Here is a 57,671-nt window from a genome sequence, read left to right on the forward strand (position 1 = left end):
GCTTGACGACTCCGGTCCTTTCGATGGAGGAAGGCGTTGTCTTCAATGGCACATTGGAAATGAAGGCGCAGGTCAAGGCGGAAATGTCAAAGGATATGGGATCAAACGTCGTCAGCATCACGAGCCGACCACCGGTTCAGCGACTCGCGGCGTGATCGAGCGAACAACGGGTCTCCTGGCGCAACACGTCGGATAGCGCCAGGGACCCAGATTCAAAAACTCAACTCGCCTTCTTGACCTCTTCTTTTGGTCGCTCGGCAATCCCCATGTTGATGACGGATGGGTCTCCTCTTCCGTATGAACATGAATGATGAGCCCGATTCATTCGTATCACCAGCCATGAAATTGCTCCATCGATAGACGGCCTGCGATCGTTCCGCTAGAATCCGGTCCATGTCAGAGCCCACCGTGTCGGCCGGCGTTCCAGCCAAACCTCAGGATGAGAATCGTTCGGTCGTCAAAGCGGCCGGGGTGATCGGCGTCGCCACGTTTTCCAGCCGCATCCTCGGCTTCATCCGCGACATGGTCCTGGCGCGGTTGTTCGGCGCGACGCCGGCGGCCGACGCCTTTTTCATCGCGTTCCGCATTCCCAGCCTTCTTCGCGAGCTGTTTGCCGAAGGCTCGATGTCGTCGGCCTTCATCCCTGTATATACGGAGTACCGGACGACACGGAGTAAACAGGAGGCCTGGGAATTGGCTAGTGCGGTATTCACGACGCTCCTGACCGTCGTCACACTGGTCACGATGGTCGGGATTGTGGCCGCTCCCTGGCTTGTCCAGCTGCTCGCGCCGGGGTTTCAGGACAATCCCGACAGACTCGCGCTCACGACGCTGCTCGCCCGTGTCATGTTTCCCTATCTGCTGTTCATCAGCTTGGCGGCGTTGGCGATGGGAATTTTGAACTCGGTGCGAGCCTTCGCGGCGCCGGCCTTCTCGCCGCTTTTCCTCAATGTCTTCATCATCGTCGGGGCCGTTTGGCTGGCGCCGCATTTGGAAGAACCGATTATCGGGGTGGCGATCGGCGTAGTGGCGGGAGGTGCGGCTCAGTTCGCCATGCAGCTTCCCAGCCTGAAACTGCGAGGATTGCTGTTCGGCTTTCGATTCGAGCCGGGCCATCCGGGCCTGCGACGGATCGGCACGCTGATGGTGCCCACGCTGCTCGGCCTTTCCGTGACGCAGATCAATCTGACCGTGAGTACGGTGTTGGCGTCGTTCTTCGCCGGTGGACCGACTTATCTGTTTTACGGCATGCGGCTGATCCAATTTCCACTGGGCATCTTCGGTGTCGCATTGGCGACGGCCATTCTACCGACGTTATCCTCACAAGCGGCGCGAGGCGCGTTGGATGAACTGCGCACCACGCTCGGGTTCGGCCTGCGCATGATTCTCTTCATCATCGTGCCGGCGATGGTGGGCTTGATTCTGCTGCGCGTTCCAATCGTGCATCTTTTCTTTGAGCATGGCACGTTCACCGCCCACGATACGGCGGAGACTGCGTTGGCCGTCCTCTGCTACGCGGTCGGCTTGTGGGCATTCGGAGGGGTGCGCATCATCGTCGCGGCATTCTATTCGCTGCAGGATACCAAGACGCCGGCCATCTCGGCAGCGGTCGCGCTGGGAGCGAATGTCCTCTTCTCGCTGGCATTGATGTCTTTTCTGGGCGCGGCAGGGTTGGCGCTCGCTACGGCATTGGCGGCTATGGTCAATGGAGTCATTCTGGTGGCCGTGTTAAACCGGAGGCTCGGCGGAGTTGACTGGGCAGCGGTGGGACGGTCTTCTCTGCGGGTACTGGCGGCATGTATTCCCCTGGTCATTGCCTGCTGGTGGGTGGCCGGCGCACAGGTATGGACGCATCCTGCCGAATGGGTCATGAAATCCGTGATGCTTTTTGCCGCCATCGGGTTGAGCGTCGGTGGATATCTCGGCGTCCATGCGTTGTTCCGGTCTGAGGAACTCGGAGTAGTGTGGGGGATGGTTCGCAGGAAGCTTGGACGAGCGATGGGATAATAAGGAGCGATTCATGTCGCGTGCGATGATCTTTCGTTCATCATGGGGTTGGATGGGCATCGCGGAATCCCAGAAAGGGATTCAAGCGATTGTGTTGCCGAAACGCTCAAAGCGGGCTGTCGAGTCCGATCTCAGAGCACAGTCCGACGGGCCGTTGCAGCAAGAAGCATCGACACGACTGGAAGCAGCGCGTCGGCAGTTGCTCCAGTATCTGGAGGGGAAACGGGATACCTTTGATGTGCCGCTCGATCTGTCGCAGGGGACATCGTTCCAACGACAAGTCTGGCGGGCATTACAGCGGGTGCCGTACGGGAAGCTCCGATCGTATCAATGGATCGCGGCGCGCGTAGGGGGACGGCACTATGCCCGTGCGGTCGGCAATGCGGTCGGTGCGAATCCGTTGCCGATTGTTATCCCCTGTCACCGGATTGTCGCCCACGATGCCTCGCTGGGCGGCTTCTCGGGAGGACTCTCCATGAAACGCAAATTGCTGTCTCTCGAAGGGACATTGACGCAATTGCAGGGAGGATGACCTCACGCCATGAGAGCGGTCATTCAGCGCGTCACGCATGCGTCGGTGGAGGTCGAAGGGAACATCGTCGGCCGGATCCAAAACGGCTTGATGGTGTTGTTGGGAGTGGCGAAAGGCGATGACGAGTCGGACACGGGGTATCTGGTCGACAAAATCCGGAGCCTGCGCATTTTCGCCGATGAGCAGGGAAAGATGAATCGATCGCTGTCGGACGTGGGTGGCGCTGTCTTGTTGGTCTCCCAGTTCACCTTGCTGGGCCGAACCTCGAACGGCCGCCGGCCCAGTTTCGACGAGGCCGCGCCTTCTGAACAGACCAAGCAGCTCTACGAACGAGTCGCGGCCGGCTTGCGAACATCCGGCACACCAGTTGAAACAGGGGTCTTTGCGGCGCATATGCAGGTGGCGTTGGTCAACGACGGCCCCGTGACCTTCGTTGTCGACAGTAGAGAGCGGAACTCATTCTCACTCAAGGTCTGACGGTAGAGTTCCGATAGAATCGACAAGAGTGGAGATCGGTTTCCAGTCGCGATCTGGTATACTGAGCTCAAGCCTCATCGGCCTTCGCAGGAGGTGGAGATGGGCACTCAAGTTCCTCCACGACACCCGCTTCGGCAACTCTTTGGCGCGTTAACCGAGAAGAGCTTTACGGAACACCTCGGCTGGCCCGACCCCAAGGTCACCTCGTACGTTTCCAACCTGCTGGTCGATTTCACCCATACGGATCAGCTCTATAAGATCAGAAATCGGCAGAATCAGCCGATCGATACGGTCGTTGATCTCCTCTTTGAATCGGAAGTGATGCTGGAGGCACAATCCCTGGATCGTGAGGGAGACGTCCACCGCCATATCGGTGATTTCACCCTGTTCATGGCCGGTTTATTTCCCGAATATCTTCGACGGCTTAAATCGGCCGGCCGCATTTATCACAAGGATTTCCTCGTGGACTATGTGAAGACCGGCAAACGGTCCTACGGGATCGTGGCCCAGATCGGCCAGGATGATGCGGAAACCAGCTTGCCTTTGTTTCAAAAATTATCCGAGAACTTTGAACTCTGCGTAACGGGTCTGGGCTTTGTGCGGTCCGATCTGGACCGCATGCAGAATCCTGCCTATCGGAAGACCCGAGATCTGCTCTTGAATTGAAATCTGTCCGCCCCATCATCCTCGCGCACGGAGGCGCCGGCCCTCGTGCGATGACCTCACCACAGACTGCTTGCCTGCGTGCCGCGTTGCAGGTCGGTTACCATGTGCTGGATCGCGGTGGTTCGGCGCTCGTGGCTGTCGAGCAGACCATTCGCGTTCTCGAGCGTAGCGGGCTCTTCAATGCGGGAAAGGGATCGCGCCTACAGCTGGACGGTGTGCGGCGGATGGACGCCTCTCTCATGGAAGGGGATCATCTGCGCGCAGGAGCGGTCGCCTCTGTGGAAGGAGTGGTCCATCCGATCACTGCCGCCCGCCTTGTGATGGAAGAAACGGATCATGTACTACTTGTGGGCCCATCGGCGACGAAGTTTGCCGAGCATTTCAAGCTTGAGCGCCACCGGCTTCGGACGACGCCCCGCCGTCTCTCCTATGGGGCGATGCTGAAGCTGAAGAAATCCGCACGGAATCAGCATGGAACGGTCGGCGCGGTCGCACTCGATCGAACGGGGACGGTTGCTGCCGGTGCGTCGACCGGCGGAATTGATCTCATGTTGCCCGGACGAGTGGGGGATACACCCATTATCGGCTGCGGGGTGTATGCTGATAATGAAGCCGGCGCTGTGTCGATGACGGGACTGGGCGAGGGCATCATTCGCCTGGCCGTTGCCAAAGAGATTTGCACCCGTTTAGGTTACGGGAAGACTCCGGCGCTGGCTGCACGCCTGGTCTTGGACAGATTGGTGGCTCGGATCAATGGCTCTGCGGGATGTTTGGTCCTGAAGCCGAATGGACAGTTCGCCATCATGCATGTGACACCGTATATGGCGGCAGGATGGTGGGATGGTAAACGAGTACCGACCGTGAGGGATACATTTCGATGAGCAATAGCGTGTTTCATCTCGCCTTTCCGATCCACGACGTGGACGCCACGCAGCGGTTCTATGTGGACGGCCTCGGCTGTACTGTGGGGCGTCGATCGAAACAAGCCCTAACTCTGGGGTTGGCCGGCCATCAGCTCGTGGGACATCTGGTACGAGATGAACTGCCGGTTCAGAAAGGAATCTACCCCCATCATTTCGGACTGGTGTTGCTTTCATTGGAAGAGTGGCAGGCACTGGCCGATCGGGCCAAGGCGAAAGGCCTTACGTTCTACCAGCAACCGCGCGTGCGATTCCCCGGGACGCGCATCGAGCACCGCACGTTCTTTCTAGAAGACCCGTCTCACAACCTGCTCGAATTCAAACACTACACCTACGAATCGGCCATCTTCGGCGAACAAGATCATGACCAGGTGGGTGACGAGAGGGAAATCTAGCTGAGCCCTTTACTGGGCGCGTTTGTGAGAGGAAACGGCGACCTGATCCATCCAGCGAAGGATGCGTTGGTGCCGGCGCGTCAGAGCATTGGTTTTTCTGATGGGGTCATATCGTTGTGGACTGGGAAGAATGGCCGCCAACCAGGCTGCTTCGTCGGCGGTGAGGTCCGAAGCCGATTTTGCAAAATGATGATGAGCGGCGGCCTCGGCCCCGTACACGCCACGCCCCCACTCCGCCACATTCAAGTACAGTTCAAGGATACGCGCCTTCGTCAACCGGTGTTCCAGAGATCGAGTGATCAACGCCTCGCGAGCCTTGCGAAACAGCGAACGTTCAGACGACAGGTAGAGATTTTTTGCAAGTTGCTGGGTAATGGTGCTCCCACCCCGTTTCATCTCTCCTGCTTCCAGGTTATACAGCGCGGCATCGCGAATGCCGTCCCAGTCAAACCCTTCATGGTCGAAGAATGCGGCGTCTTCCGCTGCGATCACGGCACGTTGTAGCTCTGGCGAAATTCGGCTCAGCGGCACCCAGGTCCATTCCCGCCGGCCGGTGCGCCCCTGTTGTGTTGCGCTTGCCAGACGACGTTCCATGAGGGCCGTCGAGATCGGATTGGTTCGCACCAGCAGTTCTACATCGGGAAAGGTTACGAGCCAGCTCAATGCCAAGAGGCCCAAAGGAACGCCCGCCAGTAACGTGGTCCATAGGAGAACGCGTGCCACGGTTCGACGGCCGGTTGACTTGGGTGGGGGAGGATCGTATGTGTAGTGACGCAGAAAGACAGGACTGCGCCTTAGTTTCCGTCTTGAGTCCATTACCTAGCCCAGCGGCATGAAAATCTTCGCGGCTGAGTTTATCAAAAGTTGCGTATCCCCAGAACAATTTCCTTCCGGGGATCTCCATGAAGTTGCCTTTGTGGGGCGTTCCAATGTGGGAAAATCGTCGCTCATCAATTCGTTGCTCAATCGTCGGGACATGGCCAAAGTCAGCCGGACGCCGGGAAAAACGAGAGCCGTCAACGTGTTTCTGATTTCGACCTCTGATCCCGACATGTCGCGATTCTATCTCGTTGACTTACCCGGTTATGGGTTTGCCAGAGTGTCGAAGTCCGTCCGAACCCAATGGGGCCCGTTGATTGAAGACTATCTCATCGGTCGAACCTCCCTGCTGGAGGTCGTCTTGTTGGTGGACAGCAGGGTCGTGACCGACCAGGATCGCCAGACCATCGCATGGCTCCGGTCCATCCAGCGGAATCCGCTCGTCGTTGCGACCAAGGTCGACAAACTGAGACCCAGCGAACGGGTGCGTACCCTGAGGCAAGCGCATCGGTTCCTAGGTCTGGACGAGGGAGAAACGTTGATTCCTTATTCGTCGGTAACCGGGGACGGACGGGATCGAGTGTGGGGAGCGATACGTGACGCAGCCGGAAGACTTCGCGCTGATGCCACTTGACCTATCCTCAAGGAATCGAGCTGACCGGCTGCGGCTGAGGGTTGTCGGCAGCTTGGTCAAACTTGATCTCGATGTAGGCTTTATTCTTTAAATCTACCAGCCAGGATTGGTACATGTCATCGCTCTTCTTCTGGTAGACCAACGTCTGAATTTCACGCCATACATCCTCGTACTGACGAAACTGTTTCGGCTTCTTGTCATCCAGACGGATGATTTGGATTCCCTCCGGGCTCTCAATAATGTCGGAGATCCCCCCCGGCACCAAGTGGGCGATCGCCTGTTCAATCACCGGTAAGAGCTCCCCGTGCCGGACCAATCCGAGCCGTCCGCCTTGCAGGGCATTGCCGCCGTCGGAATACTGCATGGCGACATCTTCAAATTTCTCGCCGCGCTTCAGCTCATCCATGGCGCGCCGGGCCTTGGTCAGGGCGTCCGCCAGTCCGTCGGCGGAACGTGGCTTAATGATGATCTGGCTCAGATGGTATTCCTGGGGATGGGCGAATCGCTCGCGATGTTCCTGGTAGTACCGCTTAATCTCCGAGTCTCCGACCATAATGTTGCCGCGAATGTGTTGGTCTACTACTTTCATGAGGATCAGCTGATCACGAACGTCCCGAACGTTCATCGGATTGGCGGTGTCGAGAGAGCCGCTTTGTTGCTTCACCTGCGCAAGGGCCTGCTTGACTTCGAGATCGGACACCTCGACCTTTTTGGCCTTGGCTTCTTGCAGTTGCAGTCTCCGCTCGATCAGCTTCGTCAATGCCATGTATTCCGCTGTCTTCAATCGCTGGGCGAGATCGTTTCCACGGTGCTCGCGGGAGAGACGCTCCTTCTCCGTTCCGAACTCTCGTTTGACATCCGACAACATGATCAATTCGGAATTCACGATGGCCACGATGCGATCCTGCAAATGAGCGGCTGAAAAGGCTGCGGGCCAGGTCGACACCGCCAACAAGGCCAACGGCAATTTGAATCGGATCAGCCAATCTGAACGGAGCGAGACGCGTTTCATGATCTTTTCACCCGGTAGTGCGTGTGCCGACAATTCTACATGAAAAAGATAGGTCTGTGGAATCGGGTCAGGCTAGCGTTTTCCGGTGTCCTCGGTGATATAGCGGGAAGCCTCGGCGAAGCGAACAGCGGCGTTGGTCCGGATATCGGCTATGACTTCATCGAACCGTTTGCGGCGCTTATCGGCCAGTAACTCTTGCCGAAGCCGTTCCTGCGTCGCCAGGTCGGCTTGGATAATTGTCTCGTCAAGAGGGCTCAGCATAACCAAATAATACCCGTTCTCAGACTTAATGGGCGCACTGACCATCCCCAGTTTGAGCGTATGGATGACGGAATCAACTTCGGAAGGCACCAGCCCTTTTCGGTACGGCCCGAGGTCGCCCCCTTTTGCTTTTGTCTTCTCGTCGATCGAGTACCGTTGCGCGAACTTCGCAAAGTTTCCACCGCGATTGACCTGCGCCTCGAGGTCCCTGGCTGCATACACATTGGGCAGCAGCATCAGCGAGACGTTGGCTTTTAAAGGATCCAACAGCTCGCTTGCATGGCTCTCGTAGTAGGAGGCGAGTTCCCCCTGCGTGAGCTCGACCTTGGATTGGAGTTTGTCCTTCAATAGCTCGTCGAGGATCAACTGCTCTTTATATCTCTGGGTTTTGTCCCGTATGGCATCGTTCTGATCAAGCCCACGGCGGCGGGCTTCCTGCATCAGCAGCTCTCGGGTGATGAGTTCATCCAGAAATCTTCGCTTGCCGCCTTCCTTTTCGTAGCGGGAACGCGTGGCCTGGGAAAGTTCGCCCCAGCGAAGATCAAATTCGGTTTGAGTGATGGCCCGCCCATTGACCAGGGCGACAACCGGCTCTTCTTGCCGCTCTGCGCAGCCCGACAATACCGCACCCCACCCGGCCAATAGGCCGACAAGAAGTAAAGACAGGCGATATGTGCTGCCGAGGATGGGGAACCGGAAAAGCATCATATGTTGTGGCACATGCGGGTCTCGGTCATGAGGCAGTCGCATCCTTTTGGAGGGACTTGGTATCACAGAGATCGAGGCTTTGCAAGGTTGCGTTGAGTTCCGAGAAGAGTGACGGCCAGTCGTCATGGGTCATCTGGATTTCAAAGGAGAGGGGGGTTAGGAACCGCAGCCGCTTTTTAAGCTGGTCCATCAAGCGGTGGACTGCGCCCTCCGGGATTGCGGCTTTCGGTTGGAACACGATCTTTGCCGACCGTCCATGCACCTCAATGGTGGCCATGCGAAGACGTTTGGCATGAGTCCGGAGTTGCATCACTTCGAGAAGTCGTTCGACCGGTTCCGGAAGAGGGCCGTACCGGTCCTGAATTTCTCCATGCAACAGGGCCAGCTCGCCGAGTTGGCCACACGCTGTCAGCCGTTTATAGAGGGACAGACGGTGATGCGGATCGGCCACATACAGTTCAGGAATAAAGGCTGAAACCGGCAGCTGGAGGGTCGGGTCCGGCTCTTCCTCGACAGCCTGGCCCTTCAACCGCTGGACGGCTTGTTCTACCATTTGCATGTAAAGATCCAAGCCGATGGCGGCGATATGGCCGGATTGCTGTTTCCCCAGGAGATTGCCGGCTCCTCGAATCTCAAGGTCTGCCGCGGCGATTCGGAATCCCGATCCGAGTTCCGTGAACTGCTGAATCGCGATCAATCGTTTCTGAGCATCGCCCGTGAGCGTTCCTTCGTCGGGGATGAGGAAGTACGCATAGGCCTGCTCTCCGCCGCGCCCCACTCGTCCCCGCAGCTGGTATAGCTGCGCGAGGCCGAAGAGGTCGGCCCGATGGACGATGATGGTGTTCGCGTTCGGGACATCGAGCCCGGACTGGATGATGGCCGAGGCGATCAAGACGTCAGCCTCACGCTTGACGAATTTCAGCATGACGGCCTCCAACGGCCTGCCATCCATCTGGCCGTGCGCCATGACCATCCGGGCTTCGGGAACCAACTGGTGCAGCCACGCTCCGATCCGCTCCATGGTTTCAACCCGGTTGTGGACAAAATAGACTTGTCCCCCTCGTCCGAGCTCGCGCACGATCGCGTCTCGTACGGCCTTGTCGCTGAGTCGGATCACTTCCGTTTTGATCGCCAACCGTCCGGCGGGCGGGGTATCGATAATCGAGAGATCCCGAACACTCGACATGGCCATTTGAAGGGTGCGCGGAATGGGTGTGGCGGTCAACGTCAGCACATCAACCTGGGTGCGCAGTTGCTTCAGTCTTTCCTTATGCTTGACGCCGAACCACTGTTCCTCGTCAATGATGACCAAGCCGAGTTGCCGGAACGCCACGTCCTTCTGAAGAAGCCGGTGCGTCCCGATCACGACGTCAATGGTTCCGGCCGAGACTTCTTTGAGAATAGCTTTGGTTTCCTTGGGCGACTGAAACCGAGAAAGCAGTGCCACCCGCATGGGAAACGGTCCGAATCGTTCGGCGAAGTTCTCGTAGTGTTGGTGAGCCAGGAGGGTGGTCGGCACCAACACGGCCACTTGTCGGTCATGCTCCACGGCTTTGAAGGCGGCGCGCATGGCCACTTCCGTCTTCCCGTATCCGACGTCCCCGCAGACCAGGCGGTCCATCGGCTTTGTCGATTCCATGTCCCGACCGATGTCCTCGATGGCTTTCAGCTGATCCGATGTTTCTTCGTACTCAAAGGCCGCTTCGAATTCGTGATAGAGGGTCGTCGTCGAGCCGTACGCATTCCGTTTCACCAATTCGCGGTTTGCGTAGAGATCGATCAGTTCTTGAGCCATCTCTTCGATGTCCTTCTTCACCCGAGCGGTGGTTTTGGCCCAACTGGTTCCGCCAAGGCGATCCAGTCGAGGGACATGGCTTTCGGCCCCGCTGTAGCGTTGGATCTGATTCAAACGATCGAGCGGGACATAGAGCGTATCTCCGCCGAAAAACTCCAGAATCAGGAAGTCGCTCTCGAAATCCTGCACCAACAGGCGTTTCAGTCCGCGATACTTGGCGATCCCGTGCTGCACGTGCACGACGTAATCGCTCACGTTGAGGTCTTCTAAGGAAGAGAGGAAGGTTGCCGTTCGGCTCTTTGGCTGTGGTTTATGTCGAGCTCCCTTCGCGAACAGTTCCTCTTCGGTCAACAGCGCAAGCCGAAGATCTCCGGAGAGAAACCCGGTCGAGAGATCGCCGTGCAACACATAAAATGGGAATTTTCCGGTAACCGGACTTGACCAGATCGACGGTTTCCATGGATCAGCCGGCAAATCGTGCTCTCGGAAAAGCGCCAGCAATCGGTCGACCTGCCCGCGGCTCCGCGCCACCACCACGACACGATGCTCATTCCGCAGGCCTTCCAACAGACGAAGAGTTTGACTGAATGCGGCCCCCCGGACTCCGAGGCCTATGCTGCCGGGCAGTTGAGAGGAAAATGAAAAGGTCGGATTCCACGTTGGGTCCGGCGCCGTCAACGGTTCGAGCGCCAACATCGGCCACCCCGCAATCCGTTGTTGGATATCGTGCCAGGTCAGAAACAGTCGCTCAGGTGAAGGATAGGGGGACGACACGTCACGATCGACATGGCGAAGATATCCATCGTCGATCTTTTCCCACGCCATCTCACATGTCTTTTTCAACATAGCCGGCTGATCGAGGGCGATAAAAGGGAACTCGGTGAGATAGTCAAATAATGTGTCCATGGAGTCGTACACGTCGGGGCTTCGCCACTCCGCGTCCGCCTGAATCGGCGCGATCGTATCCGTAGCGTCTGTGGGACGAATGAATTCCCGCGCCGGCAAGACCCAGGCGTCGTTCAATTTTGTGATGGAGGTCTGGGTTGACGGGTCGAACAAACGAATGGATTCAACCTGATCGCCAAGAAATTCAACCCGGATGGGATTGGCATACGCGGTCGAAAAGATATCAACGATGCCACCCCGGATGCTGAACTCTCCTGGAATTTCCACAACGGACACGCGTCGGTATCCCAGGCGAAGCAGATTGGTGGTGAGCAATTCCCGCTCCACGCTCGCCGCCTTCTCGAAGCGAAAAATCGCCTGCTCGAATATCGAGCGAGGGAGCAAACGGTGCATCGCGGCGGCGACGGAGGTGACGAGGAGGGTGGGCGGGGTAACCAGCAGCCGATGCAGCGTCGTCATCCGGCGGGCGATCAACCCGACGTGCGGCGCTGTTGCTTCATAGGGGAGCGTTTCCCATTCCGGGAACCAGGCCAGACCGTTAATCGGACGGCCCATGAGTTCGTGGAAGAAGCACAGGTCATTGAAGATCCGTTCGGCAGATTCGTCGGTTGCCGTGAGAATGACCCATGGTCGGGGATGGCCGGACGCATCTTTGCGAGGAGATCCAAGCAGCGTCAGAGCACAGGCCGCCGTTGATCCGTGTGTTCCAATCAGACAGGGACGAGCGCCGTCTTGGCCGAGTGCCGAATGAAGCGGAGCAAGCCAGGATGAGGAGTGGAGATTGTGCTCAGACACGCATCACTTCGTGGTTGACCGGATGCGTTGAAGGAGTCCGGTTGTGGAAAGGCCGGAAACCATGGGAATGGTCTTGACCACGCCTCCGCGCGCCTCGACGATCTCTCGGCCGACGATATGGTCAATCGCCCAATCCCCGCCCTTCACGAGGACGTCCGGTTGGACGGCTGTGATGAGCTGGAGTGGGTCAGGCTCATCGAAGATCACGACAAAATCCACGCAGCCCAAGGCCGCCACCACTTCAGCCCGTTGTGCCTGTGGCACGATCGGTCGATCGGGCGCCTTGTCCAACTTGCGGACAGACGCGTCACTGTTCACCGCGACGACCAGGAGATCGCCCAACGCCTTGGCTGCCTGCAGATAGCGCGTATGGCCGATATGCATGAGGTCGAAACAGCCGTTCGTGAAGACGACCCGTTTCCCCTTTGCTCGCTCAGCGGAAAGTTCGGACAGGAGTTGATCTCGCGGCAAAACCTTTGCGACCATAGCCCCATCATACCGTGCCGTCAGTCACAGGGAAAGAGCGACAAACTTACCCATTCCCCTGCCGGGCCGTGCTTTTTTTCTTCTCAGCGCTCTGTAAGTCCATGAAATTTCATCCTCAAGTCGTCACATAATGGACCGATACAGCACATAACGGACTCAAGGCCTGGTGTCGTCATGGGCCTGGGCCGATAGGTGCGCCCGGAGCGTGAATGATGATGGAGGAGGGGGTGAGCGTTTTCTGGATCATTGCGGCGGCCAATGTGTTGGTCGTTGCTCCCTTGATTTTCTTGCTCATACAGACTTCTCGTCGCGCACGGGCAGGCTGGCTGCGCGCGGAAGCGGAAAGAATTCGCTTTCAGGAGAATGAACACAGGCTTCGGAGTGTCTTGGAAGCCGAACCGCAAGGGATTTTGGTGCTCGGGCTTGATTGCCGGGTGCTTCAGGTCAACCCGGCCGGGCGTGTCTTGTTCGATGCGGGCTTTACAGAAGAGATCGTCGGCAAAGACCTCCGAGACTGTATCCACGCGAATGATTGTCTGCGGATCGAAGAAATGCTGAAGGCGGCTCGAGAAGGCCGGGAAACCTGTGGAAAGGGTAGACTCATCGGGCTGTCGGGGCAATCCCGCTGGATCGAAATCACATCCGTCCCGCTTCCGGCCGAAGACGGCACCGTGCAATCGGTTCTGAGCGTGCTCCGGGATGTGACAGAGGAAAAGCGTAGCGATCGCCGTCAAGCCCTCCAGCATGCCGTGGCGAAAGTCCTTGCAGAAGCCTCTACGGTCGAGCAAGCGATTCCGGAGCTTCTACGGGCGATTGCAGTCAGCTCGGACTGGCACGCCGGGCTATTTTGGCGAGTTCAAGAAGACCGGCGGTTTCTTCGTTGTGCACAGGCCTGGTCCGGCCATGAAGCCGCCTTACAGGATTTTGTCAGGCTGCGGAAGCAGGAAACGTACATGTCCGGGGCTGGTCTGCCTGGGCGTAGCTGGGCCCGCGGTGAGCCCTTGTGGGTGGAGGACATTGAAAGGGATCCTGGAGCCGCGCCTGGATCTCTTGAAACCACTCGCATGTTGCACGCGGCTTGTGTGTTTCCCGTTTGGCTGAGAGCCAACGTCTACGGCGTCATGGAGTTCTTCGGCCAAGAAGCGCAGTCACAGGATTGGGATCTCCTGAAAACATTGGGGACGATCGGAAGCCAGATCGGTCTTTTCATTGAGCGGGCCGAAGTGGAAGCGGCGCTCCATGAGAATGAAACCCGCACACGGCTGATCATCGACACAGCGCTCGATGCCGTGATCACGATGGATCATGCCGGTCGAATCACGGAATGGAATGCCCAGGCAGAACAAATATTTGGGTGGTCTGCGTTTGAGGTTCTGGGACGCGATTTCGGCGACACCATCGTTGCGCCGTCCCATCGTCTGAGTTACCAGGAGTATGTTCGGCGTCTCCTTGAGCCTAGGGACATATCCATCGCAAACATGTTGATCGAGATGACCACCCTTCGACGTGACGGCCGTGAATTCCCCGCTGAAATTGCCATGACGCCTTTGCCGGTCGAGGGCTCCGTCATCTTCAGCTCATTTATTCGAGATATCACGAGCCGGAAGGAAGCCGAGCAAGCGCTGAAAGATTACGCCCAGCAGTTGGAGCACATCAATCAGCAGCTGGATGCCGCCTTGAGGCAAGCCAAAGCCGCCACCGAAGCGAAATCGTCTTTTTTGGCGACGATGAGTCACGAGATCCGCACCCCGATGAACGGGGTCATTGGGATGACGGGTCTCCTGCTCGATACGAAATTGACCGATGAACAGAGAGAATATGCTGAAACAGCTCGAACCTGCGGTGACCATCTGCTGACGATCATCAACGACATCCTGGATTTTTCCAAGATTGAAGCGGGAAAACTGGATTTGGAAGTGATTGAGTTCGATCTTCGCCTCGCCATCGACGAATCGTTGGACCTCGTCGCAGAACGAGCGTCATCCAAGGGTCTCAATTTGGCCTGTCTCTTTCACGCCGATGTGCCGCGCAATTTACTCGGTGACCTCGGGCGCTTACGGCAGGTCGTGATGAATTTGATGGCGAATGCGATCAAATTCACCGACAGCGGCGATGTCATCGTGGAAGTGACGGTTGAGGCTCAATCGATGGAGGATTCGACCATTCGTGTTGCAGTTACGGACACAGGCATCGGGATTTCCGACGAAGCCCGCGAAAGGCTCTTTCGGTCGTTCAGTCAAGCCGATGGGTCCACCACGAGGAGATACGGCGGGACCGGTCTCGGCCTGGCGATTTGCAAACGACTTGTTGAGATGATGGGTGGAACGATTGGCGCGACCAGCCGGGTTGGAGAAGGGAGTTGCTTCTGGTTTACGGTGAACCTGCGCAAACAGGCTGAGGGCTTCCACAGAGCTGACCCGCCCAATGCCGTGTTGGAGGGTCTCCGTGTCTTGATTGTGGACGACAAGGCCATCAATCGAAAGATTCTTGAGCTGATGACCAAATCATGGGGGATGGAGCCGACGCTTGCCCATAGCGGCCCCGAGGCATTGGATGTGTTGAGCCGTCGACACGGACGGTCACGGTTTGATCTCGCGTTGTTGGACGTGGATATGGGATCGATGGAGGGAATCGAACTGGTGCGTGCGATAAAGACCCGGCCTGAAGGAGCTGAGATCCGGCTTGTGTTGCTCACCTCGCTGGGCCGGCGGGGTGATGCCAAGATAGCCAGGGAAGCTGGGTTGGCAGCCTACTTGACAAAGCCGATCCGTGAGCGGCAATTGCACGATTGCCTTGCCGCAGTCATGACACAGATCTCGGCATACGTGCCGACAACGAACGAACCGCTCCCCCTGATCACTCGCCACACACTCGCAGAAACCAATGCCAAAGTGGATCTTCGCATTCTCTTGGCCGAGGATAACATTATCAACCAGAAAGTTGCCGTTCGTCTCTTCCAGCGGTTGGGCTATCGAATCGACGTAGTGGCCAATGGGCGCGAAGCCATCGAGGCGCTCTCTCATGTTCACTATGACGTGGTCTTCATGGATTGCCAAATGCCGGAAATGGATGGTTTCGAAGCCACGAGGGAGATCAGGCAGCGTGAAGCGTCCAAAACTGTTTCGAGTTCCGGATTACGGGTTGCGGGTCCAAGGCAGGAGCATTCCCGTCTCCAACCAGAAACCGGTAACCAGAAACTCGAACCTTCCCATCACGTGCCGATCATTGCCATGACGGCGAATGCGATGCAGGGTGATCGCGAACGGTGTCTGGCGGCAGGAATGGATGACTATCTCTCAAAGCCCATTTCTGTCGACGCGTTGGCCGGGGCCCTGGACCGCGCGAATCGGGAGCGTTTACGCTCCCAGTCCTCCAAGAACCAAGAAGCCGCGTAATCCGTCTCCCTCTATCACGCTTTGGTCGATCACGCTAATTTCAGCGTCAGTTGCTCCGGCGCATCGACGAGCCTGCCCGGTCGGGCGGATGGGTGCATGATGTCTGATACGCGAGCGAGGTAGGGGAGAAGCCGATTCTCGATCGATCTGGTTGGTGACATGAGCTCTTCCAAAGAGCCTCGACAGGCACCGCAGTGGTGATGCTTGGGCTGGATGGATTTTCGTTGCCGTCGATAGACCCGCCCGCAGTCTTTGCAGCGCCAGGCAAATCTCGAGAGCGCAAGGACTTCCTTCTCCAAGGAGTGATGGGTCGTGACGGCCACTTCGCCGGACCGGTTGATCTCCGTCATTTTTCGCAAGAATTCCAGTCCATGATCGGGCCGCCGTTTCAGCACATCGAACTGCCATTGATGGATCATCTCATGGACGAGGGTGTTCAGGAGTTCCTGTTCCGCATACGGTGTCCGTTCGGCGAGCCGCTCGAACAAAGGGAGCGACAGGCGAATCTCTCGACGGCTGCGGTTGCCGACGGGATATCCTGCTTTCGGCCCTCCACGGCTGGCGAACATGCCGACTGAGGAGGTGAGGCGCCGGCTCCAGCACATCGCAATCGGCGGCAATGAACCGGCAAAGTACCGTGCGTTCAGGCGCTGCCAATGAGCCTGCAGCTCTTCGGAAGACAAGAGGATTGAAGCAGTCGTGGCCGCCATGGCCGGTCTCATCCCAATTGCTCCAGCACCGCCGCGGCCAGCAACGGCAGCATGATTTCGTGGTGACCGGTCAGAGAATAGCCCTGGCCGCCCTTCTGCGTGGGGCGTCGCACGACATTCGTCTGCGGACGGTAATGAGAGAGGAAATCCATATTCACCGTGGTGATGTTCGCGATCGGATGGCCGAGATTTCGCCCCAACGACAGTGCTTTTAGAAACACCTCGGGAAGTATCACGGCCGATCCGATATTCAGGTAGACGCCGCCTTCCATCCCCGCAACAACGGCGGTCAAGCGCCTGAAGTCGAGAAGAGACGTGGCTCCGATGGCTGCTCCGTCCGCGGAGGGATGCATGTGGATGATATCGGTTCCGACTGCCACGTGCACCGTCACCGGTATACCGAGCTGGGCGCCGGTGGCTAAGATACTGACGGCTCGATTCGGAAACTGATTGCTAGAATGATTCAGATAGCGCCCGATGGCTTCACCCATCCCGTGGCCGTCCTTCGCCCCACGCGTGATCGCCTCATTCAGGATCCGTCCTGTCTCCTCCGCCATGCCGAACCGACCATCGTCGATCTCGGCATCGACTTCTTCAGACGTGTGACCCATCAGAGCCAATTCGAAGTCGTGAATAATCCCTGCCCCGTTCATCGCCACTGCGGTGACGATGCCTCGCTCCATCAAATCCGTGATGACCGGGGACAGCCCAACCTTGATCACATGGGCGCCGATCCCGACGATCACGGGACGGTGATTCCGATGCGCCTTCACGACGGCGTTCGCGACGGCCCGCAACGTCTTGACCGCTAAGATGTCCGGGAGGCGCGAATAGAATGTCGCGAACGATCCTCCGCGTTTCCACGGTGTGGCGAAGTCCGAAAGCCGTACCTTGCTGTGCCGTTTCTTCAACGGATAGGTCTTGAGATCCGACGCATTGATCGGAGGGATCAAGGCGGGAGGACGAGTCGGGGAAGTCCGATCAGGACGCTTTCCCAAGGAGATGATCCTCTACCAGTTCGCACAAGACATGGCCGAGTGTGATGTGGCTTTCTTGAATTCGGGAGGTGACCGTGGATGGCACGACAAAGGGATAGTCGACGAGGCCGGCCAGTTGGCTGCCTGTCGCTCCGGTCCACGCCACCGTGGTCAAACCACATTCGCGGGCGGCGGCGATCCCCTTCAGCACGTTCGGAGAATTCCCGCTGGTGCTGATGCCGATCGCGATGTCGCCTGGTCGGCCATGCGCCCGCACCTGGCGGGCAAACAGTTCTTCATAGCCGTAGTCGTTCGCGATGCAGGTAATGGCGGCAATGTCCGTCGCCAGCGCGATCGCAGGCAGCGGTACCCGGTCGCGTTTGTACCGTCCGACAAATTCCGCCGCGATATGGGCGGCGTCCGTTGAACTCCCTCCGTTACCGAAGAGCAGAACCTTGTTGCCGTTCCGGAAGGCCTGCGCGATGAGCGTGGCGACCTCCACGATTCGGTCGGCATATTCGCGCGCAAACTGCTGCTTGACGTTCGCACTGTCGGCAAAGGCCGTCAAAACAAGTGTTTGCATGGTCGGATTCTAGGGAAGGGAGTCTGGACTGTCAAGGTTGGGAGATCCCTTCATCATATCCTGCAGCATCAAATTGAACACGGGATAGGGCGATGTTATAGTCGTCGCGCGATGGCAAAAGATCAACCCGTCAAGGTACTCGTGATCGCATTGGTCGATGACGCGATGTCGGCGGTCTATTCGATCAATCGGCTCACGCCGGAGGCCTTGTGTTTTGTGTTGCCGGAAGGAAGCAAGGCCTTGGTGGAGTCTGCCGTGCAACCGAACATCCAGCAGATGCCGAGACGGTGGGATTGGATTGTGCTGGCGGAAACCGCTGAGTTCCCGACCTCCTATCAGACGCTTGCGCGCTCGTTGCCTGAACTGTTGCGGACGTGGGAGGTGCAGCCGGGTGAGCTGGTTGTGGACGTGAGTGGGGCGACACCGGCGATGGCCGGAGCGCTCACTGTGGTGGCGCTGCCGTGGACTTCTCGGCTGGTCGAACTGAGTCCGGCTCGCGAAGGACTTGATGGTGATCGCATTGAATTGGGCACGAAGACCCTCGTCTGGACGCAGAGCAATCCATGGGACGAGCAAGCGACGGTATCACGACGAGAAGGATGTGAGCTATTCAACCGAGGACTCTTCCACGCTGCAGCCAAACTCTTTCATGATGTGGAACTGCGGGTCAGTGGCGGGCAGAAGCCGCTGTATCGGGCATTGACGGATTTGGCTGACGGCTATGAATTGTGGGAACGGTTTCACTATCGTCAAGCTTGGGACAAATTGAAAACTGCGACGAAGGCTTTAGAAATGGCTTCGCTCTGGGGTGGACCGCCCGGCTTGAAGTCGGTCGTGCCTCCTATCAAGGCCAATGCCGGTTTCCTTGAAAAGATCGTCCTTGATTCCGCTGAGGTCAAAGAATTTGTGCCGTTAGATCTCTTGGCGCATGCAGGCAGAAGGCTCCTTGCCGGACGCGATCCTGAAGCGGCTATGGTCTCACTCGTCCGTGCTCTGGAGGCATTTGCCCAGGTCCGACTCCACAAGGCGCACAAGATGAGGAGCTGGGATGTGGCGCCCGAGCAGCTCCCACAGGCGCTTCAGGAAATGTGTCGCACCTGTTATCTCGAAGACATCGACGGCAAGTACAAGCTGCCGCTGCAGGCACAGTTTCGTGTGCTGGCCGGGTTGGGCGATCAACTGGGACAAACCTTCCTCAGGGAATGGCAGAAGATGAAGCCCCTGCTTGACGCAGCGAACCATGCGGTGTTGGGTCATGGCTTCGAGCCCATCAAATCGGAACGAGTGCAGCAGTTGTACGAAGTGATCGTCCGACTCACCGGGGTTGCAGAGTCGTCGTTACCGAAGTTTCCGGTCCTGAGCCTTTAGCATCGTCGCTCGTGAAACGTGAAGTGTATCTCGTCGAACAAGGAAGCTATCCGAGAAAGTCTTTTGGAGAAACTGGATCACGAGTCAAAGATGCTCAGAAATCTGATCAAGCGGTTATAGCAAAAGACGGTTTACAAGTGCGAGTTGCAGCGCATGCGAGATTCGCTTCACGAACGACGAGATGCCATCGAAGTTCGCATCTACTACGAAGATACCGATTGCGGCGGGGTGGTCTATTACGCCAATTATCTGAAATATTTTGAGCGGGCCCGTACCGAGTATCTTGAAGCGCGAGGGTATTCAGTTTCGGCATTGATGAAACAAAGCATTCTCTTCGTGGTGGTGCACGCCGAAGTGGCGTATTGCTCGCCTGGTCGGTACGGAGAAACGTTGGTCGTCGAAACGGAAGTGGGCGATGTAACCCGGGCTGCGTTGACATTTTCGCATGTCGTGTGTGAGAAGGCGAGCGGCCGCGTGGTTGTGAAAGGCTCGGCTCGGTTGGCGGCGACGGACGGGAACGGAAAAGTCAAACGTCTGGACAGAACCATGGTCGCCGCGCTTCAGTCAGCGATCCATCCTTCATCCACGGCCTGATCCTAACGCGAAAACAGCGCGTGAAGCTCCCGCATTCAGCAAGTGCCGCCGCCGATCGCGTATCCGTAACAACGCATCGTAGTTTTGCGCCTTGACTTGAAACCTACCTGCTCCGTACATTCGAAAAAAAGAAAGGAGTTGTGTCATGAGTCAACAGTCAACTATCCCCGGTTACACGTACGGCACCCCTGCGGTTACAACGTCCCCTGTGACAGTTGCCGATTTTGAGTTGATGAAAAAGAGCGCCTTGTTCGGCGACGAGGATGTGAAGTATTTGCGTCTATCGCTCGATGTCGTGAAGGATCAAGTCGAGGCGATCCTCGACGTCTGGTATGGGTTCGTCGGATCCCAGCCCCATCTGCTCAAGTCCTTCTTGGGCAAGGGCGACGGCAAGCCGCTCGGTGATTATCTGGGCGGCGTGCGCAAGCGGTTCGGCCAATGGATTCTCGACACGGCCCGTGCGGAATACGACCAGAAATGGCTCGACTATCAGCACGAGATCGGCTTGCGGCATCATCGCACCAAGAAGAACCGTACGGACAATGCGGCTGCATCCGCTGAAGTCGTCCCGTTTCGTGATCTCTTCGCGCTCATCTTTCCGGTGACCTTTACGCTCAAGCCGTTTCTTGCTAAGAAAGGTCACTCCGCTGAGGACGTTGAGAAGATGTATGCTGCATGGGTGAAATCCTGCCTGCTTCAGGTGACGCTGTGGAGCCATCCCTACGTGAAAGCCGGAGATTTCTAACGAAACACAAGGTAGAGTCCGGGGATAGACTGGTCCTCATCGGAGCGGACTTCGGTGAGGGTCATGATGTTCCCGGCTCATCCGTCGCAGTTCGCGTGCATATCGATCCCACTCAATCCCAGACTTGAGGCCTCATCACGCAGTTTGTCCGGATCGGTGGAGCTCATGCGGCAGACTCCAGACTGTGCTGGTGATAGGAGCTTGAGGGATGACCGTTTGCTGCATCCGCCTAGGAGAGAGTTTCGGCGCGGATTATGGCTTGTGGATACTCTAGAGCTTGGCGATCAGGTCAACCGACAGGGCCGTGTAAGGTCCCCTCTGTCGCGTCAACGATTCACCACACGTTGAGTGACTCCCTTGTGGTGGCGGGAAGCTACTCGGGATTTCTTGCCGACGTGGTTGTCTTTCTCGCCCGACAGGACACTGGGTTCTGACCACTGAGTGACGATAATCTCCACCCGTCTGTTTTTACTCCGACCTTTATCGGTATCGTTGCTTGCGATGGGTCTGGTGGCCGCGTATCCGACCGATTTGACTCGATCGGCTTCGACCCCGCTGCCGATCAAAGCCTGACCGGCGTGTTCAGCTCGTGCCTGGGAGAGTTCGATATTGTCTCGAAACGTTCTGCGAGGGTCGCTTCGGACGGGCTTGCTGTCGGTATGTCCGGCCACTTCGATGCTCTGGTAACGGAAATCATGCAAGATCGCCCCGATCCGTTCGAGCAACGAGGCGCCTCCCGGGGTCATCGTCACTTCGCCTGAACCGAATAGCTCGCCCGTCGCTAACGCCAGGGTCAGTTTATTACCCCGCTGCCGTAAGCCCACACGACCTTTCTTAAGCTCATCTTGCAGTGCGCTGCTGAGACTTTCACTGACCTTGGTGAGATCACTTCCTATGGCTTTCGCATCGTCCGGACGAACCGGATGGGGTTCTTGAGTAGGAGCTGCCTCGCCTTGCTTCGTAGAATTACGCTCCATCTCTGCAAGCAATTGCTTCGCCTGCGCGAGTTCCGCATTTCTGGCCGTAAGCTGCGGGTCGAGATCAGTCAGCTTTTGCGTGACTTGCTTAAGGTTGTCCTCAAGCTGCGCCAGATCCTGCTCTTTTCCTGCCAGTTGCTGTTCTAGCTCAACCACTCTGTTCCTGGCTTGCGTTAACTCTCCAGTCTGTGAGGGCACGTCACCGTTGAGTTTGGAATTGTCGTCGGGCTCGGATCGCGGGACTCTGGCCCCTTTCTTTTCTGCATCAAGCTGACGCTCGAGTTCGACGATTCGGCGCTTTGCATTCTCGAGACTGCTGACCGCAAGTTGTCGCTCGAGATCTTCGATTCGCTGTTTAGCCTGCTGCAGGTCGCTTTTCGTCGTGCTCAGCTCTTGAGACGGCTGGCTGTGTGAGTCTCCTGGGTCGCGCAGAGCATTGAGCGCCTGTTCTTTTTGGGCAAGCTGTGTCTCTAAAACACCCACGCGCTGCTTCTCAGCGTTCAGGAGATCATTCGCCGCCGTTGCCTTCTCTCGCAGCAGAGACAGTTCTTTCTCTTTCGCTGAGAGCTGCTGCTGGAGCTTGTCCAACGACGGCTCCTTCTCTGCTTCGCCTTTCGAGGTTTGGGGCGGAAACGAATACTTATTCTGGGGGAAATGGTCGTCGTGAACCTTGTAGAGAGGCGTTGTCGAGGTGCTACTTGTCGCTTGAAAGCCGGCTGCGATACTCGGAACGTGTCCGTTGATCAGCGTGAAGGTCGATGCCAGCACCAACGCAAGTAACTTCATGGCTTTATCTCACTTCCTTGGAGAATAACGTACAGTGATCGCAAGATAGAGTGGGAGGATTTCCGCCGGGCCTCAGGGCTCCGGAACGCTGCTCACGATAAACCCGCACTGCAACAAGAGTTGAAGCGTCAGGGTTCTACTATAAAAAACGTCGATGCGCTTCTTCATCAGTGCCTCTGTGAACGAAAAAAGTCAGCCTATCCTATCCCCTTCCAGAATCACTTTGCAATCGAGGTCTTCGCGCTTTCCTCGAGCGCGCCATTTCGGCCCTGTTCGGCTTAATCAAGCGGGGTGACGGTGTGCGGTGGTCGGCGTTTGATCCGCATCACTCAACAGGGTAGAAAGGATCTTTATTAAAAACCCGCTTGCCCCCTGCAATTCCACTTCCCGAACACTGATAGCCTTCGTGATTCAAAATTGGGAAGAAGAAGGAAAACCAATTGGTGCCCACTTCCACATCCTCGGGATTCAACCGCATGTTCCTCTGGCGCGCTTCCAGCTTCAGATTGAGCAAACAGCCATCCTGTGTGTACCCGGTTGCCGTGATTCTTGCGGACGGATCTCCTACCGGTTGCTTCGTCTGTGACGCGCAGGCGACGAGGAATAACGATGAGACAATCCCAAGTGTCATAAGACGAAATGTTTTCACCGTTACCTCAAGCGATCGTTCATGTGACTACCGGCTGACGGCTATGATGGACCTCAAGGGGCAAGGTCTGGGGAGATTAGTGGGGTTGGGAGCCTGACAAACGTTCCCATTTAAAAACAGCTTCCCTCGTCTGAGTTGCGGCGCATCCTCACATCTGCCCGACTACTTCCGTGAGGGGACGTGTTCGGAACTCATGAAAGTGGTGAGATTGTCGGAGAAACACACGGAATGTGTCAAGAAACGAGAAGAGAATCACCGGAACGCTTGATCCTCAGGGTTCCTGGGCAAGCTGTGATTGCCACAAAATTTAGTCCCCACCTTCTGTGGATAACCGTGTGAATAACTCGCCCTGGATACCAAAGCATGCCTCAATGACGTATTAATTCATCAAACTGCCTATTTTTTAGGCGTCTGTACCGGAACAGTTGAGGCACAACTAATAGTGGTCCAAGTGTTCCTTCTAAACGTTTTCACCGCATTCCTAGCAATCTGTGCCTGGTGCCGAAAAGTTCACCGTAACGGAGTCGTTACCAATGCAACTATTTGGATCGCTATCCACAGCCTCGGGAATTTTCTGGGGATCACAGCCTAATCCATAGGCCAGGAGCGATGTTTGGCATCTGTCAAGAGCTGGTTAAAAAAAGAAAGCATCCTGGCAGCTGAAGAAGATAGGGCCAAATGGCTGCGAGACGAGCTACTTTTTCCTATACACATTGAGCCCGACTTTCTCTTGCCGATTCGGAACTGTCACATTTCCTTCCGTCGAAGCGATGATAATCGTCTTGCCGGTTGAGGACGGACCGAATTCCTTCGAGAGATCCACTCTAATCGTCAACATAGATCCCTCCACGCTCATCTCGACATTCTTCATGCTCACACCCTTTCAGTACTAGGATTATGCCCTCTTGGCGTTAGCACCCTATCCTTGCCGTAGTTTCCATTCACCTCAACCGTGAAGGAGTATCTCAGTCGTCGGATCGAGCAAATTAACGGGCGAAAGGTTTGCTGGAAAGTTGCTTCGCGACTTCAGCTAGGTGGCTGTGTGCAACAGCGCCCTGGAAGCTGAAAGTCAGCACAAACCCGGAACATTGTGTGTACCCTGTCCCGCCCGGACCGGTCCCGTTCCGAAAATCTCCGGTCACCATGTCACCTTCCGTGCAGACTGGGAACGCCGTTTTCTTGAACACCGGGTTCTTCAAAATCGTCTCCATCATCTCTTTCATCATAGCCACCGTTTCGGGTTGCTGATCGATGTGCACATACACCGACAGCGTCTGCGCGTTTGGCCACTGCCATGCGCAGCCCTCACCGGTACCCATACTGGCCTGGACGGATACGAGCGAGGGAGATGACAGCAGACTACAGACTTGAGCGGCCATAGGACTTGCCGCGTGGGTAGATGGTGCCACGAGGAATGCGCCGATGACGATGAAATAGAGGACGAACATAGGTGTGAATTGTATTCATTGTCAGCTGCTTGTTCAATGGCCTGTCCATCGACGCAGCCTCATGCGTTTTTCGAGGCTAACCCAGCTACTCAGTGATTTTCGAGATTGACACGGCTCGAAGGGAAGGATTGACCTTAAGAGTGAACAGGTTGATTCTTCCGCTAGACTCCTATTGCAACAAGGTAATCGTCGCAATCCAAATTTCGATTCCATAGCCTTCTTTGCGCTGGTCGATGCGTTTACCGACTATCTCGACCTTAGAGCCGACGCATGGACTAAGGGTCTCTACGTCAAAACCGGCTACATACACGCGTAGTTGTTCCGTGCCGACAACCAGCGTGAAAGGCGCCTTACGGGTATTTGGACCCTCTTGAACCGGGATCCGTTGAAACACTCCGACGAAAAGTTCTTCGGGCTCCGGTCTTTTCAAATAGAAAGACTTTTCGGCAAAAACGTGTAGCGGCTTCAGGGTGTTATCTTGCCCAACGATTTTCTTATCATTGTTCGCAGGAGCCGCCGGCTCGTTCGGTGAAGGCAGCCTGTGGTTCGACGTGTCAGGCTCGCTTCTGTGTGAAGCGGGATGACAGCCGACTCCAAGACAGGCTGCCAGAACGACTCCAATCAATCCTCGCTTTCCTCCTACGGTCACCGAATTAATTTCTGATGTGGGTCGCCCAATATACTGTTTGAGATCCCGTAGGAACATTGTATCCCCTGATTCGGATCATCCACGTTCCCGCTTGGAGCGTACCGTTCACACCGGTTCGCTCGAAGACACTGACACCTGAGAAGCCTTTGGCACGTTCGATTCCCGATGGATCGATCAGATGCACGTCGATATCATTGTGGGTCTGTGCCGCTGATTCGGGCCACCATAAGGCCACATCCAGATCCTTCTTCCCGGCTCCCACGTTTATGGGGATGTCGATGTTCATATGATTCCCGACTGAAACCTTGCCCCACCAAGCGTGGCCGTTGGTCGCCATCTGAAGGGGACCCGCACCCACCGTGTTGTCGTACGGCCATTCCCTCTGGCCATAGAGAATCATGAACGCATATGTCTGACCGTTATCGAATGATCCGAACTGTCGCAACCAGTTATGAGCCAACATAGCCACGGCTGCGGCATAAGGCGTAGCGCCGCTTGTGCCGGTGAAGACTTTTAATGCTGTATCGCTTGTGTTGCTGGCAGTCTCGCTCCACGTTGGAGCTTGGATATCCGGTTTGTAACGTGAATCGGTTGCGGGGCCGCGTCCCTGATTGTCGTACTGGGCGCCACCGTCAGTCATGAACCCCCCGACACCAAGTACTTTGTGCGCAATCCCCGGTGAGCGCACCGTCGATGCGTTCGGACCGAAATTTCCGTTGGCTGAGACGAAAATGACCCCTGCATCGTATGCATTGTCGGCCGCTGTCGCGATGGTGCCGGTCTCCGACTCATTCGCCTGGATTTCTCCGACCAGCACTCGATCAAATGCCGCGATGCCTGCCTGTATAGCCCGCACGGCCGCCGATGTATTCAAACCGCCGGCAGAATAGATCTGCCAGCTGTCCGTCCGTATTGCCGTCACGCCGCGGTACTGGTTGCCAAGCCTGTTGTTTCCGGTCAGAAGTCCAGCGGAACTCGTGCCGTGATTCCATGAAAAGTCCGTCGGATCAAAATTTGGATTCGAACTATCGTTGCAATTGTTTCCACCGTTGACGCAATCCCGCATCCAGGCAATGTGATCGGGCGAATTGAACATGTTGTGCGTATCTCGAACGCCTGTGTCGAGAAGACCGATCCACGGATTGGTGAGCCCCAAGTTGAAATAAGGATCCGAGACGATTCTGTCCCGACCATCCTGAGCATCGTTATTGGCATTTGCGTCTTGTGGAGGCGGTTCACCCCCTTCAACCGGTTGGAGATACACGATTTCTCTGGATTCCGCGAGGCGTTGGATCTCTCCTATTTTCGCGGTTCCGACCACGCTATTGACGATCCAGAAACCGTCGGATTGCTTGAAGTTGCCGTGCTTGGCCAGTTGCTTTACAGACCTTGCTTGGGACTCCGCCCGCGCTTTTTTGAGTGTGTCGATGGCATCCGCTCTCCGGGTCTTGCCTTCGTCACGGCTTTCTCCTGAACCTAGGTCAGGCAGTCGAGGTACCCGTAGATCCTCGTGAAACGTAACCATGATATCTACTGATTCGTCTGCTTTTTTCTTAACGATCCATTCCTGAAGCACGGGGCTGATCTTCGAGATCGCAGGACTCTCCCTGCCATCATGCGCTTTCATTTCTGATCTCTTGTCGATGTAGATATTCTTGACAGGAATTTCATATGTCTCGGCGACCTGGCCCCGTGTATCTGTAATGGCCGCCGATCGGACCTGATTCAGCGGGTCAAGCATGACGCCGTAGGGGTTATAAATGCCGTCGTCGGATTGCGACCCCGTAACGCTCGGCTGAGTCGTGCACCCGATCAGCGATGCCACAAAAACAACAACGCTCAGAGAAACCGGATGCCGAATGCGGTTTGTGTTCATGATTTTCAACCTCCGGAAAGAAAAAATGTTCAAATCTGGCACTCAGCTGATTGCTGAGTTCCCCGGGCGAACCGAAATCCCGTATTTCCCGGTACCAGTGGGCTTGTAATGCCGCACGCGGGCATAGTACATGCCCGGATTCAACTTCGTCGCGATTTTGGCGTTGTATTTCTTCCCGCTGTCGTCGTCTTCAGCAATGACAGCCGTTTTATTGTTTGGGCCCAGGAGCACCATGACCACGTCCGTGGAACCTTTCGTCTCCAAGATATAGGGGCCTTTTGTGCCTACGGTGAAACTAAAGAGATCTTCCTCGCCGTGTTTCCCGATCAAGGCTTCGATCGGAGCCGCACCGACCGTAATAGCGGTGACGTCCGGAACGACTGTCTTGGGATACATCGTCCAGATGAACTCCTTATCGATTGCTGAAAGCTCGCGATTCCATCCGACCTCGAAATCGCCCAGCGTCAAGTCATTCGAAATGGGATAGTGCATGATGGATATTTTGTCGTACTCGGAGAAGTTGGTGCTGTCCTGCCCATATTTCTCAAACAGATTGTGGTCTATATCTTCTTTGGTCCAGTTGTTGGGAGGGCCCATGAAATATCGATAGACCGCTTCCTTGTCCCATGGAATGCCGGCTTCGGGATGCTGATGCTCGTGAATGCATCCCAAGGCGTGACCGAACTCATGGAGCACCACACGGCGATATTCGTCGTCTGTACTCGCAGGGGTCAGCCAGCCGTAGTTCATGGTTGGATTGGGTCTGGAGATCCCTAGCGCGTCGGTGCCAAGATAAGACCAGGATCCTTCTTGCAAGAACGAGATGCGGATTTCCGCGGACGGATCATAGGCAAAGTCGAACGTGATGTCTGCAAACTGACTCCATTGCTTCGCGTAATGCTCCACTTTGGCCTGCACATCGGGGTGGCCATCTAGAAAATGAACCCCCAATGTGCGGCCTTTCTGCCACTTTTTTCCCGTTACGATCGCCATCCGCATGCGATCGCTGGGATCAACCCCGAAGAGTGGAAAGTCACGCATCATTGGAGCATTGGCCGGATTCTCCTCCACAGCACGGCGACTCGTCTCAATCAATAACTCCCGGGGAACGAGACGATCGATGCACATTTTGACCCGTTTTCTCGACATAGCCTACCTCCTACCTTAGGAGTCGGCTCAAGCAGAGCCAACTCTCCGTTGACTGCTTCACCAGACTGGACAGCCCAGCCCGTTCTTAGTCTCCGTAAGTGGAAAAAGCAACGATGCATCCGTGAAGGCACTGAAGCATTTTTTGGGCCAGCGCATTCCAAACCTGGACTCTTGTTTTTCAAGCGCCTGACACAATTGGCCCGGTACCAACGGCTTATCTCTGGATCTGAGTGGATTCTGGCTGGGATCTGATTAAATAGAGAAGGTTGAGAAGAGACGTGACCAAGAAGTCGTCTTGGTCAAGGCGAGTGCTAGAGACAGCGGGTTACGAGTGGTTGAAACTCGGGTCCAAGCTATCGGTTGAGCATAGCGGAAAACCGTTGGGGTTGTGAGCTAGAAAGGATCAATCCTTTTAGGCCTTCGAGTGCGTTGAGATTTTTGGCGGCGATTAAGCAAACGACTATTCTCAGCTCCTATGACCGTGCCTTTTCATATCCCTCTATGATTAACGTCTCCGCCACATTCTGTTCGTTCACGAATACGTCGGCGACGAGACGATTGTAGACATCTCGGCCCTTGGGGACGATGCGGATCGGCCCGCGGCGAAGCAACTCTTCCAGTCGTTGCTTGGCTGCCGGGCCGGCTAACTCACTCATTTCCGGGGTGTCAACGCCACGAAGTCTGATACGCTCGGCTCCGACGCGAATGGTATCGCCATCGACTGCCCGCACGTGTAAGGTACTCAGTAGGCGCATCTCGTGTCTCGACCGCGATCGAAGGGCTGAAAGGCGAGACTGTTTATGTATGGGACCTAGTTTGTAACGGCCTTTGGGATAGCGTTGTGGTCTGCTGTCCGGGGGACGTGGGGGCCGACGCTGCCTATACGTGGGAAGGCGATCCGAATGTTGCTCGTTCGGCGATGGATACCAGCAGAGGTCGCACTGAGGTTCCAGCGTTGAACCGATGTCGGATTTCTGTAGGCGCTGTGCATGGGCATGAGGTGGAGATAGGACACACAACATCCCGCAGACGAGCAAACGGGCTAGGATCGTTATTGGGCGCTGGTTCATAGCCTGTGTGCGTACGCAGGTGTCATGCCAAATTTGATCGATTGACAACGTTCAAAACAGCATGCTGGAATGAGTTCATATTTCGTCGTTCGTGAAGCGTTGTTCGTATCTCGCTTTTGGAACGAGTCTGTCCCACGAGATACGCTTCACGAGGAACGAGATACACATCACGGAGGTCGAAGCCATGGATATGATGGGACGTGTGGGGCTGGTTGAGATTCCTGTCTTGATTGCCCCGGATCAAAAAGTCTGGATGGACCGCATGATCAAGGAAGGGAAAATCGCCATCCCCCCGGGCGGAACGTTGGAGAAAGGGTCGCTGTATTCAATGTTTATCCGTATGTTGCTCCATAACGCGATGGAAGAACAGAAACGGCAGGAGGCTCTCGAAGCAGAAGACGAGGACGACGAATAGGCGAACGTGAAGCGCGAAAGATCTCTCAGGTGGACTGTATCTAAATAGATTGACGATGTATCCTACGAGATACGAGCACCGCTTCACGAGGGACTCGATTAGAGCTTCTTGAAGGCGGTGTGCGCGGCGCGGATAGTCTTCTCGATGTCCTGCGCGCTGTGGGCGGTGGAGAGAAAAGCAGCTTCGAACTGGGAAGGGGCCAGATAGATTCCCTGTTCCAACATATGATGAAAAAACTGACCGTACCGCTTGGTGTCTGATTGTTTCGCCGTATTCCAGTCCACAACCGGACCTGGAGTAAAGAAAGTCGTCAGCATCGATGCAACCCGGGTTTGAGTGACGGGAATACCCGACTTTTTTGCGGCCTCGCCGATCCCTTTAGCCAGGGCAGCTGATCGCTCCTCAAGTTGCTTATAAATCCCTCGTACCCGCAATTGTTTGAGCGTCGCCAATCCTGCCGAGACTGCCAGCGGATTACCGGAGAGCGTACCCGCTTGATAGACCGGTCCGACCGGCGCGATGAGATCCATGATCTCTTTCCGCCCGCCATAAGCACCGACCGGCAATCCACCACCGATAATTTTCCCAAGGACCGTGAGGTCAGGCGTGATGCCGTAGAGCGCCTGCGCGCCTCCGTAACCGACGCGGAAACCGGAGATGACTTCATCGAAAATCAAGAGAATGTTGTGGTCGGCGGTCAGTTGTCTGAGTGTGGATAAGAAGTCGGGAGCAGGAGGGACAACGCCCATGTTGCCGGCAATCGGCTCAACGATAATGCAGGCAAGCCGGTCGCGGTTGGCGGCAATAAGCTGCTGGACTGTCCGAATGTCGTTATAGGGAGCCGTCAAGGTATGCTTGGCAAAGTCTTCAGGTACGCCCGGTGAGTCCGGAATCCCCAATGTTGCCAACCCTGACCCGGCCTTTGCCAGCAGGTAATCACCATGCCCGTGGTAGCATCCTTCGAACTTCATGACGGCCGTTCGTTTGGTAAACCCCCGCGCCACTCGGATCGCGCTCATCACGGCCTCGGTCCCGGAGCTGACCAGCCGAATCTTTTCCATGGAAGGGAAGCCGTTGCGGATTTCTTTGGCCAGCAATACTTCCGACTCAGTCGGAGCCCCGTAACTGGTCCCTCGCCCAGCCGCGTTCTTGATCGAGGTAATCACCGCCGAATGGGCATGACCCAAAATCATCGGCCCCCAAGAAAGGACATAGTCAATGTAGACGTTCTTGTCCACATCATAGAGCCGTGATCCTTTTGCGCGTGCGATGAAACGTGGCTGCCCACCGACCGAACGAAAGGCCCGAACAGGGCTATTGACGCCACCGGGGATGAGTTGCTGCGCTTCGGTGAAAAGCTTGGCGGAACGGGATGTTTTCATAACGGGGGCGCACCCTATCACGCGGTACGAGAGATGGTCAAGAAACGCATCGTCGCGCCATGAGTTGGAAGACGACCGATCAAAGTCAAAAAATGTCGTAAGAGATACACTTCTCTCAATTTCGATACAGCGGACGGATGGGAGCTCCGATTGGAAGCCGAATATTCCTTTGATTTCTCTGCTCTATAGGCACTCACGCATGACGGCGTAATTCTTGCTGTATTCATGCGTAATCAAGAGGGTGAGAGACATGAAGGTCATCTGTTCCTGGTGTCGAGGAGAAGGTCGAGACGGGTTGGTTGGAGAAAAGGCGCCGCTGGACGACCAGCGTGAAACCCACAGTATTTGTCTTGAGCATGAGAGGGCGGTGCGAATTCGCTGGACGGCGCATCGGAGCATAAGTCGATCCATGTTAACCACCAATGGAATGAGAGAGCGACCCTCGCGTGTCCGCCGGGTGGTGCTGTCGGCTGTTCAATTATATGTTGGTCTTAAGGGTTTCGCCTCGAAATCACGCCTCTAGCGGCCTAATCCATCGCAACCTGTTTCCGGAGCACATCGACGGCGGTCTATTTCGGGGAGGATTTGGCCGAACGTTTTGAGCGGGCTTTCGTCTTAGGCGCCTTCCGCTCTGCGGAGGAGAACTCGTCTAATTCCCAGCGCTTCCGACTCGTTTTGTCCTGTTCAGTCACCAAAAAGCACACATGGAATGGCGCGCGCCGACCATCGGCCGTTTGCCCCTTGCTCCAGGCTTCGCCGGCGTCACTCAGGACTTCCAACAACGTTTCATACTCCTCTTCATCATCGGGAAGCACAGCGTGCGCGTCGGCAATAAATAGAATGTAGCCTTTGGCAGGAAGCCACTCAAAATCGGCAAGACATTCCTCCAATGCGTCCCAGTTGTGTCCGAAGTACTCCGGAAAGGCCAGCACCCGGGCGAACTCATCGAACAGACCGGATGAGGTTCGGCATTTCTTCCCTTGGATGGTGCGCACCACGAATTCCGGTGGAACCTTCACCAACGTTGTGATCGGGGCTCCTCGCGGGACAATAAGCAGTCCTGACCAAGGCGGCGTGGCGTTGCTCAGATGCGGGTACAGTGTCGGTTTCCCTGTCATACAGAATCCGCCGGGTTGGGCATTCCTCAATTCAAAGGGACAAATGTTCGGTAGTGATCGCCCGTGTAGTACGCCTTTCCGGTCCGCTGCTCGATGACGATCCGTTCAGCATCGCGCCTGCGTCTCGGGATCTTTGGATTGACATCATACTCTCGGTAGCGACCTCGTGGAAGAAGGCGTTCTCGATTCTGGAAATCGCGCCCACCGATGTACCCGGGGAGAGGGGCACCGCGTCGATCTTCCAACTGCTTGAGCAGATCGTATGCTTTCTGGGGAGCGGTTGTGAGTGAGGATGGGGTGTCGATTCGATGAGGAAGATTGGTTGAGGTGTTGCCCAAAAACGGACCATCGCCGGTGTCGGCTGCGGGAATTGAGATGGCGGACACCATGCCGATCGCGCATAACAGGATGGCGAGAAGCCCAATGAGCTGAATCCGCCGCCGCTGATCGTTGAGCACAGGTTCCTCTCTCGTGACCATGCAGAGAACCGACCGTAGCATCCTCCTTTCAGGAAGGTCAAACAACGTAGCGGGCATTCACGTCGTTACCTGGATGTATCTAGCGCTGTTTGCTAGAATGACCCGGCTGATGTCTGCATCAGAAGAAAAGGGAACCGGAGTCATGTGTATGAATCAGTGCGCGGAGTCTACACGCTGTGGGTGAAAGCGGCTCGCTCGGACGCGTGAATGCTTTGCGCAAGTGTCTGGCGTATTCCTTTCTCGTTCTGGTTGCCCTCACTCCGGCAGCGATATCGAATGCACAGCTCACTCCCAGCGGCTCGATCAAACGATCTCCGGCGGAGGTCGTCAAGCGCTACGTTCTCCTAGATCAAAGGGGCGCGCGCTTGGACGCCCCCTCGTTCGACACGTTGACGCCTTATATCGATTGGAAGGAGGAGCCGGCATGGGGTCGTGTGGTGGTCGTCCAGGACACCACCGTCCCGGATGATTATCGAAAATGGGAAATTCTCAGCAACCTGGAAGTGGTCATTCCGGTCACGTTTCAAGTACGGGGCTCGGTCTATTTGGAGACGGCCACTTTCGTGTCTGAAGAAACTACCGAAGAGGTTCGTTTCCACGTGAAAGTGGTGGGGAACTACTGGCGTATCATCTCGCCGGTCATCCCTCCCCACGTCGGACTGAAACGGATGATGAGTTTCGCGAGAGACGCGGCAGCCCATGAGCAGGATGACGCGCAACGGACGGTGCTTGCGGCGCTCATCGACTCCTTGAGAAAGGCTCAATGATGGTCAAGACCCCCGTAGATCTATTGATTTTTGATCTGGATGGTACGCTCATCGAATCCAAGTGGGACATCGCGCGGTCCGTCAATTTTACGCTTGCCGAGTTGGGATTGCCGGAGCGCCCCATCGAAGAAATTTTCGGGTTCGTCGGCGACGGCGTGAAGCGACTGCTGCGTTTGGCGGTCGGAGAGGGCAATCAGGTCAGATTCGAAGAGGCCTTGAAAGTATTTCGGGGCCATTATCTCGAACATTGTTTGGACCGGACGACCTTCTACCCAGGCATCGAGCCGATGCTGCAACACTTTACCCATACATACAAAGCGATTGCGACCAACAAGTCGATCGAATATACGCGCGTCATCTTGAACGGGTTAGGTCCGCAACATTTCCGGTACATGGTCGGTGGAGACAATGGATTTGGGCTCAAGCCGGAACCCGGCATGTTACTGCATATCATGGAAAAAGTGGGAGCCCCGAAGGAGCGAACCGTTCTCGTCGGAGACAGCACCAATGATATTAATGGAGGACATAACGCAGGTATTCGCGTCTGCGCGGTTGGGTATGGCATGGGGAATCGAGAGAGGATGGCTGCGTGTCAGCCCGATTGGTTCATCGAAAAACCGGAACAACTCATGGAGCTCTTTACATAACCAGTCATGAGAGGTTGAGGATGAGAGTACACGGCGGCAGCAGGACCTCGGTTCGTGCATTTGGTCGTCTTGTCCTTAGGGCGTGCGCGCTCAGTATGCTGAGCCTCCACTTACTCATCACCCTGTCGTACGCCGCCACGTCGGGTCTTGCCGAGCGAGTCATCGAGCACCGGCTTGCCAATGGGCTGACAGTACTCATGGTGGAGCGGCATCAGACGCCCGTCGTTTCGATCAACATCACGTTCGCTGTGGGCGGCATCAATGAGCAGGTCGGCCAAACCGGCCTCGCACATCTCTATGAACACATGGCCTTCAAGGGCACGCGTGTGGTCGGCACGACAAACTATGAAAAAGAAAAACCGATCTTGGATGAAATCACATTGGTCGGAACGGAACTCGACCTGCGTCAGCGTGATGCGGCCGGAAGAAACGGTGGCGAGACAGCAGAGGAGCGAACGGCGATCGAATCGCTGCAGAAGCGCCTCCTGGATCTGCAGACGCAGGCTTCGCAGTATGTCGTCGGCAATGAAATGGCGCTCCTGTATCAGCGTCATGGCGGAGTCGGACTCAACGCGTCAACGGGAAAAGATTTGACGCGCTACATGATCAGTTTGCCGTCCAACCGACTGCCTTTGTGGGCGGCGATTGAATCGGATCGGATGGCCAATCCGGTGTTGCGGGAATTCTATAAAGAACGCGGCGTTGTGATGGAAGAACGGCGCCTGCGCAACGACGACAGTCCGAACGGTCTGCTGTTCGAAACCTTCACCTCTACCGCGTTCCGCGCCCACGGCTACGGGATTCCCACCATCGGATGGGGGTCTGATATCCTGGCATTGACACCCGCCGCCACGGAATCCTTTTTTAAGGCCCAGTACGGTCCGAATCGCGCCACCATTGCGCTGGTCGGCGATATCAATCCGAAGGAAGTCATCGCGTTGATTGAACACACGTTCGGAAAGATTCCTGCCGCGCCGCCGCCTCCGCCGTTGGTGACGGTTGAGCCGGAACAGCGAGGCGAACGGCGAGTCGAAGTGGAGTTTGATGCCGAACCGGTCATCGTCATCGGGTATCACAAGCCGACGTTGAGGCATCCGGACGACGATGTGTTCGATGTGCTCGACGCGGTGCTGAGCGACGGACTCACCTCCCGCTTACATCAGAAGTTGGTGCGAGAGAAACGACTGGCCGCCTCAGTCGGGTCTGATGCCAGTCATCCGGGAGTGCGCGCGCCGAATCTGTTCGTCGTCACCGCTACGCCGCTGGCCCCTCATACGACAACAGAAGTAGAAACCGCCATCTATGAAGAGATTGAGCGCCTGAAACGAGAGCCGGTCTCGTCCCAAGAGTTGGAAAAGGTACTCAACAATTTGGATGCCGATTTGGTGCGGGGCCTGCGATCGAATAGCGGCTTGGCATCTCAACTGGCGTTGCATCAGGCAGTCGCCGGTGACTGGCGCTATATCCTGACCTCACGTGATAAGGTTGCCAAAGTCACGGCCGCCGATGTGCAGCGAGTGGCCGCGCAATACTTTACAAAGTCGAATCGCACCGTCGCAGTCCTCGTGAAGAAGGGAAACACGAAGGCGATTGCAGCGGTGCCGGCCGGTGAGGTGAGACCATGAAGAGGGCAAAGAGACAAGGGGTAGAAACGGGGAGTCTTTCCCGGTTGAGAATGCTGCTCTGCATGGCGACCGTTTTACTGATGGATGGAGCTATCGCTTGTGCGGCCGACCAGACCTTCGGCGATCCCAGAACCATGACGTTCAAGCCGGTGGAATTTTCCCCGCCCGAGCCGGAGCGAGTTGTCCTCGGCAATGGCATGGTCGTCTACCTGTTGGAAGACCATGAATTACCGCTGGTCACCGTCACGGCCACCATGAGAACAGGGAGTTGGCTTGATCCAACCGATAAGGTCGGACTGGCGGCCATGACGGGGGCGGTGATGCGTACCGGCGGTGGGGGGAGTCTTTCGGCAGAGCAGGTTGATGCGGAGTTGGAACAATTTGCGATCGATGTCAGCATCGGAATCAGCAGACAGTCCGGATCGGCATCCCTGGACGTTCTGAGCAAAGATGTGGATCGCGGGTTGGAGATCTTCGCGGGTCTTATCCGAACCCCGGCGTTCGAACCTGCGCGTGTCGAACTGGCCAAGTTACAGGCCATGGAGGGGATCCGTCGCCGACAAGATAACCCTGGCTCCGTCGTCAGCCGGGAATTTGCCAAGTTGCTCTATGGAACGGACCATCCGACCGCGCGAGAAAGTTCAGTGGACTCGATCTCGCGCATCACGCGGGACGATCTTGTCGCGTTTCATCGCAATACGATTCACCCGAACGGCATGATCCTCGGTGTGACCGGTGACTTCAAGAGAGACGACATGCTGACCTCGCTCAGAAAAACGTTCGGAGATTGGAAGCGAGGTTCTGTGCCCGAGTTGAAGATTCCGGATGCGCAGGAACCGGGTGCGTCTCGTCCGGTCGTCCGGTTCGTCGATAAGGACACTTCTCAGACGCATCTTCGAGTGGGACATCTCTCGATCAAGGAAAATGATCCCGATTATGTCGCATTAGCCATTGCGAACGATATTTTGGGCGGAAGTTCGTTTCGCAGCCGCCTGTTCAACGACGTGCGGACCAAGCGGGGGCTGGCCTACTCGGTCGGCAGCCGACTCAATACGGGAATGCATGATCAAGGGGTCTGGCTGATGCGGGCGGAAACCAAGATGACCTCCACGCAGGAAGTGATCGAGCGGTTTGTTGCGAACATCGAACGTATACGCGCCGAACCGGTGACCGATACCGAGCTTGCCGAAGCGAAGGAAGCGTATGTGAATTCGTTCGTCTTCTCTTTCTCCAGCCCGTCGGCCATCGTCAGCCGTTTGATAGAGCTAGAATATGATGGGTTGCCGAAGGACTTTCTTCAACAGCTGCGCGCGAAGGTGGTGAAGTTGACCAAGGAGAACGTCTTGGCAGCAGCCAAGAAACACTTGCGCCCTGATCGCTTGAAGATCCTTGCCGTCGGCTCTGGTGAGGCATTGCCGAAAGCGCTGTCAACGTTCGGAGACGTGAAAGAAATCAAACCGGTGCCGGAGGGCTAAGCGTTCGCTGGGCTGGAAGCGCGGTCACGTTCGACGCTGCTATGGTGCGAGGGGGCCGCGTGACCGCCGGGACAATTTCTCTCTTAAACGCGCGCGCCTTTCGAATAGGCTTTCCTCCTCGGAGCTCACTCCTACTTTAAGTCATTTGACTCTCATTCCCCTCACGCCTCCTTGACCGCCGCGACATCGCGACGAAAGCCATATCGTATCAACACTTCATCACCTTGATCGCCGGCCGCATGGCGCGGTACTGTGAAGGATGTCTGCGACGAGAGACGGTTGTTTCACGTAAGGGACAGAGTCGTGGTACTCTGTATCGAATTGATCGACTGAGAATGAAGGTGGCTGGGTAGGTTTGGCAACCCTATGTCGATCGCTGAGTGGAGAAGGCTCGTGTATGCCGCTCGAAGATGAATTTTGCGATATTCTGAAAAAATCACGCACAGGGCAAGGCCTCTCGGTCGGCGATGTTTCGAGAATGACGGGATTGCCCGGTGGCGATATTACCGCGTTGGAACGAGGAGATCGGCCGCGGGATCGTGCCGAAGTGCGTGCCTTGGCGAAGGGCTTGGGCCTGCGAGCTGAGCCGCTCGAACAGATTGCGATCGATAAGTGGGAACCGGTTGCGCAGCACATGCCGCCGTGGGTGGAAATGGTTCACGGGTCCATCAACGGGTATGGTGTGCAGGGGTACATCGTGCATGATGAGGGTGAGGCAGTGTTGGTCGATACGGCTTATAACGCACCGGCCATGCTGGATCTGCTTCGTCGATACCGATTGCGTCTCATCGGCATTTGTTTGACCCATGGCCACGCGGACCATGCGGATGGGATCGAGCAGATTCTGGGCCAACATGAAGTCCCGGTGTACCTGGGACCGGAGGATGTGAGCCTATTGAGTTGGCGGCCACGAACGGAATTGCTGGTCGTGCCGGGCGATCGATTGTCGATCCAGGTTGGGCGCCGTGCCGTCCGATGTATGACGACGCCGGGACATACACCGGGTGGGATCTGCTATCGGGTGGATGATGCACAGTTGCCGGTCTGTTTCGTCGGTGATACGCTGTTTGCCGGATCAATCGGCCGGTCCAATCCCAAGGAGTTGCATTCAACTCATCTCAATTCAGTTCGCCGCCGGGTACTGACTCTTTCCCCGGATTATCGTCTCTTGCCCGGACATGGACCTGCCACAACCGTGGAGGAAGAACTCGATCACAATCCGTTTGCGATGATTCAGTAAGCGAGATTGTTATGGACGGCTTCGGGCGGAATGAACATCAGAATGTGGATAACGGTCTCGTCATCGAGACGAGAGAAGAGTCTGCGCCACCGCCTGTGGAAGAGGCGGAGAGCGGTGACGACATAGCGCCGTCGTTTTTTTCACAGTGGGCATTGCCGGTCGTCCTCTTTACCCTGACCGTCTTTACGACTCTGTGGGCCGGTGCCTATCAAGTCTATAACGGACCGGCGCGCGGCCCCCTGAATTTCCTTCTGACCTCTCCTGAGACGCTCTGGCGGGGAATTCCGTTTGCCGGTGCGTTGCTCTTTATTCTCACCACACACGAGTTGGGGCATTATCTGTTGTCCAGGATCCACCGAGTACCCGCTTCCTTGCCGCTGTTCATTCCGGGGCCGCCTCATTTTATCGGAACCTTCGGCGCCATCATCCGCATGCGGGGACCGATTCTCAGTCGTCGTGCGTTGTTCGACATCGGCGTCGCCGGCCCCTTGGCGGGCTTCGTGGTCGCCGTCCTCGCGCTGATCGTCGGGCTCAATTTGTCCACGGTCGTCGAGCGAACGGCGACGTATGGTTTGCACTTGGGCGAGCCCTTGCTGCTCCAGTTCATGTCGTGGGTGGTGATCGGGCCGTTACCGCCTGAAGCTGACGTGGTGTTGCATCCGATCGGCTTTGCCGCGTGGTTCGGGCTTTTTGTGACCTCACTCAATCTCATTCCGATCGGCCAGCTTGACGGCGGCCATGTCGCATACGCGTTGTGGGGCTCGCGACAGCGGACAATGGCGCTCGCCTTTCTCCCAATCTTGTTGATCCTGGGCTTCGTCGGCTGGTCGGGTTGGTTTCTGTGGGCCTTTATGGCGGGACTGTGGGGCGTCGGCCATCCTCCTGTCATGGATCCTCATGTTCCGCTAGGTCGCAACCGGACGATTGTCGGATGGATTGCGCTAGCGGTGTTTGTCACGACCTTTGCCCCAGTTCCCTTTTCCTTCCACTAACAGACTGTTGAAAAAGCCCTCCAGCTTCGTTCTCGCGTCGCTCAGAGGCTCAAGGTGGGGAATAATCCATTCAAAGGGGGTTTATCCGTTCGCCAAGAATCATGCTACGGGCGAACGGCTCACACGAAGTGCGGTTTGTACCTCCTCACCTCTTCGCTTACTGCGGCCTTGCCCGGTGACAAGCGCGTCTCGACGCGCCGGGGTGGGTGGGTGAGAACGAAGGCCTTTTTGAACAGCCTGCGCCTCGGACCTTACAATCCTTCGCTCTGCCGCATTGGGAAATTGCATAACAACACTTCGTCCCGTTCTCCGGATTTCCTTGTCCGATTCACCTCACGATCTTAGAGTGTGTCCATGATCACAGGAAGCACATCCACGACTCACTGTCCGAAATGTCAGGCGGAACAGAGTGAGAAAGCAGAGGAGTGCGTGCGTTGCGGCATCATCTTCGCCAAGTACCGGCCGAATGCGGTGAGGGCCCGTGTTCGAGGATCCTCACCATCGGTCGATCGCTCTCAGTGGTTTCTGACGGCCAAGCAGTGGTTGATCGAATCGGATACGACGACCGATTCGATGACATTCTACGGTCGGGCAGCCGTGTTTGTGGTCATGATCGGGTGGGGTTGGAAGTTCATCGTGACGCCCTTGGAAACGAACTACACCGGTGAATCATTTCTCCATCTGATCAATCTGCCTTTTCACGAAGCCGGACATGTGATCTTCATCCCATTCGGTCGTTTCATGACGATTCTGGGAGGGACTCTGGGTCAGATTCTTATGCCGATCATCTGTCTCGGCACGTTTCTTCTCAAGACCCGCGACCCGTTCGGCGCTTCTGTCGCGTTGTGGTGGACGGCCGAGAGCATGATGGATATCGCTCCTTACATCAACGACGCGCGGGCGCTGGACCTCATGCTCATCGGCGGAGTAACCGGAAAGGAAACCGACGGGCACGACTGGAACAACATTCTGACAATGCTGGACTTATTGGAATGGGATCACCGGTTGGCTCATCTCACGTATAACGCTGGCATTCTCCTCATGCTCGGTTCCTTCCTCTGGGGAGCCGCTCTCTTGTTGCGCCAATATCGTAGGCTGTCCGCCTAACTCGCCTCACCTTCACTGCTCCGATACCATTCTTTTTTGTGGTCAAAGTGCGAACCATCCGCCAATGCCTTCTTGTTTTGCACGAGTCTTGATCCCTTCTTGGCGATCCGGTCGTCTATTTTGACACCATTTTTACGGCGAAGTTTGTAGGGTAATTGTGAAAGGAAGTCACGCCGCCATGGACATCATCACCATCGGGCTGTCGATCGGGTTCTTTCTGTTCTGTGCCTGGCTGATATTTGGTTTGGATCGCCTGCAAGGAAAATAGTGATGAATGCGATGTATGCACTGGGCGGAGTGGTGTCGGCGGGGCTCCTGGTCTATCTCATGGTCGCGTTATTGAAGGCTGAATGGTTCTGATGACGATGAATGCCATTCTGCAAGTGCTCGTGTTTTTTACCGTGCTGCTGGCTCTCGTCAAACCGCTCGGCTGGTATATGTCGAGAGTTTATGAAGGCGCGCCCTGCGGCCTGGACTATCTCCTCGCTCCCGTTGAACGAACCATGTACCGGTTTTGCGGCGTTCGACCGGCCGATGAAATGGATTGGAAAAACTATGGGACAGCCATGCTGCTGTTCAATGCAGCGGGGCTCTTGCTGCTGTATAGCTTGCAGCGCCTACAGAGTTTGTTACCCCTCAACCCGGCTCACCTTGGTGCCGTCGCTCCTGACCTGGCCTTTAATACGGCCGTGAGTTTCGTGACCAACACCAACTGGCAGGCGTACGGCGGAGAAACCACCCTGACATACCTGACCCAGATGCTCGGCCTGACCGTGCAAAACTTCGTCTCCGCAGCCACCGGGATGGCGGTGCTCGTCGCATTGATCCGAGGCCTCAGACGTCACACGTCAACGACGCTTGGAAATTTCTGGAGCGATCTGGTTCGTAGCACGCTCTACATTCTTCTGCCGCTTGCTCTACTCGTATCCCTCCTACTGGTGTCCCAGGGAGTTGTCCAGACCTTCGATTCATATCGGACGGTGACCGTCCTGCAGCCATCGGGTTACGACAAAGCCGTGAGAGATGGGAACGGCCAAGCGATCCTCGATGAGCAGGGGAAGCCAATAGTCGAACACACAACCCTACTTGAGCAAGTCATTGCGGTAGGTCCGGTGGCTTCCCAAATCGCGATCAAGCAGCTCGGCACGAACGGCGGCGGGTTCTTCAACGTGAATTCCGCCCATCCGTTCGAGAATGCTACACCACTGTCCAATTTCATTGAAGTCTTGGCCATTCTTCTCATACCGGCCTCGCTTTGCTACACGTTCGGTCGGATGGTGAACGATACCCGCCAAGGCTGGGTACTTCTGGCCGCCATGACTATCCTTCTGTTCTGCTTTGTTCCCATCGGGTTGTGGGCGGAGCAAAGCGGCAATCCCTTGCTTGCCGAACTCGGTGTGGATCAGCAGCCTCAAGCCGGCCAAGCCGGCGGCAACATGGAAGGAAAAGAGACGCGATTCGGCATTACCGATTCGGCCCTGTGGTCTGCTGTGACGACGGCTGCGTCCAATGGCGCGGTGAACTCAATGCACGATTCGTATACTCCATTGGGTGGACTCGTGCCGCTGTTCCTCATGCAATTCGGCGAGGTGGTCTTCGGCGGAGTCGGCTCGGGACTGTACGGCATGATCGTCTTCGCTATCATCGCAGTGTTCGTTGCGGGATTGATGGTTGGACGGACGCCGGAATATCTGGGAAAGAAGATCGAGCCCTACGAGATGAAAATGGCCGCACTGCTGATTCTGATCATGCCCATTGTCGTCTTGGGCCTCACGGCAGTCGCGGTCAGCACTGAAGCAGGTCGATCATCGATCTTGAATGCCGGTCCTCACGGGTTCAGCGAAGTGCTGTATGCCTATACGTCCCAGGGCAACAACAACGGAAGCGCGTTCGCAGGTCTGAACGCCAATACTCCTTTTTACAACCTCACCGGTGGGATCGCGATGCTGATATCCAGGTTCTGGCTCGCTATTCCGACTCTGGCGCTTGCAAGTTCCCTGGCCGGCAAGAAACTGGTTCCGGCTGGTCCCGGAACCTTGCCGACCCACACCCCCTTATTTGTTGTTCTTTTGATCAGCGTCGTGGTGATGGTCGGAGCCCTCACGTTTCTACCGGCCCTGGCCTTGGGGCCGATCGTTGAGGAGCTGAGGATGGGGGGGCGGTAACAAGGATGGACATGAACATGGCCGCTTCGCATAAAGCATCCCGCTCATTGTTCAACGTCTCGATCACCAGTCAGGCGTTGCAGGCCGCCGTCCTCAAACTTGACCCCCGCCACCAGGTTAAAAACCCCGTCATGTTCGTGGTGTGGGTTGGAAGTGTCGTGACGACCCTCCTGTTTCTGCAAGCGATGGCCGGAGCGGGGGAAGCTCCGGCCCGGTTCATTCTTGCCGTCGCCCTCTGGTTGTGGTTCACGGTCCTGTTCGGAAACTTTGCGGAAGCGATGGCGGAAGGTCGAGGAAAGGCCCAGGCCGATTCGCTGCGGCGCGCGCGCCGGGAGCTCAGCGCCAAGAAACTTGGTTCGGTTGATTTCGACAGCGAGCATCGTGCCGTGCGGAACCGTCAGTTTCAGCGAGGCGATACCTTCAGCGTCGTGTCAGCGAATCAACTCAAGCAAGGGGATGTGTTCCTCGTGGAGGCCGGAGATTTCATCCCCGCCGATGGCGAGGTCGTGGTGGGGGTGGCGTCAGTGAACGAGAGCGCTATCACGGGTGAGAGCGCGCCCGTCATTCGAGAAAGCGGCGGTGACCGGAGCGCCGTTACGGGGGGCACGAAGGTACTGTCCGACTGGCTCATCGTTCGTGTCACGGCCACCCCTGGAGAAAGCTTCCTGGATCGAATGATCGCGATGGTCGAAGGAGCCAAGCGCCAGAAAACGCCGAATGAAATTGCCCTGACCATTCTGCTGGCAGCGCTTACGATCATGTTCCTGCTGGCTACGGTCACCCTGTTGCCGTTCTCTCTGTACAGCGTGCAGGCCATGGGACAGGGGACGCCCATTACGGTCACCGTGTTGGTCGCACTCTTGGTCTGTCTGATTCCGACGACCATCGGGGCTCTTCTCTCAGCCATTGGGATTGCCGGAATGGACCGCATGGTGCAAGCCAACGTCATCGCGATGTCGGGAAAAGCTGTTGAAGCGGCAGGCGACGTGGACGTTCTGTTGCTTGATAAGACCGGGACCATCACCTTGGGCAACCGTCAGGCGACCGCTTTTCTTCCGGCGGAAGGAATAGACGCCCACACGCTGGCGGATGCAGCCCAGCTCTCGTCGCTGGCGGATGAGACGCCGGAAGGCCGCAGCATCGTCGTGCTCGCAAAGGAGAAGTATGGATTGCGCGCGCGAGACATCCAGGAGATGGGTGCCACATTCATTCCCTTCACCGCCCAGACGCGGATGAGCGGGGTCAACCTGGATGGAAGGCACATACGCAAGGGATCAGCGGATGCCATCGAGGCTTATGTGACGTCCCAGGGAGGACGCTTTCCCCACGTTGTCCAGCTCCATGTCGAAGCGATCGCCAAACAAGGTGGAACACCGCTCGTGGTGGCAGAGAAGGCCAAGGTGCTCGGCGTGATCCGGCTGCAGGATGTCGTGAAGGGGGGGATTAGGGAGCGCTTCGGTGAGTTGCGCCGAATGGGTATCAAGACGGTCATGATCACCGGCGACAACCCGCTAACCGCCGCGGCCGTGGCGGCAGAGGCCGGGGTCGATGATTTTCTGGCGCAAGCAACCCCGGAAGCCAAACTGCAGCTGATCCGCGACCTTCAATCTCAAGGTCGTCTCGTGGCTATGACAGGAGACGGAACGAACGACGCGCCGGCCCTGGCACAGGCCGATGTGGCGGTCGCCATGAATACGGGAACGCAAGCGGCGAAGGAAGCCGGGAATCTGGTCGATTTGGATTCCAATCCGACCAAGCTCATTGAAATCGTGGAAATCGGCAAACAGTTGCTGATGACTCGCGGCGCGTTGACCACCTTCAGTATCGCCAACGATGTGGCCAAGTACTTTGCCATCATTCCTGCGGCCTTCGCCACGACGTATCCGGTACTCAACACATTGAATGTCATGCGGCTGGCAACACCTCAGAGCGCGGTCCTGTCCGCTGTCATCTTCAATGCCCTGGTCATCATCGCGCTGATTCCGCTCGCGTTACGAGGCATCACGTATCGACCGATCGGAGCAGAGTTGCTGCTTCGGCGGCATCTCCTGATCTACGGATTGGGCGGGGTGGTGGTGCCCTTCGTCGGCATCAAACTGATCGACATGATTTTGGTGGCCCTGCATTTGGTGTAGTCAGGACGTCGACCGGGTGGCCGAGAAAGAGGGAAAAGCATGAAGGAACACATACGACCCACCCTGACCATGCTGCTACTGCTGACTATCCTGACGGGTCTTATCTATCCGCTGGCCATCACAGGATTGGCCAACGTGTTCTACCCTGATCAGGCGAACGGCAGCATGATCGTGCATCAAGGCACGGTGATCGGGTCCAGGCTGATCGGACAGTACGTTGACAAACCGGAGTATTTTTGGAGCCGTCCGTCGGCGACGGAGCCGTTTCCTTACAACGCCGCAGCGTCGGGAGGGTCGAACCTTGGCCCTACCAACCCGGCCCTGATCGAAACGGTCACAGCCAGAGTGGCCGCCTTACGAGTCGCAGATCCCGGTAACGACGTGCCCATTCCTGTCGAGCTGGTCACCGCCTCGGGGAGCGGGTTGGACCCCCATATCAGCCCGGCTGCCGCCTTCTACCAAATCAAGCGTGTGGCCCGTGTGAGAGGCCTGGATGAAATCATCGTGGGAACACTCGTGGCTCAACACATAGAGGAACGTCAATTCGGATTCCTGGGTGAACGCAGAATCAATGTTCTACTGTTGAATCTTGCGCTCGATGCGTTACCCCGTTGAACCAATTCCTCGTTGAAATCTTCGACACAGTGAGGATCTGTTGTGTGGTCATTGTTCATCCTGTTTCTACTGACGATTTGGGCGATGGCCTGCTTGATCTGGCTGTTGTGGAAATGGCTGCCACCAAGCGGTAGGGTGCGCCGCCCCCCTCAAAATCCCTTCGCCAAACCATAAGCATTTCCGAAGTCTATCCAAGTGACGTAAAATTGGCGGGAGGGCGCCCGACTCCTCAGGCACATGGTTTGAACGTTGCCGGAATATCTCAGGCAACTAGGACTAGACATCAGCGATGGATACACAACGTCCGGATCCCGACGCGCTGCTCAAGCGTGTGCAGGCTGAAGAGGCCCGGCAGCTTCAAGGAAAGCTCAAAGTGTTCTTCGGCGCCAACCCCGGCGTGGGGAAAACCTATGCCATGCTGGAGGCGGCTCATGAGCAGCGGCGAGACGGCGTGGACGTCGCCATCGGTGTCGTCGAGACACATGGTCGCACGGAGACCGAGACGCTGGTAAGCGGACTGGAAGTCATACCGCGCCGCGCGGTCGAGTATCGCGGCACGACACTCCTGGAATTCGATCTCGATGCGGCGCTGGCGCGCCGTCCAACCGTTATCCTCATGGATGAACTCGCACACAGCAACGCACCGGGTTTACGCCACGCCAAACGGTGGCAGGATGTGCTGGAGATCCTCAAAGCGGGCATCACGGTGTACACCACGGTGAACGTACAGCATTTGGAAAGCCTGAATGATGTGGTTGCGCAGATTACGGGTGTGCGCGTGCGGGAGACCATCCCGGATTCTGTGCTCGAGCGGGCGGATGACGTGGAGTTGATCGACCTTCCCCCGGATGACCTCCTCCAACGACTCAAAGACGGCAAGGTCTATGTTCCGGAACAGATTCAGCACGCCATTCAGAATTTTTTTGCGAAGGGCAATCTGATCGCGCTTCGTGAACTCGCCCTGCGGCGCACTGCCGAACGGGTTGATCAGCAGATGGAAGTGTATAGACGCGATCATGCGGTGGTGCGAACCTGGCCGGCGGCAGAAACCATCATGGTGTGCGTGAACATGAAACCCCGCGGTCCGCGTTTGATCCGCGCCGCCCGTCAGATGGCCACGGATCTTCATGCCAAGTGGATCGCGGTGTATGTGCAGATTCCCCGGCACCTGCGCTCACCGCAAATCGAACGGGATCGTCTGGTACAGACGTTACGGTTGGCGGAGCAGTTGGGGGCCGAAGCGGTGACGATAGCCGGTGAACATGTCGCCCAGGAAATTCTGAGCTATGCGCGAAGCCGTAATGCCACCAAGATCATCGTTGGAAAACCGGTGCGGCCTCTCTGGAAGGAATGGATTTTCGGCTCAGTGGTATCGGAACTGGTCCATCAGAGCGGGGACATCGACGTATACGTCATTACGGGTGAAGCGGGCGAAGGCGAACCGGTTGCCCGACGGAGTCTCGCGAGAACCAGTAAAACGGACGGGTATGTCAACGCGTTGTTCGGAGTGCTGATTGCGACGGCCATCGACTGGTTGATGTTCCCGTATTTCTCGGCCGAGAACCTGATCATGATGTATCTCATCGCCGTGATCGCCATCGCGATTCGTTGCGGCCGCGGCCCATCGGTGCTTGCCTCAGCCTTGAGTGTCGCAACGTTCGACTTCTTCTTTGTGCCGCCGTATTACTCCTTCTCCGTCTCGGACATTCAATACCTGTTGACCCTCGGAGTCATGTTAGTGGTGGCGCTGGTCATCAGTAATCTCACGGTGCGGTTGCATCATCAGGCGGCCTTGTCCCGGTACAGGGAAAGACGCACCGGAGTTCTGTACGCGATGAGTCGAGATCTCGCCACGCATCGGGGAACGGACATGCTGACCCAGCTTGCGGTCGCGCATCTCCGAGAGGTATTCGACGCACAGATCGCTATCTTTCTGGCGGATGCCAACAAGAGAGTACAGCTCCAGCGCGGCGAACAGTTGTATTTTGAGCTGGACCCGAAGGAGTCAGGCGTCGCGCAGTGGGTGTTCGACCACAATGAGCGAGCCGGATTCGGTACCGATACGCTGCCGGGGACCAGCGCATTATATCTCCCGTTGGTCGGCTCAGGCGGAGCGATCGGAGTCATTGCCGTACGGCCCAAGGACTCTGCACTCCTGCTCGATCCCGAACAACTTCATCTTCTGGAATCCCTGGTGAATCAAACGGCCTTGGCGATCGAAAGGACTCGGTTATCCGAAGAAGCTCAGCAAGCGCACGTGGCGGCCGAAACCGAGCGCATGCGTAGCGCGATTCTCAGTTCCGTGTCCCACGACCTGCGAACGCCGCTCGCGACCATCAGCGGTGCCGCCAGCAGTTTGGTGGCGGGGCAGGAAGCTCTCACTGTCGCAGCTCGGCAGGATCTCGCTCGATCCATCTATCGAGAGGCTGATCGACTGGACCGATTACTGAGGAATCTTCTTAATATGATGCGGCTGGAAGCGGGAGCCGTACGGCTCAGCAAAGAGTGGCACCCGTTGGATGAAATCATCGGTGCCGCCCTCTCGAGGCTGGAGGGACGATTCCCCGAACATATCGTCAACACTGACTTGCCTGCCGAACTGCCGTTGCTGTTGGCCGATGGGGTACTCCTGGAGCAAGTGATTATCAATCTTGTGGAGAATGCGGTGAAGTATGCGCCTGTCGGAACCGAAATTGGTCTGACGGCGTCGACGACCGACCACCAGGTCGTCGTGGAAGTCGCTGATCGGGGACCCGGCATTCCAGCCGGAGAAGAGGCACTGATTTTTGATAAGTTTTATCGCGGAAAATCCGCTCGGGAGGGAGGAGTCGGGCTGGGGCTGACCATTTGTCGTGGCATCGTTGAAGCGCATGGCGGACGGATCTGGGCTCAAAATCGGCCGGGCGGGGGTGCGCTGATTCGGTTCTCGATCCCCCTGCCGGACGAGCAACCGGCTGTCGAACGAGAGGCCGACGCAAATTCGGCAGGTTGACCGGGAAGGGGTGACGCGAGAAGTGTGAGGTCTTATGTCACAACAAGCAACGATACTCCTGATCGAGGATGAACCGGAGATCCGGCGGTTTCTTAGAACTTCCTTGCCGGCGCATGGTTTCCGACTCCATGAAGCCGCGACGGGGAAGGATGGGCTCATCGAAACCAAGGCGAGAAACCCGGATCTCATCCTTCTGGATCTCGGGCTTCCGGATCTCGATGGAACCGAGATGATTCGCCAACTGCGGGAGTGGACGCAGATTCCCATCATTGTGCTGTCGGCTCGAGACCAGGAACAGGCGAAAGTGGCGGCGCTCGACCTGGGCGCGGACGACTACATCACTAAGCCGTTTGGAGTGAACGAACTCCTTGCGCGGATGCGGGCGGCGCTTCGCCATGCGTCCCGAACAGCCGAAAGCGGTGAATCAGTGTTTACCCTCGGCGATCTGAAGGCAGATCTCGGGCGTCGGCAGGTGTTTGTTTCAGGGAAAGAAGTTCATCTGACCCCGATCGAATATAAGCTGCTCACCACCTTGATCCGGTATGCCGGTAAGGTGCTGACCCACCGTCAGCTGTTGAAGGAAGTCTGGGGCCCGCTCCATGTGGAAGAAGGTCATTATCTGCGTGTGTATATGCGCCAGTTGAGAAACAAACTGGAGAAGACCCCCGCCCATCCCCGCTATCTTGTCACGGAGCTTGGAGTTGGATATCGACTCCGGACAGAATGATCTGAGGCCGATCCTGACGCCGTCCTTACAGTCGCGGCATTGGTTTTTATCCCGTTTTGATGCCTGACCCAGTATAGTTTGTGTGTCGAGCTTCTACCGGTTCTTCCGAGGGCGCACATAATGCGGGTAGGCGCTGGTCAGTTCTCTCCGGTTGATCAGAAGATAATCGGTCAACGAGACCGATTCTGCGAACATCTCTATTGCTTGGTGATCGTCTGTGCGGTACTCGCAACGGCGCCTGTCTCCGAGGCTCAGGACTTGAGCCAGCAGTCGAAGGAAAATCCCACGTCTCTGGATCGTCCGTCGAATTCCGCAGATGCCGGGACGGCCAACTGGCACTATGGCGCCTATCTCGATGTGAGTTACATCGGGAATTTCAATTTTCCCGACAACCACCTCTGGCGCAGTCGGACCACCGCATTCCACCATAACGAGGTTTCACCCAACATGGGGTTGGCGTATGTGCGAAAGGATGCGGGAGAGTCTTCGCGTTGGGGCATGGAGCTTGGCTTCCAAGGCGGTCGAGATTCGGAAGAGTTTGCATTCCTGGCTGGTGAAAGGCGAGTCGATGGGGCGGACGTGCTCAGACATGTGCACCGGGGGAATGTGTCGTACCTGGCTCCGGTCGGAAGGGGAATGCTGATCACCGCCGGCCTGTTCAACAGTTTGATGGGGTACGAGTCACTCTACGCAAAGGATAACGCCAACTACACGCGGTCATGGATCGCGGACAATACGCCGTACATGATGTTCGGTGTGAATGCTCAGTATCCGGTGAATGAGAATTTCACCATCACTGCTTTTGTCGTCAACAGTTATTATCATCTCGCGCACCCGAACGATCTCCCGAGCTACGGGGGGAGATGGATCTGGAAAGCCACGCCACGGTTCACGCTGATCCAAACACTTTACGGAGGACCGGATCAGAGGCAAACATCCTTGGAGTTCTGGCGTCTGTATGGAAATCACATTCTGGAATGGAAAGGTGACGATGTGACGGTGGCGGCGTCCTTTGATGTCGGAACAGAGAGCATCGCCGGTCAACCTGGCAGCCCACGAACCTTTGTCATGGGAGGCAACGTGGTGGTGAGATGGCATGTCACCGGTCCTTGGTCTGTGGCGCTGCGGCCTGAGTTTTACTGGGACCGGAATGGCCGGTGGACAGGAGCCGAGCAGTTCGTAAAGGCCATCACGTCTACCGTCGAGTACAAGTTCCCGTACAAATGGATGAATACGATCATACGAGTCGAACATCGTTACGATGAATCAACTGGAGTTGGAGGCGGGTTTTTCAAGAACGGCGAGATCCGTCCCGGTGTAAATGAACTTGCGCCAGGGCAACACCTGTTCTTACTGGGAATGCTTCTAAGCTTGGATTCACCGTGAGTGGGGGATGGAGTGCGAGAACGCTTCTGTCCATAACGGGAGCTGATCGACGATGCGCTTGCTGATTCCTTCAATGGCGTGCGATTTGGCTTCTTTGAGAGCGGCGGTATCCTCGACCAAGACCGCCGAGCCGACCAGCTTTGCGACTCCTTCCGCTGACTGGATGGGTGCCTGCCACTCGGAACGGACAGCCAACAAGCTTCCGGTGACCATGACTAACGCGGTGCTTTCAGTGCCGGGAGCGAGATAGGCGCCGATCAGGGTTGGATAAAACCACGCATACCGGTTGTTGTACCGATCGACCGCGCCCGCACCATCTACAAGCAAGACCAGATCGGCGCCATAACGCGCGCCGAGTTGTCTGACTCCACGGATGTTCTCCGCTCGCAATGTCGCATCCATCAGGACGAACGTGTCAGCCAGTATGTGCTGATCGCGCAATGGCATCAGCTGGCGGAGAAGCTGGTCTCGATCCGCACTCAGCCATTCGACTTTGCTGATGGATGGTCGACTTGGAAAGTCGTGATCCGCAAAAAACACACCGAGGCGAAATGGCGGAGAGAGACGAGATTCTTGGCTTGCGAGAGGCGTGTTCTTGTGATTAGGAGCGGGATCTACGCGAAGGGCTTCGATCATCGCAGCCTGATCGAACCCGTGGCTCTTCGCGCAGCCGGCCGATACGGTCATGGTCAGTGCAAGGGCGATCGAGAAGCGTAGTCCTACTACCCACGCACTCATTGGGCCAAGCGCCTCACGCTATCAGAATTCGCTTCCATCTCTGAACCCGATGATGAATTCGACCACATGTCTCCCCAAAGGCTGTTTACACGGCCACTCGATGGAATGCCCGCAGGTTATCGGAAGGAAGGACCTAATCCGCGATTGGGAGAATGCGATCGGCCACTGCCTGCACGACTCCTTCTTCTTCAGTCACCACCTTCAACCCTTTGAAACTGAGGTAGTATCCTCCATGACTCGGTGCCTGAATCGTGGCACCCACTTCGACGCGATCTCCCTCCTCAACTTCCGGGTCACGGACGAGGGGTCTGCCGCAAATACCCAATACTGCCACTGGGATAGTCGCAGCATCCTCTTCGAGGCGAAACAAGTAGGCTCCATAACAACTGTCTCCATTCGGAACTGTGTAGGGGGCCAAGGGCTGCACATCACGCACGATGCCCTGCAACGTGACATGCCGAAGGTGGTAGCCCCGTGGCTCATCAAGTATCTGCTGGATGCTGATCGGTTCCTCTGCCCACAAGAGTAGCGGTGTGCCGGTTGTCATGAACATCAGCATGAAGCCTACAAAATGAGCGACAACACGGACCTGCGTGATCATGATGGATGAACGGCATTCTATCATCTTCGATTGAATCCCGCGGCGCTTTCTCTTCCAATTCGTGATCGCTATAATCCACCAGTTTCAGTCAAGGAGGATCACTCGTATGGTGAATGAGCGGCAGCTCCGGACGTTCATAAACGAATCGCGGCCGGGATTTGAGGATTTCTTGGGTCAGATGGTGAAGGTTCCGTCGATCAGTATGGACTCATCCCGAACCAGCGATATGCGGCGCATGGCCGATCTCGCGGCTCAGTATTTGGCGGGAATAGGCGCCAAGGTGCAAGTGGTAGAAACCGGTGGATATCCTCTCATCTCTGGTGGATGGACAACAGGGGCTGAGCATCCGACCGTCACGATCTACAACCATCTGGATGTGCAACCGGCGCAGGAGCCGGAATGGAAGCAAGCGCCGTTCGAGTTTAGGAATGAGCACGGCATGTACCATGGTCGAGGCGCCACCGATGATAAGGGGCCGGCTCTTACGGCGTTGTTCGGTGCTCGATATGTCATCGAGCAAGGGTTGCCGATCAACATCCGTTTTCTGTGGGAACTGGAAGAAGAGATCGGGAGTCCGCATTTTGCCGAGGGTCTTAAGGACGGCGCGGCCGTCCCAAGACCGGATTCCGTCGTCGTCTCGGATACCATCTGGATTGCCAAGGGACGGCCTGCGGTACCATACGGCTTGCGCGGTCTGCTCGGCGCGCGACTGGTCTTGCGCACCGGGGAGAAAGACGCACATTCGGGTGTGACCGGAGGCGCAGCTCGCAACCCCCTGGCTGAGTTGATGGAGGTCGCGAATACCTGCCTCGATGCCAAGACCGGAAGAGTGAAGATACCGGGATTTTATGACGAGGTCGTTGAACCTACGAAGGAGGAGATCAGGAATTTCCTCAAGTCCGGCTTTCAAGTAAGCCGTTTCAAGGAAGCCTACGGATTCAGATCTCTGCGCACGAAAGATCCCGCCGATATCATGCGAAGAATTTGGGCATCTCCGACCTTTGAGATTCATGGTCTCAGCGGGGGATACCATGGGCAAGGCGTTAAAACGGTTGTGCCTGGTCATGCCGAACTCAAGGTCAGTATGCGCCTGGTCCCAAACCAGACGCCCGAAAGGGTATTTGCCCTGCTGAAGAAGCATGTGGCTCGCGTGAATCCCAGCGTGAAAGTGGAACGAGAAGGCATGCTTCAGCCATTTAAGGGTGATTTTGCCGGGCCCTACGTGGATTGTGTGAAGCGCGCCATAAAAGCAGGGTTCGGTAAGGATCCGGCCTTTGTGCGAGAAGGAGGATCAATCGGCGCAGTGGTCACCATGCAGAAAGCCTGGAAGGCTCCGATCCTCTTCATGGGTTTGAGCTTGCCGGAACATGGGTATCACGCTCCCAACGAATATTATGATTGGGGGCAAGCCTCCGGCGGAATGAAGGCGTTCGCGCACTATTTCTCGGAATTAGCAAAGATAAGAAAAGGATAGAGCCTGTTTTGGGCAGTTTGAACATCCTGCCGAGGGGGCAAATGGTCGGTTTTTGAACATTGTTTCGCAAAAATTGTTTGGCCGTGTCGTTTCTCATCTTGCCGTTGACTGGATGGCTCTATGCTCAGGCGAGGAAGCTGCCCTAATTCATTGCAAATCAATATGATACCTGGCAGGAGGCTTTCCAGGCTGGGCATGGATGTTGCTGAAGCATATGTCAGAGGTCTAGGGATGGTCGCAGTGGTGGCAATGCTAAAGTTGATTGTATAAAGGCTCTTGGGTATCCTGAGCATCCCATGGATACCGAAACGACCAATGTGGTAGTTGTTATGGTCACAACGCCAAGCCAAGATGAAGCGATCAAGATTGCCGATCAACTGGTCAAATCTCACCTCGCAGCCTGCGCATCAACGATTCCCACGGTTCGCTCAATATATTGGTGGGAGGGGAAAATCGTGGATGATCAGGAAGCGCTACTCCTGATCAAGACCACCTCGGATAAATTCACTTCCCTACAGGAGACAATCCAAAAGATGCATTCTTACAAAGTGCCGGAAATCATAGCCCTTCCGGTAATTAAAGGGTTTCCACCGTATCTTGAGTGGGTTCAACGTGAGACCTCCTAGATAATGTGGTTGAAACTGTTTGGCCGAAACACTATTTTAAGCATTGACCATACATGATTAATTCGGTAATTTGCCGGGCGAGATCAGTCGAACCGAGCGATGGATAGGTAGAGGTAGGGGGGCGAAGACTATGGGGCAAACAAACGGTCCAGAGGGCGATGCCTATACGGTCGTAGTTTTTCGAGGGTCCACTGCAAAACCCCTTCGCTTCAGCTTTTCAAAGAAGCTTCTCCGTAGGTTGCTTGTGTGTGTAGGGCTGGTCGTTCTTGCCGATCTCCTTGTGGTCTCTCACTACGTTATTAGAACGGGAGAAGTATGGGAACTGGCTGCCTTTCGTACTGAAGCAATGAGTGCACGAGAGCAGACTGCGGCATTCACGAGCGCCATTGACGATCTGAAGAAACGCATTGGGGCCATGAATGAGGTAAATCAAAGACTTCGGGTCATGCTCGGAATAGAGGTTCCTAAGTCAGGCGATATGGTCAATGGTCGAGGTGGTGAGGAAGTGCCGCTTCCTGAGGAAGGGGGTATACCCCGCGCCAACGGGAACAATCCCATGGACCCCATGCCAAGCTCTATGGAGCGTACGGAGGGAACTCCCGAGCAATCCTCTGCCAGCATCGAACCATCTCCAAATGACGTGGCGGCAGTGGCCGCGGTCAAGGAAGGCCTGGAATGGCTTTCGAAAGCCGCGACGGCGCAAGAGCGCATGTTGAACGAGTTATCGCAAGCTGCCGAGCAACGCTCAACTCGCTGGGCCTCGACACCTTCGATTTGGCCTGTGAGAGGGTGGGTAACGTCGGGGTTTGGTCCTCGAATTTCTCCGTTTACGGAAAAACCAGCCTGGCATGACGGATTGGATATCGGAGCCGCGCCAAACACTCCGGTCCGTGCTCCCGCTCAAGGAAGGATTACATCCATAGGGTACGATCCTAAGCTTGGGCACATGGTTCGTGTTGACCATGGCTACGGAGTTGAAACTCTTTATGGGCACCTGGCGAAGGCACTGGTGAAAGAAGGCCAGAGAGTCGATCGCGGCGACGTCATTGCGCTTGTCGGGAGCTCGGGCCTTTCCACGGGTCCTCACCTCCACTACATGGTGAAATTGAACGGACAGGCACTAGACCCCACCAAGTACATCCTAGAGTAACAGAGAGTCAGACGTTCTCAGTGTGAGAGTTTGAGTTGTTCCCATCCAAGGTCGCTAACCTCACTCCAATCCAGTTCTTGGCGAGACTCCATGCTGTATTATTACCGTCAGGTATCATCTAAAGCGTAAAGTAGAAAGACAGCCCTTGACCGACCTCGACATCGCGCAGTCTGTCAATCCCCGCCCTATCGTCGATATCGGTTCCCAGCTCGGGATACGTCCCGAAGAGCTCACCCTGTATGGTCGCGACAAGGCAAAAGTCTCCCTGCAGGTATTGGATCGTCTCCGGTCAGTGCCGAAGGGACGGTATGTCCTTGTTACAGCGATTAATCCAACACCCTTAGGAGAAGGGAAGACGACGACCTCCATAGGCCTTGCCATGGGGCTCTCACGGCTAGGGCATAGGACGGCGCTGACCCTTCGGCAGCCCTCTCTCGGGCCCGTGTTTGGAGTGAAGGGCGGCGGTACCGGCGGAGGGCGCGCCCAAGTTATTCCGATGGAGGATATCAACCTTCACCTGACCGGGGATGCCCATGCAGTCGCCGCCAGCCATAATCTCCTCTCAGCGTTCCTCGACAATCATCTGTTTCACGGAAATGCACTCTCGATCGATCCTCAACGGGTCACATGGCCTCGGACTCTATGTATCAGTGATCGAGCTCTCAGGGAGGTCTTGCTGGGAGAGGAGTCAGGCAGGCGCCTGGGGCAGTTTGTCATTACCGAGGCATCAGAAATTATGACGGCGCTGGCCTTGGCAAAGGATCACCGAGACCTCCGTGGCCGACTTGGCCGAATTGTGGTGGGGCTTACGAAATCAGGTGCGCCAGTCACAGCCGAAGAGCTCGGTTGTGTGGGATCAATGGTTGTGCTGCTGAAGGACGCCCTAAAGCCGAACCTGGTCCAAACCCTCGAAGGGACTCCTGCATTCGTCCATACAGGCCCCTTCGGCAACATTGCGCACGGCAACTGCTCAGTCATATCCGATGCGATTGCTTTGAGATGTGCGGATTTCGTTGTGACAGAGGCGGGTTTCGGCAGCGATCTTGGGGCAGAGAAGTTTTTTAATATTAAGTGCCGGGTGTCGGGATTCACACCGACGGTGGCGGTGGTGGTGGCGACATTAAGGGCTTTGAAACTCCATGGCGGTGGAGGTGTTGCCAAGGCCGGCGTTGCGCTACCCGCAAGTTTGACGGGGCCGAATCAGGAAGCGTTATCGAAGGGAATCTCCAATCTCGAACAGCATGTCGCCAACGTACTGGCGCATGGAGTCCCGGTTGTTGTCGCGGTGAACGCCTTCAAGAGTGATCCCCAGGATGAGTTGGATTGGGTTCGAGAACAGTCGCTGAAGATGGGGGCTGTGGATGCGGCGGTATCAACCCACTGGGCTGACGGCGGGAAGGGGGCCGAACAGCTGGCAGCTGCGGTTGCCAAAGCATCCGAGAAGCCGGCCCATTTCAGACCTCTCTACGAATTATCCTGGCCGATCAGAGAAAAGATCGAAACCATTGCTACGCAGATGTATGGGGCAGCGGGGGTCAAGTTTGAGCCGGAGGCGGAGCGTCAGATTGACACCGCAGAAGCATTGGGATTCGGTGGTTTACCAGTCTGCATGGCCAAAACTCCGCTGTCGTTGTCACACGATCCCACATTAAAGGGGAGGCCGACCGGATTCACGGTTCCCATTCGGGAACTGCGTATTTTGGCCGGAGCGGGATTCGTGACTGCGGTTTGTTCGGGGATTCAATTGATGCCGGGATTGCCCAAGAAGCCGGCAGGTGAGCGGATCAGTCTTGACGCAACAAGCGGAAACATTGTGGGACTTTCGTGAAGGGTCAGCGTTGTTTCAAGTAGCGGAAGAATTCTGAATCCGGGCTCATCACCAAGGTGGAACCTTCTTTGAAGGCGGACTTGTAGGCTTCCATGGAACGGGTAAACTCGAAAAACTTCTGGTCCTGTCTGTACGCATCGGCATAGGTCCGAAACGCTTTAGCATCACCGCTGCCGCGGAGTTCCTCAGATTCTTTATAGGCTTGGGCGAGGATAATTTCCCGGTCTTTTTCGGCTTCTGACCTGATTTTCTGGGCTTCCTCGGCTCCTTCCGCTCGATACTGTTTGGCCTGCCGTTCTCGCTCCGCTTGCATACGCGCGAAGACCGCTTTTTCGTTCTGTTCGGGCAAATCGGCCCGCTTGATCCGCACATCCTGGATCTCGATACCGTACGCCGAGGCCTTTTCATTCGCGCGTTCGGTGACCACCCGCATGATCTCGGCCCTCGTGCTCGAGACGATTTCAAGCAACTCGTGGCGGCCCAGTTCGACGCGGAGCTCGGAATAGATGATATCGTGCAACCGTTGGAGGGCGCCCCGCTGGCTTTGGAATGCCTGATAGACCTTCAACGGATCTGTGATCCGCCATTTGGCGAAGTT

Annotated in this window: 53 protein-coding genes (2 of these 53 running past the window's edge); 31 read left to right on the forward strand and 22 right to left on the reverse strand. The window is 56.4% G+C overall.

Features of this window, described 5'->3' with window-relative positions; translation table 11 throughout:
• From H8K03_14040 to H8K03_14070, 7 genes are all read left to right on the forward strand, one after another.
• Positions 1-155: the 3' end of a polymer-forming cytoskeletal protein gene (locus H8K03_14040; GenBank protein UVT18927.1), read on the forward strand. It extends 346 nt beyond the left edge of the window; the window shows 155 of its 501 coding nt (coding positions 347-501); its start codon lies off the left edge, out of view; the stop codon is at positions 153-155.
• A 238-nt stretch (positions 156-393) separates the two neighbouring features.
• On the forward strand, positions 394-2,007 hold the full coding sequence (gene murJ / locus H8K03_14045; GenBank protein ID UVT18928.1) for a murein biosynthesis integral membrane protein MurJ: 1,614 nt from the start codon (positions 394-396) through the stop codon (positions 2,005-2,007).
• 13 nt (positions 2,008-2,020) lie between these two features.
• Complete coding sequence (locus tag H8K03_14050) at positions 2,021-2,539, forward strand: methylated-DNA--[protein]-cysteine S-methyltransferase (protein ID UVT18929.1); 519 nt, start codon at positions 2,021-2,023, stop codon at positions 2,537-2,539.
• 9 nt (positions 2,540-2,548) lie between these two features.
• Positions 2,549-3,016 carry a D-tyrosyl-tRNA(Tyr) deacylase gene (locus tag H8K03_14055; protein UVT18930.1) on the forward strand — a complete coding sequence of 156 codons (468 nt, stop codon included), beginning with the start codon at positions 2,549-2,551 and terminating at the stop codon, positions 3,014-3,016.
• Positions 3,017-3,115: 99 nt separating this feature from the next.
• Complete coding sequence (locus H8K03_14060; protein UVT18931.1) at positions 3,116-3,682, forward strand: hypothetical protein; 567 nt, start codon at positions 3,116-3,118, stop codon at positions 3,680-3,682.
• Positions 3,683-3,732: 50 nt separating this feature from the next.
• Entirely contained in the window at positions 3,733-4,563 is an 831-nt protein-coding gene (locus tag H8K03_14065; GenBank protein UVT18932.1) for an isoaspartyl peptidase/L-asparaginase, read from the forward strand.
• On the forward strand, positions 4,560-4,997 hold the full coding sequence (locus H8K03_14070; GenBank protein UVT18933.1) for a VOC family protein: 438 nt from the start codon (positions 4,560-4,562) through the stop codon (positions 4,995-4,997). The genes H8K03_14065 and H8K03_14070 overlap by 4 nt, the downstream gene beginning before the upstream one ends.
• A gap of 9 nt (positions 4,998-5,006) precedes the next feature.
• On the opposite strand, the gene mtgA is transcribed toward H8K03_14070, so the two are convergent.
• Positions 5,007-5,720 carry a monofunctional biosynthetic peptidoglycan transglycosylase gene (gene mtgA, locus H8K03_14075; GenBank protein UVT18934.1) on the reverse strand — a complete coding sequence of 238 codons (714 nt, stop codon included), beginning with the start codon at positions 5,718-5,720 and terminating at the stop codon, positions 5,007-5,009.
• Positions 5,721-5,829: 109 nt separating this feature from the next.
• On the opposite strand from mtgA, the gene H8K03_14080 reads away from it, so the two are divergent.
• Positions 5,830-6,450, forward strand: a complete 621-nt coding sequence (locus H8K03_14080; protein ID UVT18935.1) for a YihA family ribosome biogenesis GTP-binding protein — start codon at positions 5,830-5,832, stop codon at positions 6,448-6,450.
• 7 nt (positions 6,451-6,457) lie between these two features.
• On the opposite strand, the gene H8K03_14085 is transcribed toward H8K03_14080, so the two are convergent.
• The 4 genes from H8K03_14085 to rfaE2 all read right to left on the reverse strand — a co-directional run bounded on the left by H8K03_14085 (position 6,458) and on the right by rfaE2 (position 12,413).
• Positions 6,458-7,462: a peptidyl-prolyl cis-trans isomerase gene (locus H8K03_14085; GenBank protein UVT18936.1), complete on the reverse strand. Its 1,005-nt coding sequence runs from the start codon at positions 7,460-7,462 to the stop codon at positions 6,458-6,460.
• 72 nt (positions 7,463-7,534) lie between these two features.
• The gene (locus H8K03_14090) at positions 7,535-8,431 is read right to left on the reverse strand and encodes a peptidylprolyl isomerase (GenBank protein UVT18937.1); all 897 of its coding nucleotides are present in this window, start codon (positions 8,429-8,431) and stop codon (positions 7,535-7,537) included.
• Positions 8,432-8,456: 25 nt separating this feature from the next.
• Complete coding sequence (mfd, locus tag H8K03_14095) at positions 8,457-11,927, reverse strand: transcription-repair coupling factor (protein UVT18938.1); 3,471 nt, start codon at positions 11,925-11,927, stop codon at positions 8,457-8,459.
• Positions 11,928-11,930: 3 nt separating this feature from the next.
• On the reverse strand, positions 11,931-12,413 hold the full coding sequence (gene rfaE2 / locus H8K03_14100; GenBank protein UVT18939.1) for a D-glycero-beta-D-manno-heptose 1-phosphate adenylyltransferase: 483 nt from the start codon (positions 12,411-12,413) through the stop codon (positions 11,931-11,933).
• 227 nt (positions 12,414-12,640) lie between these two features.
• Between rfaE2 and H8K03_14105 the strand changes: the two genes are divergently transcribed.
• On the forward strand, positions 12,641-15,808 hold the full coding sequence (locus H8K03_14105; protein ID UVT18940.1) for a response regulator: 3,168 nt from the start codon (positions 12,641-12,643) through the stop codon (positions 15,806-15,808).
• 29 nt (positions 15,809-15,837) lie between these two features.
• Here the strand turns inward: H8K03_14105 and H8K03_14110 are convergent, their stop codons facing one another.
• From H8K03_14110 to H8K03_14120, 3 genes are read right to left on the reverse strand one after another with little or no spacing between them, the layout of a single operon-like run.
• The gene (locus tag H8K03_14110) at positions 15,838-16,518 is read right to left on the reverse strand and encodes a SprT-like domain-containing protein (GenBank protein UVT18941.1); all 681 of its coding nucleotides are present in this window, start codon (positions 16,516-16,518) and stop codon (positions 15,838-15,840) included.
• A gap of 8 nt (positions 16,519-16,526) precedes the next feature.
• Positions 16,527-17,471, reverse strand: a complete 945-nt coding sequence (locus H8K03_14115) for a hypothetical protein (GenBank protein UVT22487.1) — start codon at positions 17,469-17,471, stop codon at positions 16,527-16,529.
• Between the two features lie 28 nt (positions 17,472-17,499).
• Complete coding sequence (locus H8K03_14120) at positions 17,500-18,078, reverse strand: D-sedoheptulose 7-phosphate isomerase (GenBank protein UVT18942.1); 579 nt, start codon at positions 18,076-18,078, stop codon at positions 17,500-17,502.
• A gap of 111 nt (positions 18,079-18,189) precedes the next feature.
• Between H8K03_14120 and H8K03_14125 the strand changes: the two genes are divergently transcribed.
• The 3 genes from H8K03_14125 to H8K03_14135 all read left to right on the forward strand — a co-directional run bounded on the left by H8K03_14125 (position 18,190) and on the right by H8K03_14135 (position 20,785).
• The gene (locus H8K03_14125; GenBank protein ID UVT18943.1) at positions 18,190-19,446 is read left to right on the forward strand and encodes a TIGR02710 family CRISPR-associated protein; all 1,257 of its coding nucleotides are present in this window, start codon (positions 18,190-18,192) and stop codon (positions 19,444-19,446) included.
• A 186-nt stretch (positions 19,447-19,632) separates the two neighbouring features.
• Complete coding sequence (locus H8K03_14130) at positions 19,633-20,040, forward strand: YbgC/FadM family acyl-CoA thioesterase (GenBank protein UVT22488.1); 408 nt, start codon at positions 19,633-19,635, stop codon at positions 20,038-20,040.
• Positions 20,041-20,185: 145 nt separating this feature from the next.
• Positions 20,186-20,785, forward strand: coding sequence for a protogloblin ApPgb (locus tag H8K03_14135; protein UVT18944.1), 600 nt, complete (start codon positions 20,186-20,188; stop codon positions 20,783-20,785).
• A 326-nt stretch (positions 20,786-21,111) separates the two neighbouring features.
• Here H8K03_14135 and H8K03_14140 read toward each other — a convergent pair whose 3' ends face one another.
• The 8 genes from H8K03_14140 to H8K03_14175 all read right to left on the reverse strand — a co-directional run bounded on the left by H8K03_14140 (position 21,112) and on the right by H8K03_14175 (position 29,074).
• Positions 21,112-22,548, reverse strand: a complete 1,437-nt coding sequence (locus H8K03_14140) for an OmpA family protein (GenBank protein ID UVT18945.1) — start codon at positions 22,546-22,548, stop codon at positions 21,112-21,114.
• Between the two features lie 325 nt (positions 22,549-22,873).
• Positions 22,874-23,197: a hypothetical protein gene (locus tag H8K03_14145; GenBank protein UVT18946.1), complete on the reverse strand. Its 324-nt coding sequence runs from the start codon at positions 23,195-23,197 to the stop codon at positions 22,874-22,876.
• A gap of 694 nt (positions 23,198-23,891) precedes the next feature.
• The gene (locus H8K03_14150) at positions 23,892-24,035 is read right to left on the reverse strand and encodes a hypothetical protein (protein ID UVT22572.1); all 144 of its coding nucleotides are present in this window, start codon (positions 24,033-24,035) and stop codon (positions 23,892-23,894) included.
• Positions 24,036-24,183: 148 nt separating this feature from the next.
• Positions 24,184-24,645: a hypothetical protein gene (locus H8K03_14155; GenBank protein ID UVT18947.1), complete on the reverse strand. Its 462-nt coding sequence runs from the start codon at positions 24,643-24,645 to the stop codon at positions 24,184-24,186.
• A 169-nt stretch (positions 24,646-24,814) separates the two neighbouring features.
• Positions 24,815-25,270: a hypothetical protein gene (locus tag H8K03_14160; GenBank protein UVT18948.1), complete on the reverse strand. Its 456-nt coding sequence runs from the start codon at positions 25,268-25,270 to the stop codon at positions 24,815-24,817.
• 28 nt (positions 25,271-25,298) lie between these two features.
• On the reverse strand, positions 25,299-27,170 hold the full coding sequence (locus H8K03_14165; protein UVT18949.1) for a S8 family serine peptidase: 1,872 nt from the start codon (positions 27,168-27,170) through the stop codon (positions 25,299-25,301).
• Positions 27,171-27,212: 42 nt separating this feature from the next.
• Positions 27,213-28,319, reverse strand: a complete 1,107-nt coding sequence (locus tag H8K03_14170; GenBank protein ID UVT18950.1) for a peptidase — start codon at positions 28,317-28,319, stop codon at positions 27,213-27,215.
• A gap of 473 nt (positions 28,320-28,792) precedes the next feature.
• Positions 28,793-29,074, reverse strand: coding sequence for a thermonuclease family protein (locus tag H8K03_14175; GenBank protein UVT18951.1), 282 nt, complete (start codon positions 29,072-29,074; stop codon positions 28,793-28,795).
• 499 nt (positions 29,075-29,573) lie between these two features.
• Here H8K03_14175 and H8K03_14180 point away from each other — a divergent pair, with 499 nt between their 5' ends.
• Positions 29,574-29,804: a hypothetical protein gene (locus H8K03_14180; protein ID UVT18952.1), complete on the forward strand. Its 231-nt coding sequence runs from the start codon at positions 29,574-29,576 to the stop codon at positions 29,802-29,804.
• Positions 29,805-29,902: 98 nt separating this feature from the next.
• On the opposite strand, the gene hemL is transcribed toward H8K03_14180, so the two are convergent.
• The 3 genes from hemL to H8K03_14195 form a co-directional block, all read right to left on the reverse strand.
• Positions 29,903-31,186 (reverse strand): glutamate-1-semialdehyde 2,1-aminomutase, encoded by a 1,284-nt coding sequence (gene hemL, locus H8K03_14185; protein ID UVT18953.1) that lies wholly within the window; start codon positions 31,184-31,186, stop codon positions 29,903-29,905.
• A 569-nt stretch (positions 31,187-31,755) separates the two neighbouring features.
• Positions 31,756-32,304 (reverse strand): barstar family protein, encoded by a 549-nt coding sequence (locus tag H8K03_14190; GenBank protein UVT18954.1) that lies wholly within the window; start codon positions 32,302-32,304, stop codon positions 31,756-31,758.
• 26 nt (positions 32,305-32,330) lie between these two features.
• Complete coding sequence (locus H8K03_14195) at positions 32,331-32,783, reverse strand: ribonuclease N1 (protein ID UVT22489.1); 453 nt, start codon at positions 32,781-32,783, stop codon at positions 32,331-32,333.
• A 176-nt stretch (positions 32,784-32,959) separates the two neighbouring features.
• Between H8K03_14195 and H8K03_14200 the strand changes: the two genes are divergently transcribed.
• The 14 genes from H8K03_14200 to H8K03_14265 all read left to right on the forward strand — a co-directional run bounded on the left by H8K03_14200 (position 32,960) and on the right by H8K03_14265 (position 50,656).
• Positions 32,960-33,550, forward strand: coding sequence for a hypothetical protein (locus tag H8K03_14200; protein UVT18955.1), 591 nt, complete (start codon positions 32,960-32,962; stop codon positions 33,548-33,550).
• Positions 33,547-34,197, forward strand: coding sequence for an HAD-IA family hydrolase (locus H8K03_14205; GenBank protein ID UVT18956.1), 651 nt, complete (start codon positions 33,547-33,549; stop codon positions 34,195-34,197). The genes H8K03_14200 and H8K03_14205 overlap by 4 nt, the downstream gene beginning before the upstream one ends.
• 95 nt (positions 34,198-34,292) lie before the next feature.
• On the forward strand, positions 34,293-35,822 hold the full coding sequence (locus tag H8K03_14210) for an insulinase family protein (protein UVT22490.1): 1,530 nt from the start codon (positions 34,293-34,295) through the stop codon (positions 35,820-35,822).
• Entirely contained in the window at positions 35,819-37,297 is a 1,479-nt protein-coding gene (locus H8K03_14215; protein UVT18957.1) for an insulinase family protein, read from the forward strand. The genes H8K03_14210 and H8K03_14215 overlap by 4 nt, the downstream gene beginning before the upstream one ends.
• A 397-nt stretch (positions 37,298-37,694) precedes the next feature.
• Complete coding sequence (locus H8K03_14220) at positions 37,695-38,537, forward strand: MBL fold metallo-hydrolase (protein ID UVT18958.1); 843 nt, start codon at positions 37,695-37,697, stop codon at positions 38,535-38,537.
• Between the two features lie 11 nt (positions 38,538-38,548).
• Positions 38,549-39,529, forward strand: a complete 981-nt coding sequence (locus H8K03_14225) for a site-2 protease family protein (protein UVT18959.1) — start codon at positions 38,549-38,551, stop codon at positions 39,527-39,529.
• A gap of 354 nt (positions 39,530-39,883) precedes the next feature.
• Positions 39,884-40,636, forward strand: coding sequence for a zinc ribbon domain-containing protein (locus tag H8K03_14230; protein UVT18960.1), 753 nt, complete (start codon positions 39,884-39,886; stop codon positions 40,634-40,636).
• A gap of 270 nt (positions 40,637-40,906) precedes the next feature.
• A complete protein-coding gene (kdpF, locus tag H8K03_14235; GenBank protein UVT18961.1) occupies positions 40,907-40,996 on the forward strand; it encodes a K(+)-transporting ATPase subunit F in 90 nt (29 codons plus the stop codon).
• Positions 40,996-42,801 (forward strand): potassium-transporting ATPase subunit KdpA, encoded by a 1,806-nt coding sequence (gene kdpA / locus H8K03_14240; GenBank protein UVT22491.1) that lies wholly within the window; start codon positions 40,996-40,998, stop codon positions 42,799-42,801. The genes kdpF and kdpA overlap by 1 nt, the downstream gene beginning before the upstream one ends.
• A 17-nt stretch (positions 42,802-42,818) precedes the next feature.
• Positions 42,819-44,936 carry a potassium-transporting ATPase subunit KdpB gene (gene kdpB / locus H8K03_14245; GenBank protein UVT18962.1) on the forward strand — a complete coding sequence of 706 codons (2,118 nt, stop codon included), beginning with the start codon at positions 42,819-42,821 and terminating at the stop codon, positions 44,934-44,936.
• A 39-nt stretch (positions 44,937-44,975) separates the two neighbouring features.
• Positions 44,976-45,551: a potassium-transporting ATPase subunit KdpC gene (kdpC, locus tag H8K03_14250; protein ID UVT18963.1), complete on the forward strand. Its 576-nt coding sequence runs from the start codon at positions 44,976-44,978 to the stop codon at positions 45,549-45,551.
• A gap of 289 nt (positions 45,552-45,840) precedes the next feature.
• Positions 45,841-48,543: a sensor histidine kinase KdpD gene (locus H8K03_14255; GenBank protein UVT18964.1), complete on the forward strand. Its 2,703-nt coding sequence runs from the start codon at positions 45,841-45,843 to the stop codon at positions 48,541-48,543.
• A gap of 34 nt (positions 48,544-48,577) precedes the next feature.
• Positions 48,578-49,270: a response regulator gene (locus tag H8K03_14260; protein UVT18965.1), complete on the forward strand. Its 693-nt coding sequence runs from the start codon at positions 48,578-48,580 to the stop codon at positions 49,268-49,270.
• 120 nt (positions 49,271-49,390) lie between these two features.
• Positions 49,391-50,656 (forward strand): porin, encoded by a 1,266-nt coding sequence (locus H8K03_14265; protein UVT18966.1) that lies wholly within the window; start codon positions 49,391-49,393, stop codon positions 50,654-50,656.
• Here the strand turns inward: H8K03_14265 and H8K03_14270 are convergent.
• Together H8K03_14270 and H8K03_14275 are read right to left on the reverse strand one after the other, a co-directional pair.
• Complete coding sequence (locus H8K03_14270; GenBank protein UVT18967.1) at positions 50,648-51,394, reverse strand: hypothetical protein; 747 nt, start codon at positions 51,392-51,394, stop codon at positions 50,648-50,650. The genes H8K03_14265 and H8K03_14270 overlap by 9 nt on opposite strands.
• Positions 51,395-51,527: 133 nt before the next feature.
• Positions 51,528-51,995: a hypothetical protein gene (locus tag H8K03_14275; GenBank protein ID UVT18968.1), complete on the reverse strand. Its 468-nt coding sequence runs from the start codon at positions 51,993-51,995 to the stop codon at positions 51,528-51,530.
• Between the two features lie 106 nt (positions 51,996-52,101).
• Here H8K03_14275 and H8K03_14280 point away from each other — a divergent pair, with 106 nt between their 5' ends.
• The 4 genes from H8K03_14280 to H8K03_14295 all read left to right on the forward strand — a co-directional run bounded on the left by H8K03_14280 (position 52,102) and on the right by H8K03_14295 (position 57,073).
• Positions 52,102-53,469, forward strand: coding sequence for a M20/M25/M40 family metallo-hydrolase (locus H8K03_14280; protein UVT18969.1), 1,368 nt, complete (start codon positions 52,102-52,104; stop codon positions 53,467-53,469).
• 296 nt (positions 53,470-53,765) lie between these two features.
• On the forward strand, positions 53,766-54,095 hold the full coding sequence (locus H8K03_14285) for a divalent-cation tolerance protein CutA (protein ID UVT18970.1): 330 nt from the start codon (positions 53,766-53,768) through the stop codon (positions 54,093-54,095).
• Between the two features lie 130 nt (positions 54,096-54,225).
• On the forward strand, positions 54,226-55,245 hold the full coding sequence (locus H8K03_14290; protein UVT18971.1) for a M23 family metallopeptidase: 1,020 nt from the start codon (positions 54,226-54,228) through the stop codon (positions 55,243-55,245).
• A gap of 145 nt (positions 55,246-55,390) precedes the next feature.
• Positions 55,391-57,073, forward strand: a complete 1,683-nt coding sequence (locus H8K03_14295; GenBank protein UVT18972.1) for a formate--tetrahydrofolate ligase — start codon at positions 55,391-55,393, stop codon at positions 57,071-57,073.
• 4 nt (positions 57,074-57,077) lie between these two features.
• Here the strand turns inward: H8K03_14295 and H8K03_14300 are convergent, their stop codons facing one another.
• Positions 57,078-57,671: the 3' portion of a protease modulator HflC gene (locus tag H8K03_14300; protein ID UVT18973.1), read on the reverse strand. 267 nt of this gene lie beyond the right edge of the window; only the last 594 of its 861 coding nucleotides appear in the window; its start codon lies beyond the right edge, outside the window; its stop codon occupies positions 57,078-57,080.

The sequence above is a fragment of the Nitrospira sp. genome (genome assembly GCA_024760545.1).
In the GTDB taxonomy this organism is placed as follows: Bacteria; Nitrospirota; Nitrospiria; order Nitrospirales; family Nitrospiraceae; genus Nitrospira_D.

Coding starts and splice junctions, on each gene's coding strand:
- H8K03_14215 (UVT18957.1), top strand. CDS start 35,819: ATGAAGAGGGCAAAGAGACAAGGGGTAGAAACGGGGAGTCTTTCCCGG.
- H8K03_14190 (UVT18954.1), bottom strand. CDS start 32,304: ATGACAGGGAAACCGACACTGTACCCGCATCTGAGCAACGCCACGCCG.
- H8K03_14280 (UVT18969.1), top strand. CDS start 52,102: ATGGTGAATGAGCGGCAGCTCCGGACGTTCATAAACGAATCGCGGCCG.
- H8K03_14085 (UVT18936.1), bottom strand. CDS start 7,462: ATGAAACGCGTCTCGCTCCGTTCAGATTGGCTGATCCGATTCAAATTG.
- H8K03_14155 (UVT18947.1), bottom strand. CDS start 24,645: ATGTTCGTCCTCTATTTCATCGTCATCGGCGCATTCCTCGTGGCACCA.
- H8K03_14120 (UVT18942.1), bottom strand. CDS start 18,078: ATGCAAACACTTGTTTTGACGGCCTTTGCCGACAGTGCGAACGTCAAG.
- H8K03_14140 (UVT18945.1), bottom strand. CDS start 22,548: ATGAAGTTACTTGCGTTGGTGCTGGCATCGACCTTCACGCTGATCAAC.
- H8K03_14285 (UVT18970.1), top strand. CDS start 53,766: ATGGATACCGAAACGACCAATGTGGTAGTTGTTATGGTCACAACGCCA.
- H8K03_14265 (UVT18966.1), top strand. CDS start 49,391: ATGCGGGTAGGCGCTGGTCAGTTCTCTCCGGTTGATCAGAAGATAATC.
- kdpA (UVT22491.1), top strand. CDS start 40,996: ATGACGATGAATGCCATTCTGCAAGTGCTCGTGTTTTTTACCGTGCTG.
- H8K03_14260 (UVT18965.1), top strand. CDS start 48,578: ATGTCACAACAAGCAACGATACTCCTGATCGAGGATGAACCGGAGATC.
- kdpC (UVT18963.1), top strand. CDS start 44,976: ATGAAGGAACACATACGACCCACCCTGACCATGCTGCTACTGCTGACT.
- H8K03_14050 (UVT18929.1), top strand. CDS start 2,021: ATGTCGCGTGCGATGATCTTTCGTTCATCATGGGGTTGGATGGGCATC.
- H8K03_14060 (UVT18931.1), top strand. CDS start 3,116: ATGGGCACTCAAGTTCCTCCACGACACCCGCTTCGGCAACTCTTTGGC.
- H8K03_14290 (UVT18971.1), top strand. CDS start 54,226: ATGGGGCAAACAAACGGTCCAGAGGGCGATGCCTATACGGTCGTAGTT.
- H8K03_14205 (UVT18956.1), top strand. CDS start 33,547: ATGATGGTCAAGACCCCCGTAGATCTATTGATTTTTGATCTGGATGGT.
- H8K03_14270 (UVT18967.1), bottom strand. CDS start 51,394: ATGAGTGCGTGGGTAGTAGGACTACGCTTCTCGATCGCCCTTGCACTG.
- kdpB (UVT18962.1), top strand. CDS start 42,819: ATGGCCGCTTCGCATAAAGCATCCCGCTCATTGTTCAACGTCTCGATC.
- H8K03_14255 (UVT18964.1), top strand. CDS start 45,841: ATGGATACACAACGTCCGGATCCCGACGCGCTGCTCAAGCGTGTGCAG.
- H8K03_14225 (UVT18959.1), top strand. CDS start 38,549: ATGGACGGCTTCGGGCGGAATGAACATCAGAATGTGGATAACGGTCTC.
- H8K03_14065 (UVT18932.1), top strand. CDS start 3,733: ATGACCTCACCACAGACTGCTTGCCTGCGTGCCGCGTTGCAGGTCGGT.
- rfaE2 (UVT18939.1), bottom strand. CDS start 12,413: ATGGTCGCAAAGGTTTTGCCGCGAGATCAACTCCTGTCCGAACTTTCC.
- H8K03_14230 (UVT18960.1), top strand. CDS start 39,884: ATGATCACAGGAAGCACATCCACGACTCACTGTCCGAAATGTCAGGCG.
- H8K03_14275 (UVT18968.1), bottom strand. CDS start 51,995: ATGATCACGCAGGTCCGTGTTGTCGCTCATTTTGTAGGCTTCATGCTG.
- H8K03_14150 (UVT22572.1), bottom strand. CDS start 24,035: ATGTTGACGATTAGAGTGGATCTCTCGAAGGAATTCGGTCCGTCCTCA.
- kdpF (UVT18961.1), top strand. CDS start 40,907: ATGAATGCGATGTATGCACTGGGCGGAGTGGTGTCGGCGGGGCTCCTG.
- H8K03_14080 (UVT18935.1), top strand. CDS start 5,830: ATGAAAATCTTCGCGGCTGAGTTTATCAAAAGTTGCGTATCCCCAGAA.
- H8K03_14055 (UVT18930.1), top strand. CDS start 2,549: ATGAGAGCGGTCATTCAGCGCGTCACGCATGCGTCGGTGGAGGTCGAA.
- H8K03_14170 (UVT18950.1), bottom strand. CDS start 28,319: ATGTCGAGAAAACGGGTCAAAATGTGCATCGATCGTCTCGTTCCCCGG.
- H8K03_14175 (UVT18951.1), bottom strand. CDS start 29,074: ATGCGCCTACTGAGTACCTTACACGTGCGGGCAGTCGATGGCGATACC.
- H8K03_14110 (UVT18941.1), bottom strand. CDS start 16,518: ATGGCGGCCACGACTGCTTCAATCCTCTTGTCTTCCGAAGAGCTGCAG.
- H8K03_14195 (UVT22489.1), bottom strand. CDS start 32,783: ATGGTCACGAGAGAGGAACCTGTGCTCAACGATCAGCGGCGGCGGATT.
- H8K03_14125 (UVT18943.1), top strand. CDS start 18,190: ATGGCAAAAGATCAACCCGTCAAGGTACTCGTGATCGCATTGGTCGAT.
- H8K03_14180 (UVT18952.1), top strand. CDS start 29,574: ATGGATATGATGGGACGTGTGGGGCTGGTTGAGATTCCTGTCTTGATT.
- H8K03_14135 (UVT18944.1), top strand. CDS start 20,186: ATGAGTCAACAGTCAACTATCCCCGGTTACACGTACGGCACCCCTGCG.
- H8K03_14070 (UVT18933.1), top strand. CDS start 4,560: ATGAGCAATAGCGTGTTTCATCTCGCCTTTCCGATCCACGACGTGGAC.
- H8K03_14090 (UVT18937.1), bottom strand. CDS start 8,431: ATGATGCTTTTCCGGTTCCCCATCCTCGGCAGCACATATCGCCTGTCT.
- H8K03_14220 (UVT18958.1), top strand. CDS start 37,695: ATGCCGCTCGAAGATGAATTTTGCGATATTCTGAAAAAATCACGCACA.
- H8K03_14165 (UVT18949.1), bottom strand. CDS start 27,170: ATGAACACAAACCGCATTCGGCATCCGGTTTCTCTGAGCGTTGTTGTT.
- hemL (UVT18953.1), bottom strand. CDS start 31,186: ATGAAAACATCCCGTTCCGCCAAGCTTTTCACCGAAGCGCAGCAACTC.
- H8K03_14210 (UVT22490.1), top strand. CDS start 34,293: ATGCTGAGCCTCCACTTACTCATCACCCTGTCGTACGCCGCCACGTCG.
- murJ (UVT18928.1), top strand. CDS start 394: ATGTCAGAGCCCACCGTGTCGGCCGGCGTTCCAGCCAAACCTCAGGAT.